This is a genomic window from Tropicimonas sp. IMCC6043, assembly GCF_004146235.1.
Lineage (GTDB): Bacteria > Pseudomonadota > Alphaproteobacteria > Rhodobacterales > Rhodobacteraceae > Tropicimonas.
In genome coordinates, this window is the sequence record NZ_SELO01000011.1 from 1 (window position 1) to 55,005 (window position 55,005).

Sequence of the window (55,005 nt, forward strand, 5' to 3'; positions counted from 1 at the left end):
CGATCGCTGTATTGCTGCTCGGATGGCGTGCGTGGTCGTGGCGCTGCCGTGACGTACCTGTCCCATAGGGCTTCCTTCCATTCCAGCGAATGGATCGCACCATCAAACCGTGGGATCAAACACCTAGTCGGCGATCAGGAGTTCCACGCCGCGACGCTCGAACTCCTTCGCATCCTGGTCCGAAATGCCGTCATCGGTGACGAATGTGTGGATCAGTTCCAGATCGCCGAGGCGCGTGAAGCTGGACTTGTTGATCTTCGTGGAATCGGCCACGAGACAGACATGCGAGGCGGCCTTGATCATCGCCTTCTTGAGTTCGAGATCGGCGAAACTGGGATAGGTCAGGCCGGATTCCGGGCCGACGCCCGCCGTCGCGAGAAAGAGCCGCCCGGCGAAGATGTTGTGGAAATACTCCGCGGCCTTGTCGCCACTGACCGACAGCGTGGGTGACTTGAACTGGCCGCCGGGAAGGTGAATGGCAAACCCCGGTATCGCGCCGAGGGTGATGGCGATGTTGAGCGCATTGGTGATGATCGTCAGGTTGCGCCGACCGACGAGCCGCGTGGCGACCTCGGTCGTCGTGCTGCCGGCATCGAGGATCACCGTTTCCCCGTCTGTCACCAGAGCCGCGGCGCAGGCGCCGATGCGGCGCTTCTTGTCCATGTTCTCCATGTGCTGGAGCACCATGGCCCCCGCCTGGCTCGGAAACCGGCTGAGATGCGCACCGCCATGTTCGCGGGAGATATGGCCTTCCTTCTCCAGCCGCTCGAGGTCCTGCCGGATTGTCGCTTCCGACACCTGGAAGGCTGCCGAGAGATCCCGGACGCGGGCGCTCCCCTCTTCCTGAAGCCACGCGAGGATCTTGCGCCGGCGCGGTTCGGCGAGCAGACCGGTCATGTCATCTGCAAAGGAAGCCGGTTTTTCGGACGCGGGCGTTTTCATCTCGGTTCCTTGCAGTGCAACAGAATGGTCGAGCAACCGGGATCTGGCTTGGGGCTTTCGATCTCTTTCATTTGTCTGTCATTGCGACGATTCGAATGCAAGTACGGTCGGTCGTCGGCGATCCGGCGTCCTTCGCGCGCTGAACCGCCGAGATGGTCGCATCGGCGCCGAGGGGCTTGGCCTTAAAGAACGGGTTGTCGTGGCCCAGCGTGATGATCGCGATGAGCCCCTCGGCCGAAGCGAAGCCGGCAAGGGCGCCGGTCATGCCGAGGGCGAACGCGGATACCGGTAATCTGCGTTTGCTTTCGTTTGATATCGAAATATTAAGTTTACTTCCGATAGCTCGCGAGATTGGATCATTCCACTAGATCTGCTCCCGCCACTTCACCGGCATTCAAAAGGCATTCGCCCCGGAGCCGAAAGCTGGCGGGCGCGCATAAATCTTCGTTGATGCCAAGATTTTTGAATTTTCTCTGTGGCGGCGCTTCGCCGGATGGTCTGTAGCGTACCGGGACTCACCCGGCGAGCCGGTGGAAGAGCCCACGAGGCGATTGAAAATAGAAGAAATCGAAATTACTCGAAATCGAGGCGGGATCCGTCCGCGGTTGCCGGAAAGTGCGCGGAGACGGATGTCGCGGGCTGGAGGAGCGACAATGACCCGGATTTCGAAGCGCAACGTGACCCTTGGTGTCGTGATCGGCAGCAGGGCCTTTTTCAACGGTGCGCCCTGCCGGGCCGCCCGCGAGGAAACCCTCGCCCATCTAAACCGGCTTGGGATCGCCGCGCGGATCCTGCCCTTCGAGGCGACGGTCAACGGCGCGGTCCAGTCGATCCAAGACGCCAAGCTCTACGCGGCCCATTTCGCCGAGCATCGCGACGAGATCGACGGGCTGGTCATCTGCCTGCCGAACTTCGGCGACGAGATCGCCGTGGCAGAGCTTGTGAGCCGTGCCCGGCTGAACGTTCCGATCCTGCTTCAGGCGAGCAACGACGAGGTGGACAAGGTCGATGTCCACAGCCGTCGCGACGCGTTCTGCGGCAAGCTGTCGGTGGCGAACAACTTCTACCAGTACGGCGTCCCCTACACCGAGACCACCTCGCATAGCTGTGACACGGGAAGCGCCGAGTTCGGTTCCGATCTGGAGCGGTTCGCTCGGGTCTGCCGCACCGTGCGTGGTCTCTCCAACGCCCGGATCGGCGCCATCGGCGCGCGCACCGGCCCGTTCCAGACCATGCGCTACAGCGAGAAGCTGCTCCAGGCCGCGGGGCTGACGGTGGTGACGGCGGACCTCTCCGAACTGATCGCTGCGGCCGGGGCGATCCCGGACGACGATGCCGACCTCGCCGCCAAGCTCGCCGCGATCAAGGGCTACGGTACCATTCCCGGCCACATCACCGAGGGCCAGATCGCCAAGCAGGCGAAGTGGAGTCTGGCCGTCAACCGCTGGATCGCGGAGAACGAATGCGACGCCTCCGCGATCCAGTGCTGGCGCTCGTTGCAGGACAATTTCGGCTGCGCCACCTGCCTGACGATGTCGATGATGGGCGAGGAACTGATGCCGTCCGCCTGCGAGGTGGACGTGATGGGGGCGATTTCGATGTATGCCCTGACGCTTGCCGCCGGCGCGCCCTCGGCGATCCTCGACTGGAACAACAACTATGCCGACGAGGTGGACAAATGCGTCTGCACCCATTGCGGCAACTACCCCAAGCAGTTCATCGGCGCGACGCCGGAAGTGGGCGAGCTGGACGTGCTGGGAGAGACCATCGGCCGCTCGAAATGCTTCGGCGCGGTGAAGGGCAAGGTCCAGCCGGGGGCGATGACCTATTTCCGCGTCTCCAGCGACGATCGGGCTGGCGCGCTGAAGGCCTATGTCGGGCAGGGCGAATTCACCGATGATCCCTTCCCGATGGATGGCGGCATTGCCGTCACCCGGGTCAACCGCCTGCGCGAGCTCCTGGGCTTCGTCGCCCGGAACGGCTTCGAGCACCATGTTGCAATGGTCCGCGGCCATCATGCAGACGTCGTCAATGAGGCAATCACCCGCTATCTTCGCTGGCCGATCTACCACCATGACGGCCACGTGGAACCGACGCTGGTCTGGACGGCCCGCTAAAGCGGGCCTCGCCGGATCACGGGATCTTGGTGGGGTCGGTCAGTGCGGCACGACCGAGGCGGAGTCCGACAGAGCGCGGATTCCCGTCTCCGAGAGCACGTAGTCATTTTCGATCCGCACGCCGGCTCGCAATTCGGGGCTGTAGAGGCCCGGTTCGAGCGTGAAGACGTCGCCGGCCTGAAACCTGTCGTCCCAATGCGGGTTGATCCGCGGTGCCTCCACCGGATCCAGCCCGATACCGTGACCGAGATGCGTGTCGAAACGCCAGCCCCGGAAGCCGTCGAGAAAGCGGCTCACCGTGTCGTAGACGGACCGGCAGGAGACGCCCGGCGCGATAAGCGACAGCGCCAGCGCGTGGGCCTCGACGACGCGGCGGGCGGCCGCAAGCTGGTCATCCCGCCATACGCCGCCGACCGGATAGGTACGGCAGAGGTCGGAATAATACCCGTGGACCATGACCCCGGTATCGATCGGGATCAGCTCGCCCTCACGGAGCGCCCGGTCGCGTGGCGGTCCGCCGATCTCCCCGCCTCGATAATCGTTGCCCAGCTCGCCGATCGGACGGCCCGCCGCGGAGACTGCCGCCGCCTGATAGGTCGCGAAAAGATCGGTCTCGCGGGTGCCCGCGACCAGAAGCGGTTCGATGGCGACATAGGCGGCCTCGCCGGCCGCGGCGCCGGCGGCAATAAACGCAATCTCGTCCGGATCCTTGGTGCGGCGGCGGCGCTCGATCTCCGGGCGCATGTCAAATGGCTCGACGCGGCCGAAGAGCAAGAGCGGCAGGTCGCCATCGAGACCGAGCCGGCAGCCTTGCGGGACCAGCTCCAGGAGAGGCTCCAGCGCAAGGTCCGCCAGGCGGGGCTTGAGGGAGGACCGGACCGCCCCCTCGAACTCGCGCAGCATGTCGGCGACATGAATCCCTTCGACGCCGGGCATGCGGCTGAGCACCGAAGGGCCGTCGGCGAGGATCAGCCCCGCCGCGGGGAATACGTCGCGTGCACGGTAGTTGAAGAGCCGGGTCAGCAGGCCCCGGCCGCGGACGAGAAGCCCCATGCAGCCCGCCGCGCGCAAATCTTCGCGCAACGCCTCCTGCCTCTGCCGGCAGAGATCTTCCGCCAATTCAAGCGGCCCGCTCATTCCGGCACTTCCTTCCGTAACGCGTTCGATCAGGGCCTTTGCGCGCCGCTCACCCCGACATAAACCGCATAGAGGCAGTCGGTCGAGGTGATGAAGAGCCGGTTGCGCCTCGGGCCGCCGAAGGTCAGGTTGGACACCATTTTCGGCGTCTTGATCCGGCCGAGCGGGTTGCCGTCCGGATCGAAGACGCGCACGCCGTCCTGCGACGAGGACCAGAGGTTCCCCCCGTCGTCGAAGCGGAAACCGTCCGGCAGGCCAGGTGAGACCTCGACGAAGACGTCGCCGCCGGACAGCCCGTTCGCTTCGGACACGTCGAAGACGCGGATATGGTGGGGCCCGTCGGGGTCGTGCGAGAAACCGCTGTCGGCGATGTAGAGCCGGCTCTCGTCCGGTGAGAACGCGAGGCCGTTCGGCTTGACGAAATCGTCGGCGACCACCGCGATCTCGCCGCTGGCCGGGTCGACGCGGAAGACGAAGCAACCCTCCTGTTCCTGCTCGGACCGGTATCCCTCGTAGTCCGACAGGATGCCGTAGCTGGGATCGGTGAACCAGATCGTGCCGTCGGACTTGACCACCACGTCATTGGGCGAATTGAGGCGCTTGCCCTGATAGCTGTCGGCAATCACCGTGATCGTGCCGTCCGGCTCGGTCCGGGTGACGCGGCGACCGCCATGCTCGCAGCTGACCAGCCGGCCCTCGCGGTCGCGCGTGTTGCCGTTGGCGAAGTTCGAATTGGCGCGGAACACGCCGACGCCGAGGTCCGGGGTCCAGCGCAACATCCGGTTGTTGGGGATGTCGGACCAGACGAGGAACCCGCCGTCGGCGAACCAGACCGGCCCCTCGGCCCAGCGACAGCCGTCATAGAGAAGCTCGATATCGGCGATGGGCACGGTCATGTCGCGGAAGCGATGGTCGAAATACTCGAATGCGTCGCCGACAAGGGCCATGGGTCTTCTCCTAGGTAGTGCGCTTGCCGCCGCTCGCGGCGACGATCACGCCGATGATGATGAGCCCGGTGAGCACCAGCCGCACCCCCGCCCCGGCGCCCATGGTGTTGAGCATGGTGACGAGCAGGAAGAGGAACAGCGCCGCGCCCCAGAGGCCTGGCACGTTGGCGTAGCCGCCGGCAACCGAGGTGCCGCCGATCACCACCACGGCGATCGAGCTCAGCAGGTATTCCTCGCCCATGTTCAGCGCCGCGCCGCCGGAGAAGCCGGCCAGAAGGTAGCCGCAGAGGCCGGCCAGTGTTGCGCTCAGCATGTAGGTGGCGGCGCGGATGCGCTCGACCTTGACGCCGGCCAGATGCGCCGCGCGCGGGTTCTGGCCAATAGCGATGACGCCGCGGCCGTAGAGCGTCCGGGTCAGGACGACGTGCCCGATAGCGGCCAGGACGACCACGCAGAGCGCGATGACCGGGATGCCGGCGATCTTGGCGGTGGTGAACTCCGCCAACTCAGTGGGCGGTTTCACCCGCAGGCCACGGTTCCACCAGATCGCCGCCGATTGATAGATGAAGCTCGACGACAGTGTGGCGATGATCGGCGGGATCCGCAGCAGCCGGATCAGCGAATAGTTGATCGCGCCAACGGACAGACCGATTGCGAGCGCCAGCAGCAGCCCCAGCGGAAGCATCGCGCCCGAACCGTCCATGGACTTCATCGCCACAGTGCCGGCAAGCGTCATGCAGGCCGGAACCGAGAGATCGACATTCCCCGGCCCGAGGGTGATGACGAACATCTGCCCGAGCGCGACGATGACGAAGAAGGCGCCGAATGTCAGCGCCGCCGACATGACCTGGCCCGACCCGGTGCCACCGGTATAGGCGGCCGTCGCGGCCCAGACTGCAATCGCGCCGACCCAGGCCCAGAGCCAGGGTTGCTTGCCAAATTTTGCCAGCGCGCTCATGCCTTCGCCTCCGTGCGGCTGATCAGGACGCGGAGCGCCAGCACGATGATCAGGATCGCCCCCTGCGCGCCGATCTGCCAGTCGGGGTTGAGGCGCAGGAAGGACAGGAAGGATCCGGCCAGCGCCAGCGTTACCGCGCCGATCACCGCGCCGATCGGCGAGACTCGTCCGCCGACGAACTCGCCACCACCGAGGATCACACCGGCGATGCTCAGAAGCGTGTAGCGCAACGCGATATTGGCGTCGGCCGAGGTGGTCAGCCCGACGAGGGCCATGCCCGAGAGCACGCCGAAGAAGCCCGCCAGCGCGAACATGGTCATCTTGATCCTGAGGATCGACCATCCCGCGCGTTCGAGCGACTTGGCGTTGCCGCCGGCGCCGCGCAGCACCGTCCCGAGCGCCGAGCGCATCAGGAAGAGGTGAACCAGCCCGGCGATCAGCACCGAGGCGATGATCGGCATCGGCACGAAGAACGGCTTCAGGGTCATCAGGCTGCGGATGTATTCGGGCGCCTTGCCGCCGGGTGTCGGCAGCACGAGCACGGCGAGGCCGAGCCAGACGAAGGACATCCCGAGCGTAACCACGATCGATGGCAGGTTTCGCAGATGGATCAGCGCGCCCAAGGCCGCGTAGACGGCGATCAGGCCGACCAGCGCGGCAAAGCCGAGAAGCGGCGTGTCATGGACCCAGGTCGCGGTCACGCAGGCGACCAGGCTGACAAAGCCTCCGAGCGAAAGGTCGAGCTCGTTGACGCAGAGGATAAACATCTGCGCGATGGTCGCGAGCGCGATCGGCACCGCGAGGTTCAGGAGCAGGTTCAGCCCGAAATAGCTCATGGTTCGTGGCTGGAGCCAGAAGATCGCGATCAAAAGCGCGGCGAGCGAGAGCGGCGGTAGCAGGCTGCGCAACAGCCGGGGGGAAAGGAGCGCGCTCATGCGTCAGCCCTGAACGAGGCGTGCAGCACCCGCTCCTCCGTCATCTCGGCACGCGTCAGGTCGGCGACGATGGCGCCTTCGCGGAAAACGTAGACGTGGTCACAGTTGCGAAGCTCGTCCATCTCCGTGGTGTACCAGAGGAATGTGCGCCCCTTTTGGGCTTCCTCGCGAATCATTGCGTAGACCTCCTGCTTGGTCCCCACGTCGACGCCCCGCATCGGGTCGTCCATCACGATGATTTCCGCAGGCGCCCCCAGGGCGCGCGCGAAGAGGGCCTTCTGCTGGTTGCCGCCGGAGAGCGAGAGGATCGGGTCGGCCATGTCCGGCGTGCGGATGCCGATCTTGTCTTTCCAGCGGTTGGAAAACTCGAACGCCTTGTCGTGGTTGAGGAGAAAGCCGTCGAGGAATTGCCGGAGCGAGCCGATCGAGACATTCTCGGCGATTGACCAGAGCGGAAAGACGCCGTCGCTCTGCCGGTCGCCGGCCACCAGCGAGACATTGCCGGAAACGTCGGTTCCCGGTGCGTGTTCGAAGACACGCACCAGAAGCTCGGTCTGTCCCTGTCCCGAAAGGCCGGCGAGCCCGACCACTTCGCCCTTGTGCGCCGTCAGGGTGAGCGTTTCAGGCGCGGACGGCGTGGCGCGCAGTGTCACCGGCGCGCCGTCGCGGATCACGGCTCCATCCGCTGCCGCGGCGGTCTGGGTTTCGGCAACGCTGCCCATCGCCGCCACCAAGGAGTTCCGGGTGAAGGACCTGGCGGCGTCGAGCGCCACGACGCCACCGTCGCGCATCACGGCGATTCGGTCCGACGTCTCAAGGACCTCGCCCAGAAGATGCGAGATCAGCACGCAGGTGCCGCCGCCTTCGACGTAGCGGCGGACATGTTTCAGGAGTTTCTCCGCGACGACCGCGTCGAGCGACGAGGTGGGCTCGTCGAGGATCACGACGCGCGCCGGGGTGTCGGTCACCGCGAAAGCGCGGGCGATTTCCACCATCTGGCGACGCGCGATCGAGAGATCCCCCACGACATCGTTGGTCGATATCCCGTGTCCGGGGAACACCTCGTCCAGCTTCGCGCCGATCAACGCACGCGCCGCGCGCCGCCAGCCGAATCCGGCAATCGCCGGATGCGAGATGCGGGCGTTCTCTGCGACGGTGAGATTGGGGCAGAGCGAGAGTTCCTGATAGACACAGCGGACGCCTCTCTGCATTGCCGTTTGCGGCGAGTATCCCGCCGTTACGTCCTGTCCCGCGATCACAATCGCGCCTGTGTCGGGCAACAGGTTGCCCGACAACACATTCATCAAAGTCGACTTGCCTGCGCCGTTATGGCCGACGAGGCCAAGGCATTCGCCGGCCCGGAGGTCGAGCGAAACGCCGTCGAGAGCGTGGACGGCACCGAAACTCTTGGCGACGCCGTCCAGCCGGACAATCAGATCCGATTCAGCACTCATCTTGGGTCACTCGCCCGGAGATCTTACATTCCGGCCGCTTTGATGACCTCCTGAGCATCCTCCAGCGAGTATTCCACGTTGGCCACGCCGCCCGGTTCGGTATTTGCGAGGCTCTCGTCGAGCGTGTCCTGGTCGATGCGCAGGAACGGCACCGTCAGGTCCTTCGGCACATCGGCGCCGTCGAGGATCTGCTGCGCCACCCAGAAGGCCAGCGTCGAGACGCCCGGCGCGATCGACACCGACATGGTCTCGTATCCGTTGGCGTCCTTCTGTTCCTTCCACCAGGTCAGTTCGTCGTGGCGGTTGCCCATCACGATGATCGGCATCTCGCGTCCGCTGGCCGCAAATGCCTGCGCCGTTCCGTAGCCGTCACCGCCTTGGGTCACGACGCCGACGATGTCGGGCAGCGAGGGCAGGATGCCGGCCACTGCCTTTTGCGACACGTCCTGTGCCCAGTTGCCATGGACCGATCCAGCGATCTCGAACTTGCCGGTTTCCGCAACGCCTTCGTGGATGCCCGCGCTGATCGCGTCGTCGACGAAGACGCCGGCCAGTCCGCGGATCTCGAGCAGGTTGCCGCCGTCGAGACGCTCGGCCAGATAGAGGACCTCGTCCTTGCCCATCTGCTTGAAGTCGACCGCGATGCGCCACGCGCAGGGCTCGGTCACGATACCGTCGAAGGAGACAACCGTGACGCCCGCGTCGCAGGCTTCCTTGACGGCGCCGTTCAGCCCTTCGGGCGAGGCGGCGTTCAGAACGATGGCGTCATAGCCCTGAAGAATCAGGTTCTGGATCTGCGCGGCCTGTTCGGTGACCTGGTTCTCGGCCGTGGTGAAGGCATCCGCCGCCGCGACGGTTCCGTCGGCTACGGCCGCGCCCGTCACCTTCTCCCAGCTCCGAAGCATCGCCTGCCGCCAGGAATTGCCGGCGTAGTTGTTGGACAGAGCGATCCGCTTTCCGGACGTGTCGGCGAGCGCCGATTGGCCCGCCAGGGCGGCCAGCACCGCCACGGTTGCGAGAAGGCTGGTTCGTGTTGAGTTTGTCATTTGGTTTCCTCCCATTATTCCTTTGTTCGAAGCATCGCTTCCGCGCTACGAGCCTGGTCTCGTGGCTTGTCGCGCGACGTAGTCGCTCCGATTTCCTCCCGTGCAAGAAGAAAAGTCTCTCTTCTCAGGTGCCAAGTAAACCATTGTCTGCAATCCACGCAATGTTTTTTTATAGTAAAAAACGGTGCAGTGTCGGTTCGCCGGCGTATGTGATCTCGTGCAAAGTCAAGCGTTTGGAATTAAAGAAGTATCTTGAAGGTTCCTTTTCTTGCTGCCGGTTGGGTGTGTTTTGTGCGACGTTTGTGCCGCCCCTTTCAGCGCCGCCGAACCTCCTCGTTCGGGCCGCGCCGAGCCTATGCCGGCGGGAAGGCGACGCGGACCAGCAGTCCCGGGCCGTTGTCCTCCAGCACGACCTCAGCGTCGTGCTGGTCGGCGATCGCGCGGACGAGCGCGAGGCCGAGCCCCGTGCCGTCGGTCGACCGGCTCCGGTCGGCGCGAAAGAAGGCCTCGAAGGCGCGGTCGCGGTCGGCTTCGGACATTCCGGGTCCGGTATCAGACACGCTCAGGCGGGGCGCCCCGTCCGGCCCGGCGCGCGAGTCGATGGCGATCCGGGCGTTCGGGCCGGCATGTGTGATGGCATTCTGGACCAGGTTGGCGACGAGCTGCGCAATCATCTGCGGGTCTCCAAAGAGGCGCTCCGGCCCGGCTCGGACCTCCAGCTGCTGTCCGTTGTCCTCGGCAAGTGGCGCGTAGGTTTCACGGATCTCCTCGAGGACAGGCGCGATCTCGAAGAGGGCGAAGCCACGCCCCGGTTCGGCGGCTTCGATGCGGGCGATTCGCAGCATTGTGCCGACAACGCCGCCCAGCCGTGTCAGTTCCTCGGCTACATCGTCGATCACCGGCCAGGGATCCTCTCCCCGCGCCGCCTGCCTCCGTGCCCGGTCGAGCCCGAGCGTTGCCCGCGCCAGCGGCGTGCGCAGGTCGTGCGCGATGGCCGTTGCGCTGCGCTCCTTGCGATGCACCAGTTCGGCCAGCCGGTCGAGATGGTGGTTCATCCGGCGGGCGATGCGGTCGATCTGGTCGTTCTGGCCGGAAACCGCCAGGCGCGCCTCCATTGCGCCCGCCGCGATCCGGTCGAGCGTCGCCTCCATAGATTCGAGCTTGCGCAGGCTTCCGGCGCTGATCGCATAGCCGGTCGCCAGCATCGTCAGCACGATCACGAAACCCGCAGTGCCGAGAGCGCGCAGCAGCGTCGTCTCAGCCGTCCGGGTCAGGTCGAGGCTTTCGCCGGTGACCAGCGTCATCGTCCCCAGGGGCCGCGAATGCAGAAGGAAATTCCGGCTGCCGCGGGCGGTCTCGAGCGCCAACTGGTGCCAGCCGTCCGGCAAAACCGGCACCGTCGGGCGCCCCGCAACCAATGCCCCCGTGGGCGCATAGAGCGCCAGGACGTTGCGCGCCTCGCGCGGCGAACCCGCGAGGTCCCCAATCATCTTCACCGCAGCGTCGTGTCCTTCCAGCCGGTGCACCTCGCTGAGCAGCATCTCCTCCTCGAGCACGAGGTCACGCGTCTGTGCCAGCATCTCGGACCGCACGTAGCGAAAGCCGAAGAAACCGGCGCCGACCAGCACGGCCAGAAACAGCAGCGCCGACAGGGAGACGGCCCGGAAGGCCGCCCCCGACAGGATGTTACCGCGGTCCATGCAGCGAATAACCCGCGTTGCGGATCCTGTGGATCAGCGGAACATCGAAGGGCTTGTCGATCTTCGCGCGCAGCCGGCTCATATGGGTCTCCAGAACGGTCGTGTTGGGCTCGAAGGAATAGTTCCAGACCCGTTCCAGGAGCAGCGTTCGGGTCATCACCCGCCCGGAATTGCGCATCAGCACTTCGAGCAGGGCGAATTCCTTGTTCTGAAGCGCGATCACCTGTCCCTTCCGCCGCGCGGTTCGGGACAGCAGGTCGAGTTCGAGGTCGTGCACGACGAGCCGGGTCTCCGCTGGTTTACCGCCCTTACGGCGCGTCACGGTGCCGATCCGCGCCAGCAGCTCCTCGAAATGGAACGGCTTGGCGATGTAGTCGTCCGCCCCGGCAGTCAGCCCCTCGACCCGGTCGTCGACCTCGCCCATGGCCGTGACGAAGATCACCGGCAGGTCGCGGCCCGCCGCCCGGAGCGCCCTCAGCAGGGCCATCCCATTCATCCCGGGCATCATCCGGTCGAGGATGGCGAGATCGCAGGTCTCGTAGAGGCTGAAGGCCAGCGCGTCCCGCCCGTCGGCGAAGTGCTCCACGCTGTGGCCCTCTTCCTCGAGCCCGGCGCGGATGTAGTCGGCCAGTGCCGCATCGTCTTCCGCGAGAAGTATCTTCATCTTCGTCCTACGGGCTCCTTCTGCGCCTCCGACCATAAACCGCTGCGCGGCGGGCGCACATTACAGATATGTAAGCCTCGTGCCAGCCACACCCCTGGCTGCAATGGCAGGATGGTCCGACCGCTTTCCGCGTCTCGTCCCGCAAGCAACGGAGCCTCCATGCCCGGCCCCCTGAACAATGCCAAACGGCATGCCGCCCTTCCCGGCAAGCTGGGGTGGGTCAGCACCGCATTCGCCGTCCTCGGCGTCGGCGCAGCCGGTTTGCCGTGGACGGGTCTTGTCGGGGGGACGGGAGACCTGGCATTGATGCTCGCCTTGTGGGGCGCTGCGGGCATCGGCCTAGCGCTTGCGATGCGGCCAATGCCGGAGTGGCGCGCCGTAGCAGCCGGGTTTCTCCTGCTGCTCCTGACCGGGCTCTTCGAGACATTCGCCCACCATCTCGGCCGCGAGGCGCTGACCATGCTCGTGGTTCTCGGCTTGCTGGCCCAGGGCGTCGCCACGATCATCCTCGCGCTCCGGCTCAGCGCCCGGGTTGCCCCCTGGCGTGCCGCCGCAGCCAGCGGCCTCTGTGCCCTCGGTGTCGGGCTCTTCATGATCGCAGGTTGGCCGGACCATTCTCTGCGCCTGGTCGCGGGGCTGTCGGGTGTCGCCTTCCTCGCGTGTGCCGCCGCGCTCCTTCGGCTGGCCGGTGCGATCCGGACGGCACGACACGTGGCGCCATCCAGCCCGCTTCATTCCGGCAGCCGGCGCGCCTGAAGGATTTGTAAACTGCGGGACAAGTGTCCGTCAGGCGCGGTGCCTACCTTTCTCTCAGGTTCAGGAGAACCGATGAAAACGGGAAAGGAAACGACATGAAAACGCGCAAGACTCTCACCGCCCTGGCCATGATTTCCTCACTCGCCGCGCTACCACTCGCCGGAACGGCGCTTGCCGAGGCAGCCGGCTCGGCCGCCCCGGCTCAAGAGCAAGCTGTGGCCAGCGCACCCCAGGACGGTGCCCTCATCAAGACCGTCGACGAAGCCTTTGGCGCGCTGCGCGACGTGCGCGCGGCACGGGTCGCGATCTTCAACGGCGACACCGAGCTTGCAGCAACCCTCGCAAAATCCGCCCAGAGCGGTTTCGAGGCGGCCCAGACCGACATGACGGTCTACGCGGTCGACACCAACAAGTCGGCGGGCGATGAACTCTACCTGCCCTTCGACGCCTCGATGGCGCTGTCCGAGGGCTTCGTCCCCGACACCGAGAAAGCGGCGTCGCTGACCAAGGCGAACGCGCATCTGGCCAATGGCGACGAGAAACAGGCTGCCGAGGAACTCCGGCTCGCCAATATCGACGTCACCGTGACCGCGGCGCTGGTTCCGGCCAAGGCGAGCCTGGAGCACGCGCAAGACGCCGTCTCGCTGATCGGTCAGGGCAAGTACTACCAAGCGAATATCGCGCTGAAGGCGGTCGAAGATTCTGTCATAATTGAATCCTACGGCATCGACAGCCTGCCGATGCAGGGCGGCCACGACACCGCGGCCTCGGCTCCTGCCGCTGCGAGCCCCGCCAACATGCCCGACGACGCGACGCCGGCCGAGCAGGGCTGAACCCGGCCTCTGGGAACCGCGTTTCCCTTCGGGCGCGCGGTTCCCGATCCTTCGGAACGACCGATCGACGGAAGCAAAACATGAAACACGACCATCCGACATTCGAACACTCCGTGCCATGGTTCTGGCCGATGGCGACGGCCCTTGAGATGGAGGCAGAGGGGCTGCGGGCCTGGGAAGACGGGCTGCATTTCGTGGAGGCGGCGGCCGAGATCACCGCGCCACCGGAGCCCGAATGGGCGACCGCGAACCAGGTCTGCCTCGATCTCGAAACCATGCGCCTGCGGGATTTCGGCGGCACCGGAACCGGGTTGCCGGTGATCGTCGACGCGCCCTATGCCGGCCATTCCGCGACCATCGCGGATTACGCATCAGGTCAGAGCCTTGTCGAGACCCTGCGCGCCGCGGGCCTGGGCCGGGTGTTGGTGACCGACTGGAAACCCGCAACGCCCGAGATGCGCGACTTCGACATCGACAGGTATCTCGCCGAGATCAACGTTGCCGTCGATGACCTCGGCGGAAGAGTCATTCTCGTCGGCCTTTGCCAGGGCGGCTGGATGTCGGCGATGTTCGCCGCGCGCTTTCCCGGCAAGGTCGCCGCGCTGGTGCTGGCCGGCGCGCCCATCGACACCGATGCCGGCGACGGCCCGATCCGCCGCCTCGCCCAGACGACGCCGCTCTCCGTCTACACGGAGATGGTCGCCGCCGGGGACGGGCTGATGCTCGGTGGACTGATGCTGGCGGGCTGGAAGAACATGCACCCGGGCGCACAGTATTTTGGCAAGTTCGCCGACCTCTACGCCCATATTGAAGACCGCAACTATATCGAGCGGACCGAGGCTTTCGAACGCTGGTACGAGAACCCGGTCGACCTGCCGGGGCGCTATTACCTTCAGGCCATCGACCAGCTGTTCAAGCGCAACCTGCTGGCCAGGGGGCAGTTCACCGGGTTGGGGCGGCGCCTGTCGCTTGGCACGATCACTTGCCCAATCTTTCTGCTGGCCGGGAAGGCTGATGACATCACCACGCCCGAACAGGTCTTCGCCGCGGCGGATCTGGTCGGCACGCCGAAGGACAGGATCCGACGCCAGATGGTGGAAGGTGGACATATCGGGCTCTTCATGGGCCGCAAGACCCTCACCGAAACCTGGCCGAGCATCGCCACCTGGATTGCCGAAAACGGCGGCGCCTGAGATCCGAAGGGACATTACATGAGACATCCTCGCGACATTGAGATCGTGCCGGACGGTGCGCCGCTGATGCGGACGGACCCGGAGACCGGTCTCAGCGCGGCCGAGGCGGCCGCACGACTCGCACGCTTCGGTCCGAACGCTCTGGACGAGACGCATCGCAGCCTTTTGGCGCGGGTCGCCGGCTATTTCTGGGGCCCGATCCCCTGGCTCATCGAGCTGGCCGCGATTCTGTCTCTGGTGCTCGCAGACTGGGCGGATTTCGCCGTCATCCTCGGCATGCTCGTCGTCAACGCGGGTGTCGGCTTCGTCGAGGAGAACAAGGCCGACTCGGCCATCGCCTTGCTGAAGGAATCGCTCGCGCCCACGGCGCGCGTGAAGCGCGACGGCCGTTGGCAGGAGGTCGAGGCCGCCGCCCTGGTGCCGGGCGACATCGTGCGGCTCGCGATCGGCAATATCGTGCCCGCCGACCTGCGCTTGACGCGGGGAGCCTACCTGTCCGCCAACGAGTCGGCGCTGACCGGTGAGAGTCTGCCGGTCGACAAGAAGCCCGGCGACACCGCCTATTCGGGGTCGGTCGTCAAGCTCGGCGAGATGGAGGGCGAGGTCACCGCGACCGGCATGCGCAGCTTCTTCGGCCGCACTGCCGCGCTGGTGCAGGGCGCAGAACGGAAGTCCCATTTCCAGCAGGCGGTGATGCGGATCGGAAATTTCCTGATCCTCAGCGCGCTTGCTCTTGTGACGCTGATCCTCGTCGTGTCGGTGCTTCGGCAGAACCCGGTCTGGGAAGCGGTCCAGTTCGCGCTGATCCTGACTGTTGCGGCGATTCCGGTGGCGCTGCCCACTGTACTTTCCGTGACCATGGCAGTCGGCGCGGAGCGGCTTGCCCGGATGAAGGCCATCGTCTCGCGCCTGGTGTCCATCGAGGAGATGGCGGGCGTCGACGTGCTGTGTTCGGACAAGACCGGCACGCTGACGCAGAACCGGCTCACCGTCGAGACACCGCGCCCGCTCAGCGGGCAGAGCGCGGACGATCTGCTGCTCGCCGCTGTGCTGGCTTGCAACCCCGACGAGCCGGACGCGATCGATGCCGCGGTGATGAAGGCGGCCGAGGGTGTCGAGGCGCGGAAGTCCTTCTCGCTGGACACGTTCACGCCCTTCGATCCGGTCTCAAAGCGCACCGAGGCGGTGGTCAGCCGCAACGGGGAGCGCTGGTGCGTCTCCAAAGGCGCCCCCCAGGTCATCCTCGACCTCGCTGGGCTCGACGGCGCCGTGCGCCAGGGCGTCGAGGCGGAGGTGGACCAGCTCGCCGAGCAGGGATTCCGGACCATTGGCGCGGCGCGGATGGTCGGCGGTCGCGGCTGGGAGTTCCTCGGCCTGATCCCGATCTTCGACCCGCCGCGCGCCGACGCCGCCGACACAATCGCCACAGCGCGGTCCATGGGGCTTACAGTCAAGATGATCACAGGCGATCATGAGGCGATCGCGCGACAGATCGCGGGCCAGCTCGGACTTGGCCGGAACATGCAGCCGGCGGGCGAGCTGCTCGATGGCGAGAGCGCAGTGGTGGCCGAGCGGGTGCGTGCCGCGGACGGGTTTGCGCGCGTTTTGCCCGAGCACAAGTTCCGCATCGTTGAGGCGCTGCAATCGGGCGGTAGCATTGTCGCGATGACCGGCGATGGGGTGAACGATGCGCCGGCGCTGAAGGAGGCTGATGCCGGCATCGCCGTCAGCGGCGCTACCGACGCCGCGCGCGCCGCCGCCGATCTCGTGCTGACCGGCGAGGGGCTGTCGACGATCACCGAAGCGATCACCGAGGCGCGGCGCATCTTCGAGCGGATGACAAGCTACGCAACTTTCCGGATCGCCGAGACGATCCGGGTGCTGCTGTTCATGACGGTGACGATCCTTGCCTACAATTTCTACCCGGTGACGGCGATCATGATCGTCCTGCTCGCGGTTCTGAATGACCTGCCGATGATGACGATCGCTTATGACAATGTCGCCGCTTCGGAGCACCCGGTCCGCTGGGACATGCGCCAGGTCATCACGCTGGCGAGCGTGCTAGGCATCATGGGGGTTGTCGAGACCTTCCTGCTGTTCTGGTATGTCGACAGCGTCGCCGGTCTGCCGAGGGAGGCAATCCAGACGGTAATCTTCCTCAAGCTTCTCGTCTCCGGCCACATGACGCTCTATGTCACCCGAAACCGGGGTTGGTTCTGGAGCCGTCCCTGGCCGTCGCTGAAACTCTTCGGCGCGACCGAGGCGACGCAGGTCGCCGGCACGCTGATCGCCGTCTACGGCCTCTTCGTCACCCCCATCGGCTGGACTGTCGCCGCCCTCGTCTGGGCGTATTGCCTGGCGTGGTTGCCCATCGAGGCCGCGATCGCGCAGGCAACACGGCGCGTTCTGGCGCCCGCCGCCGGGAATACACCCGGCGGCGGCGGAGACCGGACGCAGGCGCGGGATCAGAAGCCTGGGCAGGCGGTCTCCATGTCCAGCAGCGGCTTGAGCTCGTCGTCCAGCGCCAGCACGGTCAGTGTCGCGCCGACCATTTCCAGCGATGTGAAGTAGTTGCCGACAAAGGCCTTGTAGATCTTCAGCCCGCGCGCCTCGACCTGCGACGCGATCCGGTTATAGAGCACATAGAGCTCGTTGACCGGTGTCGCGCCCAGGCCGGACACCAGGATTGCTACCTCGGTCCCCTCGGGCAGGTCATGGTCGTCGAGCACGATCTTGGTCATGTCGTCAGCGACCTCGTCGGCGGTGCGCAGGTCCTCGACCCGCGTTCCGGGCTCGCCATGGTGGCCGATGCCGACCTCCATATTGCCCGGCTCGATCTCGAAATTCGGATGCCCGACGGCCGGCAGGGTGCAGGGGCCGAGGCCCACGCCGACCGAGCGGCAATTGTCGATTGCCTTCTGTGCGGCGGCAATCACCTCGGCGAGCGGCGCGCCGGTCGCCGCCTTGGCGCCACCGATCTTCCACATCATGATCTCACCGGCGACGCCGCGGCGCTTGCCGCGCTCATCGATCGGGGCGGAGCAGACGTCGTCGTTGGCGACCACGGTGGCAACCTCGATGCCGTCCTTCTTGGCCATCTTCGAGGCCATCTTCACGTTCATGTTGTCGCCGGCATAGTTGCCGTAGAGCACCGCCACGCCTGCGCCGCCATCGGCGGCCTTGATCGCGTCGTGGAAGCTCTTGGCGGTCGGTGACGAGAACAGCTCGCCCACCGCGACGGCATCGACCATGTTCTTGCCGGTGTAGCCGATGAAGGCCGGTTCGTGGCCCGAGCCGCCGCCGGTCACGATTCCAACGCGCCCCTTTTCGGGCGCGAATTGCGATACCACGACCCGGACGTTTTCCGCGTCGAGACGGACCAGATCCTCATGTGCGCGGACGAAGCCGGCGACCGTTTCGTCGACGATGTCATCGGGATTGTTCAGAAAACGTTGCATTCTTCGTTCCTTGCTTGATCGTGAAACCGGACGCGCCGCGCCGGAGCCAGTGTGTTTCTGCCGCAGGGGCGCGCGCGCCCGTCATCCCCGGTCCGGTCAGACTTGACGTGGAAGCGGGCGATCCGGCGCCATGCGTCGCCAATGCCTCGGGGGGGGGGGCGGTGCAGGACCGCAAGCGCACGGCATGGCGATGCGGCCCGGAGCGCGTCCTACAGCCGCGGCATTCCGAAAACCGTTAGGACATGTGACCCTCCCAAAGCGCCGGCGACTCTGGGGTCGCCCCGCACGCCAGTAATGGGCAATTTTTTACTTTTGTCAACTCGACGAGTATATTTGTAATTATTTGAATAATGTAGTCTTTTCAATGACAAGGTATGCGCCGCAGTCCCATGCGGCGATCAGACAGGTGTCGCGGCGACGACATTCCGACGGATCTCGGCGCTGTCGCGCCCGGGCGGCGCGCCGAACATGCGGCGGTATTCGCGGCTGAACTGCGACGGGCTCTCGTAGCCGATGGCGAAGCCGATCTGCGCGACGTCGCTCCCTTCGACAATGAGCCGTCGTCGTGCCTCCTGCAGACGCAGGCGCTTCTGGAACTGCACCGGAGTCATCGCCGTGACCGCCTTGAAATGGCGGTGGAAGGTCGCCGGGCTCATTCCCGCAAGCGCTGCGAGATGCGGCACGCTGACGGTGTCGGTGAAGTTCTCCCGGACCCAGGCGATCGCCCGGCCGATCCGCGCCGTGCGACTGTCGGCGAGCCCGATCTGGCGCAGCATGGCACCCTGCGGGCCGTTCAGCAACTGCCAGACGATCTCGCGCCGGATCATCGGCGTCAGTACCGGGATGTCGCGCGGGCGCGCGGCAAGCGCCATCAACCGTTCCAAGGGGCCGACAATGTCTGGCGGCAGCGGATGCACGCTGAGCGCAGCCGGATCCGGCCCAGCCGGCAGCGCGTCGCGCGCCTGCTCCAGCATCAGCTCCGCCACCACGCCCGGGTCGATGTTGAGAACGACCGCGATATAGGGCGCCTCCGCGGATGCTTCGACGATCTCGGCGCGGATCGGCACGTCGAGCGACGTGATCAGGCATTTTCCGGAATCGTAGCGGTAGGATCGTTCACCGAGCTGACTGACCTTCGCGCCTTGCAGGACTGCGCAGAAAGAGGGCTGGTAAACCGAGTGAATCGGGCCGGTCGAGATGTCGGACACCGCAAGGAAGAGGCCGGGAAGAGGTGTTTCGCGGCCATGGGCCTCCCAAAGTGCAAGGGCGCGGGACCGCAGGATGTCGAGATCGGGTATTTCCATGGTGGCATCCTAGCTGATTGCGCGAGGCGGGACAGGTGCCTCTCGTGCGATTGAGAGGATCGGGCAGGATTTCGCGAGGATCGGCGTTGCGGCCACCGGGGCGCGTGGCCCAAATGGAATGCAAGCCGAGGCCATTCCTGGCCCGGCATCCTCAGGGAAGGACAGATACCATGCGCTATCGTCGCCTCGGCCACAGCGGCCTCTTCGTCTCCGAGCTCTGCCTCGGCACCATGACCTTCGGCGGATCCGAGGACATGTGGGGCATGATCGGCCAGCTCCGGCAGGAAGAGGCCGATGCCCTGCTCGGCACCGCGCTCGATGCGGGCATCAACTTCATCGACACCGCGAATATTTACGCCAACGGCAGAAGCGAAGAGATCCTCGGCCAGTCTCTGAAGAATCTCGGCATCGCCCGGGAGGACGTGGTTATCGCCACCAAGGTTCACGGCCAGATGGGCGAGGGTCCGAACGCGCGCGGCTCGTCGCGCAAACATATCCTCGACCAGGCGAAAGCGAGCCTGAAACGGATGCAGATCGACCATATCGACCTCTACCAGCTGCACGGTTTCGATCCTGCGACGCCGATCGTCGAGTCGCTCGAGGCGCTCGACACGCTGGTCCGGCAGGGGCATGTCCGCTATCTCGGCCTGTCGAACTGGGCCGCCTGGCAGATCGTCAAGGCGGTAGGGATCGCCGAGATGCGGCGGCTGGCGCCCATCGTGTCGCTGCAGGCCTACTACACGCTGGCCGGCCGCGACCTCGAACGCGAGATCGTCCCGGCGCTGCTCTCCGAGAATATCGGGCTGATGGTCTGGAGCCCCCTGGCGGGTGGCTTCCTGTCGGGCAAGTTCGACCGCGACGGCAAGACCGCCGAAGGCCGCCGGGTGAATTTCGACTTCCCGCCGGTCGACAAGGACCGCGCCTACGACGCCATCGACCTGATGCGCAGGATCGCTGCGGACAAGGGCTGCACCGTGCCGCAGGTCGCGCTCGCCTGGCTGCTGCACCAGCGGGTGGTGACCAGCGTCATCCTCGGCGCGAAGCGTGTCGAGCAACTCACCGACAATATCGGCTCGACCGAGGTCACGCTTTCGGCGGAGGATCTCGATGCTCTCGACGCGGTGACCCGCCTGCCGGCGGAATACCCCGGCTGGATGCTCGCGCGACAGGGCGAATACCGGGCGCAGATGCTCAAGGACGAGCACGCCTGACCGGGCGTTCGCGTCATCCCTTCGGCGTCTCGGGGTCGAAGTCGAAACGGTCGGGCAGTTCCAGCCCATGGGGCAGGTGATGCTCGACCGCCATGACCGAGATTCCGTCGCGGTAGAGCCAGGGGTCGCGGGTCTCCCGCTGCCAGGCCTCGAGCTCGTCCCGGAACGCCGCCAGGCGATCCGCATGGGCCGGGTCTTCGGCGAGATTGGTGACCTCGAAGGGATCGTCCTCCAGATTGTAGAGCTCCTCCGGCGGGCGTCGGATGTATCGGGCGAGGGGTCGTGCGCCGATCATCACTGGCTCGGTCCGCCGGATTCCCTGCCAGGAGAGCGATCCGTAAAGATCGCCCGAGAAGGGGAAATCGAGCTGCCAGGCGACATTGCGGTGATACTTGTAGCGCGGTGTCCGGAGGAAGCGGGTGGGCCAGTAATTCGTCACTTCGTGAAAGGTATGGGAGCCGAAAACCCTGTCCCAGCCCGGCAGGCGCGTGGTCTCCTCGAGGATCGGCAGGAGCGAGCGTCCGCGTCTGCTGCCCGCCGGTGGGCTCGCACCGGCGGCGCCGAGAAAGCTCGGCAGCAGGTCGGTGAAGGAGACGAGATTGGGGTTGGCAATCCCGGGGCGCTGACCGGGCCGGCGCAGGATCAGCGGCAGGTGGACGCCGGCGTCAAACAGCGTGGTCTTGGAATTGAGGAAGGGCGCGCCGTTGTCAGATAGGAACACAACCAGCGTGTCCCGGGCGAGCCCCGCCGCTTCGAGCGCCGCGAGGACCATGCCGACGCCGCGGTCCAGCCGGTGCACGGAGCAGTAATATTCGGCCAGTTCCTGGCGCACTTCCGGCAAGTCGGGCAGGAAGGGCGGCACATCCACGTCCTCGGCGCGGAAGACCGGGTCCTGCGCGCCGAAACCAGAGTTGCCGAAGCCGCCGCGGGTCTCGTCGCGATGCGGATCGACGAAGCCGATGGTGAGAAAGAAGGGCAGGGCATCCTGTGTTCGGGCGTCGAAATAAGCGCGCGCGCGCGATGCGACCCAATCAACATCGCGCGTTTCGCTCTCCTCGCGGTGCTGCCAAGGATAGACTTCCGCCGGGCCGACATGAACCTTGCCGATGATCCCGGTGTGATAGCCTGCCGCGTTTAACAAGGCCGGCGCGGTCGGTACGTCGGCAAAGGTCATGAAGTGGTGGTAGTCGTGGTGCAGCCCGTATTGCCCGGTTTCGTGCGTGTGGAGCCCGGTATAGATCACCGAACGGCTGGCCGAACAGGAGGCCGTCGAAGTGAAGGCCATGTCGAACCGCGTGCCGCTTGCTGCGAGCGCGTCGATATTGCGGGTTGGAATGCGGGGTTCGCCGTAGCAGCCGGCCATGCGGCCGAGATCGTCGGCGATCATCAGCAGGATATTCATGTCAGGGTTTCTAGACAGTTCGAAAAGTCGAGCGGACCATCGCCGCGCGGGAAGTCGCGAATGACGTGTCTTGCCACGTAGCAGCCGGCATGGAGCGCTGCCGGCGGGGCGTGTCCGGACGCCCGCGCGGCAAGATATCCCGCATTGAACGCGTCGCCGGCGCCAATCGTGTCCAGCACCTCGGCGGGAGGCGAGGCCGTGTCATGAAAGCGCCCGGCGAGGAAAAGCGTGGCGCCCTCGGGGCCGCGCTTGATGACCAGTTCCGCGCCGGGCCGCAGCTCGGCGCTGAGGTTTTCACAGGCCGCCGAGATGGTTTCGCAACCGGTCAGGCCGAGCACTTCCTTGTCGTTGAGCAGGATCACGTCGCTCTCGCGGATCCACTCAAGGGCCAAGGCGCGGTTGGCCGCGCTCCAGCCGCCGCCAGGCCAGCCGGGGTCGATGGCGGTGCGGGCGCCGCGGGCGCGCAGACCGGCGAGGAGCGCCTTGCTCTCGGGGGCGAGCCCCGGCAGGGCGAAGCTGCCCGCAAGCAGGGCGATCGCGCCGTCGAGCGGCCAGTCGCGAAGGCGCGCGTTTATCGTTGGCGCGTCCATCGCGTCGAGATGGCCGGGCGTCGAGAAGAAGGTGCGTTCGGAGCCGCTGTGGAGCAGGCCGAAGGTGACCGAACTCGGGCTGTCGACGGTCGTGATCCGGTCCAGCGGGCCTGCGAAGGCGGCGTGAATCATGTCGCCGACAAGGTCGCGCCCCGCCGTCGCAACAAGGCCTGAACGTGCGCCGAGCCGTTGCAGCACGATCGCTGTATTCGCCGCAGATCCCCCGATCCGCGTGTCCGAGCGCCCGAGGAAGCTCTCGGTGCCGCGGTCCGGCCAGGCGTCCATCGGTCCGGCGACGAGGTCCAGATTGGCATTGCCGATGACGGCTATGGTGGCGCTGTCGTCCATACCGCCGCTCAGCGCGCCACGGGCCGCCCGGCGGCATCGAAGAGATGGATCGAGGCCGGGTCGGGCGTCATCCGGATAGTGCTGCCCGCGGCGATGTCGGTCCGTCCCTCCACCCGGATATTGACCGGCCCGATCCCCTCGGCCTCGACATGCACGAAAGTGTCGCTGCCGAGCCGCTCGGTGAGGGTCACCCGGCCAGTCCAGTCCCCACCCTCGGGGGTGAGCACGATATGCTCGGGACGGATGCCCAGGCAGGCCGCGCCATGCGCCTCGGCGACCGGGCCGCTGAGGAAGTTCATCCGCGGGCTTCCGATGAAGCCGGCAACGAACTGGCTGGCGGGCCGTTCATAGAGGTCCATCGGCGTGCCGACCTGTTCGACGATGCCGCCGTTCAGCACCACGATCCGGTCGGCCAGTGTCATCGCCTCGACCTGATCGTGGGTGACGTAGATCATCGTTGTGTCCGGCAGGCGTTTTCTCAGTGCGGCGATCTCGAGCCTCGTGTCGACGCGGAGCGCCGCGTCGAGATTGGACAGCGGTTCGTCGAACAGGAAGACCCGCGGATCGCGCGTGATCGCGCGACCGATCGCCACCCGCTGGCGCTGGCCGCCCGAGAGCTGCCGCGGCTTCCGGTCGAGCAGCGGCTCGATCTGGAGCATCGTCGCGGCCTCGTGCACACGGCGTTCGATATCGGACCGGGAGAGCTTCGCCTGTTCCAGCCCGAACGCCATGTTCTCGAAGACGGACATGTGCGGGTAGAGCGCGTATGACTGGAACACCATCGCGATCCCACGTTTCGCGGGCAGCACGTCGTTCATCGGCGCGCCGCCGATGCGCAGCTCGCCGCCGGTGATGTCCTCGAGCCCCGCGATCAACCGCAGGAGCGTGGACTTGCCACAGCCCGACGGTCCGACGAAGACGACGAACTCGCCCTGTTCGAGGCTCAGGTTGATGTCGCGCAGGACCTCGACCTTGCCGAAGGATTTCGAGACGTTGATCAACTCGACACTTGCCATGTCCTATCCTTTCACGGCGCCGGCGGTGAGGCCGGACACGATCTTGCGCTGGAAGACAAGAACGAGCGCCACCAGCGGCAGGGTGACGATGACCGATGCGGCCATGATGTTGCCCCACGGGATCTCGAACTCGCTGCGGCCCGAGATCAGCGCGATCGCCACCGGCACGGTGCGCTGGCTGTCGGTGCTCAGGAAGGTGAGCGCGAAGAGGAACTCGTTCCAGGCGTGAATGAAGGCGAGGAGCCCCGTCGTCACCATCGCCGGCCACATCAGCGGGAGGAAGACGCGGCGGATGATCGTGATCGACGAGGCGCCGTCCATGATCGCGGCCTCCTCGATCTCGACGGGAAGATTCCGCATGAAAGTGGTGAGCACCCAGACGGTGAAGGGCAGGGTGAAGATCATGTAGGAGAAAACGAGGCTCCAGAGCGAGTTGAAGAGGCCGAAGGTGCGGATCACTTCGAAAAGGCCCGAGAGCACCGCGATCTGGGGGAACATCGACACGGACAGCACCGTGAGCAGCAGCAGGCCGCGGCCGCGGAAGCGGATGCGGGAGAGCGCGTAGGCGGCGGTCACCGCGAGGGCGAGCGACAGGATCACCACCACCGTCGCGACGAAGACCGAGTTCAGGATCTGCCGGCCAAAGACGCCCTCGGTCAGCATCGACCGGTAGTTGGCGAGGTTCAGCGATGTCGGCAGGTAGTTGACCTCGAACAGCGCCTGTCCGTCCTCAAGCGAGGTGAGGATGGCGTAGAAGAAGGGAAAAACCGCCTGCAGGACGATGATCGCGACGAGGGCGTAGAAGCCGAGGCTTTGCAGCGGGGTCCGTTTCATGTGTTCCGGCCCTCCAGATCCATGCGGGTGGCGAGGATGAAGGTGATGGTGATGAGCGCGATCACCAGGAAAAGGAGCGTCGAGGCCGCCGAGCCATAGGCGAACTGGTCGTAGTCGAAGAGGTTTTCGCGCGCATAGACCGACATGGTCCGGGTGGCGTCGGTATTCGGGGTCAGGACGTAGGCGATGTCGAAGATCCGCAGCGCGTCGAGGGCCCGGAAGACGATTGCAACGAGGATTGCCGGCATGATGAGCGGCAGGGTGACCTTTCGGAAGGTTCGCCAGGCCGGCACGCCGTCGAGCCGCGCCGCCTCGTAGATGTCCTGCGGCACCATCTGCAGGCCGGCGAGGATCAGGAGCGCCATGAAGGGTGTTGTCTTCCAGATGTCGACGATTAGCACGGCGATCATCGCGGTGTCGGGCGAGGCGGTCCAGGCGACCGGATGCGAGATCAGGCCGAGCCGCAGGAACATGTCGTTAAGGATGCCGAACTGGTCATGCATCATCCACGCCCACATCTTGGCCGAGACAATGGTTGGGATCGCCCAGGGGACCAGCACGGCGGCGCGCACCAGGCCGCGACCGCGGAACTGCTGGTTCAACACCAGCGCGATCACGAGCCCGAACAGCGTCTCAAAGGCGACGGAGATGACCGCGAAGCGCACGGTGTTCCAGACCGACCGCCACCAGCGCGCATCCGCCAGCAGCCCGTAATACTGCCCCTCGCCATCGCCCCAGTCGACATATTCGAGGTAGTTGCGGATGCCGACCCATTTTGCATCGGCCATCAGGTCGAGCGAGGCGTCGGTAAAGCTGAACCAGATCGTGCGGCCGAGCGGCCAGGCGGCCACGATGAAGAGAGTCACGAGCATCGGCGCCAGGAAAAGCCAGGCCGACCTTGTGCGGTTGCGCGAGAGGCGCGATTTTCGCGATGTCTCGGGCATTGGCTTTCCTCCAAAATGGTCCGGGCGAGAACGCCGCCCGGGCCTGGTTTCGGGCCGAGGCGTTACCAGCGCGGACCGCGCAGCCGCTTCAGCTCGGCGTCCAGCGTGGCGAGGTTCTCCGCAGCGTCGCCCTCGCCGGACAGGGTCTTGTGCACGGCGGTCCAGAAGGCCGCCGACACCTCGTTATACTTGCGCAAAGTCGCGGCCGAGGGCCGGGGCAGGGCATTGTCCACGACCGGCTTCCAGAGCGGGATGAACTCCTGCTGTGCGGCTACCTCCGGATCCTCGTAGACCGCGTTCAGTGTTGGCGGGCGCGAGGTGACGATGGCGCGTTCCTTCTGGTTCTCGTAGTTGTTGAGGAAGCGCACAAGCTCGATCGCGGCCTCCTGGTTCTCGGAGTATTTCGAGACACCCAGATGCCAGCCGCCCAGCGTCGCCGCGGAGGCGGTGCCTTCGCCGCCATGCGGCAGGGTGGTCACCGCAAAGACGTCCTTGACCGGGCTGTCCTCGCCGGCGGCCAGCGCATAGGCGTAGTTCCAGTTGCGCATGAAGACCGAATTACCGGACTGGAAGACGCCACGCGCATCCTCCTCCTTGTAGTTCAGCACGCCCTCCGGCGCGATGGTGCCGATCCAGCTCGCCGCGAGGTCGATGGCCTCCGCGGCCTTCGGGTTGTTGATGTCGATCGAGCCGTCGATCTCGACGATCCGGCCGCCCCCGTTGCTGTTGACCCATTCCTGCGCGTTGCAGGTCAGCCCTTCATAGGCCGCGCCCTGGAAGACGAAGCCATACATGTCGGAGTTCCCCTCGGCGCGCTCGGCCTCCATGATCTTCTGCGCCGTCTCGGTGAGCTCCGCCCAGGTTTCCGGAACCGGTTTGCCGTATTTCTCCAGCAGGTCGGCGCGGTAGTAGAGCGCCGGCGCGCCGAGGAACATCGGCAGCGCCACGAGCTTGCCATCGACGGTCTGGCTCTCGATCGCCGCAGGGACGAAATCGTCCACGATATCCGCCACATGCGGGGTCAGGTCTATGAAGTGTGACGCGAGCTGCGGCGCCCAGATCACGTCGAGCCGGTAGACGTCGATATCGCTCGACTGGGCCGAGAGCCAGAGCCGGTACTGGCCGAACTGGTCCGTGGTGCTTTCGGGCATCGAGACGATGGTGACCGTGTGGTCGGTCTCGGCCTCGAACTGGTCGAGCTGCTTGCGCAGGATCTCCTGGTCGCGACCGACAGAGCCATGCACGATGGTCAGGTCCGCGGCCAGCGCTCCGGTGGCCATCAGGGCCGCCCCGGCGATCCCGGACATCAGGTATTTCAAGGTCGTCATGTCTTTCTCCCTTTGGTGCCGATTATGTGAATCCCGTCGCCTCATCGAACGAAGATCGGTGAGGTCCAGGCCATCTGCCCGCTCTCCTGTCGCAGCCGCAGATAGATCGTCTCGCCTGCTGCGAGCGCACCGAGCGGCAGCGCGCCCTGCCATTGCCACGCCTCTGGGCGGGGCAGTTGGTGAAGACGCCAGGCGGGGCTGTCGATCAGTCCCAGATTGCCGCTCTTGGCGCCCTCGTAGAGCCGCGCGGCCGGGATCGAGATGTCCTGGCCGCAAAGACGGAGATGGAGGGTTGCGCCCTCCTCCAGCCGGGCCCGGACCATGACACCCTGCATCGCCGGCGTCGTGTTGTTGGGGTTCGCCTCCGCGGTGACGGCGAAACGCAGCTTGCCGGCCTCCATGCCGATCTCGGGCACTGGGTGGCCGCTGTCCGCGCCTTCGAGCGGCGAGACGATCTCGGGGCCGCGGAACCGCGGTTCGACGCCCCCGATCTCGCCACCCTCGATCCGCAGGCTCCCCTCCCAGTGGTGGCAGGTGCCGCGCGCGCCCCATCCCATCTCGAGAAAGATCAGCGTCTCCTCCGGACTTTCGGGATCGACAGGGGCGGGAGCGAGAGCCGGGCTGACCCGGTGGAAGAGCCGTCCGTTGCGGACCACGTCGATATGGTCGATGGCGCCACCTGCCACGGCCTCGATCCGGAGTTCTGCCGCGTCGCGCGGGGCAATCATGCTGCCCTGCACAGAGCCGTCGATCGCTGCCAAAAGGTGGACGCGGTCCCCGGTCAGCGCATTGGTCCGGCGCGCCCGCATCGCCGACCAGAAGGCCTCGCGGTCGTGCTCAGGCGCGAGGAGGGCCATCCGCCCGTGGCCGTAGGAGCCAGGGAAGCCGCTGTGATGATCGGTATTGCCGACAATGCCGAAGACGTGGCCCTGCGCCAGACCGTGCGCCATGGTCGAGTGCCCGTCGACCGGCCCCATGGAATGCAGGTAGACGCGATCGGTTTCGGAACGCTCGGCACAGCCATGCATCGAGATCATTTCGACGAAGGGTGAGAGCGCAGGCTCGAAGCTTGACCAGTTGATGCCGCGCGCTCCGGTGCGGTAGCCGATATGATGCGGAAAGGCGAGGGCGCGGTCGCCGTAACAGTCCGCCAGCGCGGCGTTGAGGCGCGTTGGATCGTCGGCCAGCACGAGCGGCCCGCCGTCGAGATCGGCCAGAACGATCGTGTAGTCGCCATGCGCGTTCGAATGGATCTCGTATCCCGCGAAGACCGCGAAGCGCCCGGCTTGCTCGGCCGCGCGCAGCGTCTCGTAATGGCCGCTCCAGGCGGCGCGCAACTTGGCGAAGCCTTTCACGTGGAAATCGACGATATGCGCGACCTCGGGCTCGTCGACCGGCATGTCGGGCCAGTGGGCATGGCCGGTGACCGACACGAAATCGAGCTGTAAAGCCGCCTTGCTGAGCGCGTCGGGGAAGGGGCCGTGCCCATAGGACAGGTCGGAATGGTTGTGGATGTCACCATAGAACGTCCGGAGCCCGAGAGCGGCGGCCTGCGGCCGCAGTCGTTCCGGCAGCGGGGCGTTGATCGTCATGCGACGTCTCCCGACATCGGATCCACCGGCGTCCCGGCATTGGCGAGGCTGAGCTGCGCCGCCCGAACGAGCCGGAGCGAGGCCACGCCCTCGGCCACGCCGACCGGCGGCCGCTCGCCCTTCATGAAGCGAAGCAGGTGCCGGACCAGCGCCCGGTCGGCGCCGTAATGCGACGATCCGCGGTCCGGGTCGGGGTGCCGGATCACCGAGCGGGCATGGCCGTGGCGCTCCACAAGGTCGATGTCGCCGCTGTGGCGCTCCATGCGCAGGCGGCCGCTGTCGCCGATGATCTCGAGCGTCTCCTGATCTTCCGACCACGGGCCGAAGATGGTGAAGAAGAGGGTCGCCACCAGGCCGCTGTCGTACTGCACGGTGACCACCGCGTGATCGTCGATATCGGCACCGGGACGATAGACGCAGGTGTCGTTGCGGTCATCCGGCGCGGCGGCGTCGACCCAGCTTGCATTGGGCACCCGAGCGACGCCTTCGAACCGGTCGATCAATGTCTCGTGCCGGCGATACGGGCAGTCGCGGTCGCAGTCGCGGCAGCGTTCGGGCGCATCGGGATCGGGGGCGAAGATGCCCGACCTGCCGCCTGTGGCGGTTACCCGCAGCGGTCGCGCACCCGCGGCGATCCAGTTCAGCACGTCGAAATGATGCGACCCCTTGTCGTTGAGCGCGCCGCCCGAGCGCGCGCCCGTGCGATGCCAGAGCTGCAGGTAGCGGGTATAGGGAATGACCGAGCGCAGGAGCACCATCCGGGGCGTGCCGATCCGGCCGCTGCGGGCAAGTTCGACCGATTCGATCCAGGGCTGCTCATAGCGCCGCGTGAAGCCCATCATGATCGGCTGGCCAGACTGCGACTCCGCCTCCGAGATCGCCAGGGCATCCTCGAGCGTCACCGAGATCGGCTTGTCGAGATAGACACGCTTGCCCGCGGCCACGGCCCGCTCGACCGGCTGGCGGTGATTGTCGGTATGCGTGGTGACGATCGCAAGGTCGACATCGGGATGCGCCAGAGCCGCGTCCAGCCCGTCGAAGACCGCAACGCGATGCGCAACGCCGGCCTCAGCATAGAGCGCGTCAAGATGCGCCGCGGCGAGTCGGGTCCGATCCGGAAGCAGGTCCTGCACGCCGACGATCCGCAGCGGCGTGCCGTTCGCCGCCTCGGCAATGCGGCTGCCGATGAAATAGACGCCGCGCTCGCCCGCGCCGATGATGACGGCACCGATTGTCCGGCTCGTGTCCCTCATGACCAACCCGTCCTCCATGATTGGAGGTCACCATAAGTGAGTATGATGTTCCGGGTAATTCGAGTTGTACTCACTCCGCGGTCAGGATGTAGCGTCCAGTCGCTGGGCCGAGCCGTTTTCGAACAGGTAGATCGGCAGGTAGTGGGTGCGCGCCGGGGCGGGATCCCTCTCGATTCGCGCGATCAGCACCCGTTCGAACAGGTCAAGCTTTTCGGCGTCGGAGTTGCCGACGATGTCGAAGCGACGGACATGTTCGGAGGGCATGTCGACGCTTCCCAGAAGCAGGAGGCTCACCTGCCGGTCAAGCATCGGGCGGGTTTCATGTAGCGCGGCGTCGAGCAGGTAACCGTCCACCAGCCCCCAGACGATCATTGCCGTTGCGCCGGCGCGTCCGGCCTCCAGGAGGGCCTCCACGAGGTCCTGGCGCCGGTAGGAGCCGGGAAGCCGGTCCCGCTGGAACAGCAGCGGTGACGGAACCGTCCCCTCCCATCCGCTGAGGAGCAGGAATTCCCGCCGCGCCATGGCGATCTGGCGGGCGTCATGCGACGAGGTCAAGAAGCTGATGCGCGCATGCCCCTGCGCCTGCAAGTGCCGGTAACCGATCGACAGGGCCTCGCGCCAGTTGGTGCCGATCACGTCCGCATCTATGCCGGTGACCGACACCCCGTCGATCACCAGCGCGTCGGAGACCGCGCGTATCCGGGCGAGGAACGCGACCGGAATGACCTCGAAATTCGCCTGGAGCAGGCAGCAGCGGTAGCGGGTAGTCGGCGCGAGGAGGTCGATATCTTCGTCTTCGGCGGCAAAGACGCGCTGGACGACGCGATGGCCACGGCGTTTCAGGCGCGCGACGAGTTCCATGAGCAGCGTGCGCGCGAGCCGACTCTCGGAACTGCGGTAGAGCAGCAGGCAATCGGCGGTGTAGGTCGTTTCAGTCTCCGTTTGTCGCCGAATGGTCAGCCCGGCGCCGGGTCTCGCGACGATGTGGCCCGAGGAAAGAAACGGCGCCAGCACTCGTTGGACCACGCGCTGCGAGGTGCCGAACTCCGCCATGAGGTCGCGAACCCTTGGCAGCCTCTGGCCATCCCGGCCCTCTGCGAGGAGCGCCTGAACCCGCTGAAGGATCGCCTGGTCCTTCTGTTTCGGTTGTTCGTCGGCCATCTCCGGGCCCCGCTCGAATGTCCCAAGCCGCCCGGCCATGCGAAGCCCGGCGCGCGCTCTCGCCCCGCGCAGGGGCACGTCCATTGCGCATACCCGTCATGACCCAAATGCAGGGATGTTGCCAAGACCCTGTGGCGGAAGTGATATCTGCGACCATTTGCACTCCCGTTATACGGGAAAATCGCCGCCAGTTTGTCCGAGATCAAATTAAGATTTGTGAATACGTGGTTGATGGCTGGCAGATGGCTCGTCATCCCGCCACCCACGTCCGACGCGCGCAAAACCGCCCCCCGACGTTTCTGGCAGGTCCTGAGCCGAACCGGTCAAACCCAGCCGCGGAGGACTGCATGAGCGAAGCGTTCGCAAACCGGAAACTCTTCTTCCTGACGCTGTTCTTATGGATACTGCTGAACGGCACGCTGGCGCTCGACGTTTTCGCGGTTGGCGTCGTCGTGGCGGCCGCCATCGCCTTCTTTTTCGGCAGCAGCCTGTCCTTCCTGTCGGGCTACCGACTCACGCTGGCCTCCGCGCGCGCGACGCTGGGATATATCGGCTACTTCCTTGTCGAACTGGCCAAGGCGAATCTGTCGGTCGCCCGCGTCGTGCTCGACCCCGCCCTTCCCGTGGTGCCCGCCATCGTCAAGGTCCGCACCCGGCTCAAGAGCCCGGTCGCGCGGCTGCTGCTGGCCAACTCGATCACCCTGACCCCCGGCACCCTCACCGTCGAGATGACTGGCGAGTGGCTCTACGTCCATTGGGTGGTCGCCAAGACAACCGACACTCACGCCGCGACCGAAGCGATCGTGGCGGGGTTCGAGAAATACCTGGAGGTCATGTATGACTGATGCGCTCCTGCTTCCCGCCGCCATCGCGGCGCTTGCGCTGGTGCTGTCCTTCTGGCGCTTCATCGCTGGCCCGCATGCCGTCGATCGAGTCGTCGCGTTCGACGGGCTCACCCTGATCGCGATTTCCGGACTGGTGATGGCCGCCCTGGTCTCCGGCCGCGGCATCTATCTCGACGTGGCGCTGATCTATGCGCTGCTGTCCTTCCTCGGCGTGATCGTCGCGTCGCGCTATCTCGAAGGAGGCGAAGAATGACCCTGCTCGCGCCCCTCGGAATCCTGGTGATGACCCTGGGCACCGTCTTTCTCGCCCTGGCCGGCCTCGGTCTCTTCCGGATGCCCGACACTTACACGCGCATCCAGGCCGGCACCAAGGCGACCACGCTCGGCATGCTGCTGATGCTCGCCGGGGCCGCGCTGATCGCACCCGCCTGGACCGTCAAGCTCGGGCTGATTGCGCTCTTTCTGATGTTCACCAACCCGCTTTCCTCGCAGGTGCTCGCCCGCGCCGCACATCGCGCCGGCGTACCGGCGACCGAGCGGACCTCGGCCGACGCGCTGGCCGAAGATGCCGCCGACATGGCGGGCGGGGAGGGCGCGGCATGAGCGTTCTGATGCTGGGCCTTGCCATTGCCCTCGCGCTGTCGATGGTCGCCGCCGCCGCAGTGGCGCTGATCACCCGCTCGACCGTGATCGCGGTGCTGGCGGCGGGGCTTGTGAGCCTCTTCGCCTCGATCTTCTTCGTCGTCCTCGCCGCGCCCGACGTGGCGATGACCGAGGCCGCGATCGGCTCGGGCCTCACCACGTTCCTCTTCTTCTTCACCATGGGCCGGATCCGGCGGGAGGGTGGAAAATGATCCGACATGTCGTCGTCGCCCTGCTTGTCGCGCTCCTCGGCATCGCCTTCTGGACGCTGACCGCCGGCTACCTTCCCGATGCCGAGTTGAACCGCACCGCCGCCTACTACGCGGCACATGCCCAGGACGAGGTCGGAGCGCCGAACATCGTCACCGGCATCATCGTCACATGGCGCGGGCTCGACACGCTGGGCGAGGTCACGGTGCTGTTTCTGACCTCAGCGGTTATCGCGCTCGTGCTCACGCAATCGAAGACACCGGCTGGCGCCACCGGAGCAGGCTTCCTGCCGTCGGGCGAGTTGCTGACCACCGGAACGCGGATGATCGTGCCATTGATCGTCCTGCTCGGAGCCTATGTCATCATGAACGGCCACCTGACGCCGGGCGGCGGCTTCCAGGGCGGCGCGATCCTCGCCTCGGGGGCGTTGCTCACGCTGCTCGCAGAGCCGACGCGCCGGTTCGGCCACAGCGTCATCGCGCGGGTCGAGAGCGCCTCGGGCCTCACCTACGTGCTCGTCGGCCTAGCCGGCATGATGATCGCGGGCGGCTTCCTCGACAACGGGATCCTGCCGCTCGGCCGCTTCGGCGCGATGCTCTCGGCCGGGGCGATCCCGCTCATCTCGGTGCTGATCGGGCTCAAGGTCGGGGCGGAATTCTCCTCGATCCTCGAATCCCTGCATGAAACGGAGGACGCGTGATGGCCCAGATTGCCCTCGCAACCGGTTTCGTCCTGATCCTCGCGGGTCTCTACGGCGCGCTGACCAACCGTGACATCCTGCGCATGATCGTGGCCTTCACGATCGCCGACACCGGCGTCAACATCGTGCTCGTCGCCGTGGGCTACCTGCCCGGGCGCACCGCGCCGATCCTCGACGCCGCGGTGCCGGTGGCCGAGGCCGGCCAGCGGATCATCGACCCCGTGCCGCAGGCGCTGGTGCTCACCGCAATCGTCATCGGCCTCGGCATCACCGCGCTGATGCTCGCCTATGCCTATCGCCTCTTCCGGCTGCGCCACAGCCTCGACATCTCGACCTTCACGGAGCTGAAATGGTAAGCCCGGTCCTCATCCTCGCCATCGGCCTCGGCACGGCATTCGCCCTGGGGCTTCTCTCGCAGGCTCGCAAGAGCTTCCTCTTCCTCGTCACGCTCGCAGCCCTGGCGCTGATGGCGGCGATCAGCCTCGGCTGGGTCGTGGCGCTCGCCACCGGCGCGGCCATGACGGCCGAGATCCACACCGCCGGCGTCGCGCCGCCCTTTGCGATCAACCTCCGGGTCGGCCTGGCCGAGGCGGCTCTGCTGGCGACGATCTCTCTCGCGGGCCTCTTCTCCGCGCTCTCGATGCGCGAGCCGCTCCTGCGGCTCGGCCGCGGCGCCATGGCAGTGCTACTGGTTCTGGTCATGGCGATCTCCGGCCTCGTCATGACGCGCGACCTCTTCAACCTCTTCGTTTTCATCGAGCTCATCGCCATCGCCACGGCCGGCGTCGTGCTGCTCTCGCAGGACCAGCGCGCGATCTGCGCCGGGTTCAAATATCTGGTGGTGAGCCAGATCATCGCCATCCTGATGCTGATCGGCATCATCTTCACCTACCATGCCACCGGCTCGCTCAATATCGACGACATCGTCGCGACGCCCGTGGCCTTCCACGGCGCGGCGCTCGCGATCTTCCTGCTGCTGATCGCGCTCGTGGTGGAGCTGAAGCCCTTCCCGGCGAACGGCTGGGCGCTCGACATCTACACCAGCGCGCATCCCGGCTTCTCCGCCCTGTTCTCGGCGGCCACCGGCTCCGCGGCGCTCTTCGCCGTGGACAAAGTCGCGACCTATGCAGGGGACGCCTGGTTGCCGCTCCTGACCGGCATCGGCCTCCTGAGCTTCGTCGGCTCCAATATCGTCGCGCTCCGACAAGAGAACGACCGGCGTCTGCTTGGCTATTCCTCGGTTGGCCAGCTCGGCCTCGTGCTCGCCGTGATCGGCCAGCGTGACGTGCTCGGCGACGCCTATCTCTATATCGCCGGCGGCCTGATCCTCTCGCATGCCGTCGCCAAGGCCGGGCTCTTCTGGATGTCCGCCATCGTGCGCGGACGGACGCTCACCGACTGGGCCGCGATCCGCGCCCGCGCGCCGATGGTTCTGGCCTTTGCCACCTTCATCGCCATGCTGGTCGGCCTGCCGCCCTTCCCCGGCTTCTATGCCAAGTGGGACCTCGCGCAGGCGCTTGTCGCCGCGGGGCGCCTGCCGATCCTGTCGCTGATCCTCCTCGGCGTGCTCATCGAGTCCGCCTATCTCTTCCGCTGGTTCGGCTATGCCATCAAGCGCGAGGCGGTCGAGAAGGGCCTCCTGGCCAACACTGTCGATTGCGGCATCACGCTGGCCGCCGTCGCGGGCGGCTGGGCGCTCGGCTGGATCTGGGGCGTGGCCCATGGCGAGTTCAACGTGCTGGCGACTCTGCCGGTGCTGGCCGTGGTTGCTTTCCTTCTGCTCGAACCGCTTCCTGCGAAGGTCAAGAACGTACTGGCCATTGCAGCGCTTCTCGGCTGGTTTGCGATGGTCGTCGGCGGATACGATCCCATGCGGCTGATCTTCGCTGCGGTGATGATCCCGGGCGGCGCTGTCATCCTCATCGCCTCCTTCACCGAGACGGGGCGGCGGATCGGCTTCTATCCCTCCGCGATGGCGATGTATGCCGGCCTCGCGCTGCTGCTCGAAGCGACGACCTTCTTCGAGTTCTTCGCGGCCTGGGAAATCATGACGCTGGGCTCCTACTTCCTGATCCTCAGGGGACGGATGTCCGAGCCGCACGCGCTGAGCTACATGCTCTTCTCGCTCGGCGGCGCCTTTGCACTGCTGGCGGGATTCGCGATCGCCTCGGGTGGCGTGCAGCCCTTCCCGCTCGACCAGCTCGGTACGGTTGCAGCCGACCTCGCGCCCTATGTCTTCGTTCTGCTCGCCGTCGGCTTTATGACCAAGACAGCGGCCATGGGCCTGCATATCTGGCTGCCGGGCGCCCACGCCGAGGCGGAGACGGACGTCTCGCCGATGGTCTCCGGCATCTTGCTGAAGGCCGGGCTCTTTGGTCTCTTCCTGATGCTGATGCAGCTTGGCCGGCAAAGCCTCTGGGGCGTCGACCTCACCTATGTGCTGGTCTGGATCGGCGCAATCTCGGCCTTCCTCGGCGCGGTTCTGGCGATCTTCCAGGAGGACGCCAAGCGGCTACTGGCCTACAGCTCGATCAGCCAGATGGGCTATGCGCTCTTCGGCATCGCGCTGATGAACCACCTCGGCTGGCTCATGGCGATGATGTTCGTCATCAACCACTACGTCTACAAGTCGATGCTCTTCCTGGCCGTGGGCGGCGTCTACAAGCGCACCCACACCAAGCTGATGTACAAGATGGGCGGGTTGATCACGCTTATGCCCTTCACCTTCGTTTCCGTGCTGGTGGGGATCATCGCCATGTCCGGCGTGCCGCCGCTCTCGGGCTTTGGCGGACGATGGATCTTCTACAACGCGATCATGGATGCCGGCCTGCGCCTGCCGCTGATCCTGATCTTCATGGCCGGTCCCATCGGCTTCCTCTACCTCTTCCGGCTGATCCACACGATCTTCCTCGGCCAGCTCAAGGACCCGCACCGGAAGCTCAAGGAGGCGCCCGCCTGGCTGGTGGCGCCGCAGATGATCTTCGTGGCCTTCCTGATCGGCTTTGCCGTGCTGCCCGGCATGGCGCTGCAAAAGGTGGACGGCTACATCGGCTCGATCTTCGGCGACCAGCCGCTGGTCTGGTCCGGCCGTGCCATCGCCTCCGAGTTCGGCTACTGGAACCCGGTCGCGATCATGGTGGTGATCATCGTGGTCTTCGTCTCGGTCTTCCTGATCCTGCTGGCCAAGAACCATGACGCCCAGAAGGTGAAGCAGTTCAACATCGTCTTCTCCGCCGAGCGGCCCTACCGCCCCGAGACGACGCATTTCGCGTGGAACTTCTTCGCCCCCTACCGCAAGGCAATGGGCTTTCTCGAGACGCCGGTGGTCAGCACCTTCTGGGGCGGTGTGACCGACGGCATCAACGGCGTGGGCGACTTTACCCGCCGCTTCTACAACGGCAACGGCCAGAGCTACGCGATCCACGTCGTGCTCTTCGTCGTCGCCGTCTACCTGATCGCCATGGGAGGCGTCGCATGACCTTCGAGTGGATCCAAGTTCCCTACGCGCTCGCCACGCTGTTCATCATCCTCAACTACGGGATGCTGATGACGGCGGTGGTGCGCAAGCTCGCCGCGCGGGTCGGCGGGCGGCCGGGCATCCCGGTCTGGCAGAACTACATCGACCTGGTGAAGAACTTCGCGCTGCGCTCGAAGATCAACCACGGGGTCATGTATTACCTAGGGCCGGTCTTCCGGCTTACCGGCGGGATCGGCCTCATCCTCTTCGTGCCGACGATCTACGGATCGAGCTGGGCGCAGAACTTCTCCTTCTCGGGAGACCTGATCCTGGCGCTCTACTTCATCTTCTTCGGCACTCTGGGCATGGCGCTCGGGGCCGGCGAGAGCGGGCATCCGCACTCTGCCATCGGCGTCTCGCGCGGGCTGGCGCAGGTGACGGCGGCGGAACTGCCGATGGCGCTCGCCGTCTTCGCCATCGCGCTGCAATACCAGACGCTGTCGATCACCGGCATCGTCGAGGCGCAGCAGGGCGGGCTCTTCCACTGGACGCTCTTCACTAACCCGCTCGCGGTCTTCGCGGCGATGTTCGCCTATGTCGGCACGATGATGCGCTCGCCGTTCGACGTGGTGCTGGCGCCGCAGGAAATCCCGATCGGCCCGCCGACCGAATACCACTCGGCCTATCTCGCGCTGATGCAGACCAACCGCGTGATCTTCCCCATCGCCAAGACGATCATCTACATGAACATCTTCTTCGGTGGCGCGACCACCTGGGCGGAATTCGCGGTCAAGGTCTTCCTGCTCTACATGATCCCGGCCGTGATCGGCGTGGTCCACCCGCGGTTCCGGGTCGAGCAATCCATCCGCTTCTTCCTCAAATGGGGCCTGCCCGTGGGCATCCTCGCCATCCTGACGGTGTGAGCCATGAAAGACGTTGACGACAAGTTCCTGAAGAACACCGAGAAAGAGTTCCCGCTGCGCGAGGAACTCCGCCCCCGCAAGGTCACGACACCGGACGGTCAGGAGATCGAGATCGAGCCGCTGAAGGACTATTTCTGCGAGGCGGCGCCGAAGGTCCATCCCAAGGCCTACCTGCCGATCATCGAGGATTTCTACAACTGGGCGCGGGCCAACTCGCTCTGGATCCTCGGCTTCGGCACCGGCTGCGGGGCGATCGAGATGCGGCCGCTAATGACCCCGCGCTTCGACGCCTACCGCTACGGCATCCAGTGGCGCCCGACACCCCGGCAGGCGAACCTGCTGATGATCTCGGGCTATCTCTCGGTCAAGACGCTCAAGCGCGCGATCCGCGCCTACGAGCAGATGCAGGGCCCGAAATACGTCGTCGGCCTCGGCTCCTGCACGATCAACGGCGGCATGTACTGGGACAGCTACAACACGATCAAGCGGCTCGACCAGTATCTGCCGGTCGACCTCTACATCGCCGGCTGCATGCCGCGCCCGGAGGCGCTGCTCGCCGGGTTCATGGAGCTGAAGAAGCAGATCAAGGCCGGGAAATGCGAGGGCGCCAACAAATACGCCGAGAATTTCGCGACCTACAAGGCGAACCAGAAGTCCGTGATCAAGGACTGGGACATGCCGGATTACAACTGGTGACGGATATGCGCGACATCCACAAGAGACTGAAGAAACTCCATCACCTGGGCAAGCTCGAGCCGCAACGGCCCGGCCTCGCCTTCCTGACCTTGCCGCGCGAGAACTTGCGCGGGCTGCTGCTCGACCTCCGCGACAAGGAGGGGTTCACGCATCTGGTGCTGCTGACCGCGGTGGACTGGATGGAGGAGGGCCTCTTCCAGCTCACCTACATGATGAACAACCGCGCCGCGGACATGACGCTCGGCATCCGCGTGATGCTCGACCGCGAGGCTGCGACGGGCGACAGCATCCACGACCTCTGGCCGACCGCCGCCACCTATCAGCGGGAGTTGAAGGAGATGTTCGGCATCGACTTCCCCGGCTCGCCGCGGGTGGACGACGAGTTCATCCTCGAGGGCTGGACCGATCTGCCGCCCTACCGGCGCGACTTCGACAGCCTCGCCTATTCGCAGCAGACCTATGCCGAGCGCCCGGGCCGTGTGACCCACGATCCGCGCGAATACATGAAATCGAAACTCTATCCGGACGGGGTGTGAGATGTTCAACTTCAAACCCGACCGCAGCCAGTACCCTGCCATCGGCGAGGACGGCAAGCTCGAGATCGACCTCGAGACGGGCAAGTTCCTCAAGCTCTGGCAGGGACCGAACCACCCCGGGATCACCGGAAACATGTCGGTCGAACTGACGGTCTGCGGCGACGAGGTGGTCGAAGGCAAGACCCATGTCGGCTACCTGCACCGCGGCTTCGAGAAGCTGATGGAACGGCGGACCTTCATCCAGGTCTTTCCGATCGTCTGCCGGGTCTGCGTGCCCGAGCCCGATTTCAACGAGTATTGCTACGCCGCAGCCGTCGAGGATCTCGCCGGCATCGAGGTGCCGGAATATGCCAACTGGATGCGCACCCTGATCCTCGAGATGGGCCGCTTCAACAGCTACATGATGTTCCTCGGCGGCATCGGCGGCGCGCTCGGCCTCGGCATCGGCGGTCAGTGGATGACCTATGTGCGCGACCTGATGCTCGACCGGTTCGAGGAACTGACCGGCGCCCGGATCTACCACATGTTCATCCTGCCGGGCGGCGTGCGCGGGCATCTGCCCGAAGGATTCGAAGGGCGTATGGAGGAGGTGCTCAGCACCGCCGAACGGTACCTGGCCGACATGGACAGAGTCATGTTCTCCAACTCTGTCTTCAAGACCCGGACCAAAGGCGTGGGCTACATCGATCCCGCGCTCTTCGAACCGTATGGCGTGACCGGCCCCAATGCGCGTGCCGGCGGTGTGGCCAAGGACGTTCGCAAGGACAGCCCCTACCTGGTCTATGACCAGCTCGATTTCGAGGTGGCCACGGCGACGGGAAGCGACATCTGGGCCCGCGCCAATGTGCGCCGCGAGGACGTACAGACCTCGATCGACCTGATCCGGCAGATCCTGAAGAAGATGCCGAAGACCGGCCCGGCGATGGCCAAGATCCCCAATGTCCTGCACTGGAAGATCCCGCGCGGCGAGACCTACATCAAGGGCGAGTGCTCGCGCGGCGAATACGGCTACTACCTCGTCACGGACGGCACGGGCTATCCGCGCCGGATCAACGTGCGGGGTCCGAGCTACACACATGCGATGGCGCTGCTGGAACATCTCATTCCGGGAACGAACATCTCCGACGTCGCAGCGCTGATGGTGTCGCTGCACACCTATCCCCCCGAGATCGAGAGGTAAGCCATGGGCCTGCGCGAAGTCCTCACCCCGTTCACCGTCTGGAAACACGTCTTTGACGAGACGGTCACGATCAAGAACCCCATCGGCCGCCCCGGTGCCGACCGCTACCGCGGCTTCCACCAGAACGACATGGAGAAATGCATCGGCTGCGGCACCTGCGAGACGATCTGCCAGAACGCGGCGATCGACATGGTGCCGGTCGAGGGGTTCGACGCCCAGAAGGGCGATTCCGGCCTCCGGCCGCAGATCGACTACGGCCGCTGCTGCTGGTGCGCGCTCTGCGTCGACGTCTGCATGACCGGCTCGCTGACCATGTCGAACGAATACACCTGGGTGGACACCGACCCCGACAAGTTCCGCTTCATCCCCGGCCTCGAGGGTGAGTGGAAGGATGACGAGGCCGGCTACGAGCGCGAGGGAGACCGTGCGCTCTCCGGCATCGAGCGGATCCACATGGAGGAGATGGAGCCGGAGGCGCGGATCGACAATTTCGACGAGATCGTCGCCGGCTACAGCCGCGAAGAGGCGATCCTCGAAGCCGACCGCTGCGTCGAATGCGGGCTCTGCGTCGCCACCTGCCCGGCCCACATGTCGATCCCCGACTACATCGCCGCGGTGCGCGACCAGGATTACGATCGGGGCCTAAAGCTTCTCTACGAGACCAACCCGTTCTCCGAAGTCTGCGGACGCGTCTGCACCCACAAATGCGAGACCTCCTGCGCCGCGCTGCACGAGGGCGACCCGATCGCCATTCGCTGGCTCAAGCGTCATATCGTCGACGAGGTGCCCTATGAGCGGCGCATCGAACTGGTCGGCAAGCCCAACGTGGCGCCCACCGGTCGCAAGGTGGCGATCATCGGCGGCGGCCCGGCCGGCCTGACGGCGGCGTACGATCTCGCCCGCGACGGCCATGGCGTCGTGGTCTTCGAGGCGCAGGCCAAGGCGGGCGGCATGACCCGCTACGGCATCCCCGAATACCGCCTGCCCTATGACGCGCTCGACCGCGATATCGGCGTGATCGAGGCAATGGGTGTGGAGATCCGCACCAATTGCCGCATCGGCCGGGACGTGACGATGGAGGCGCTCCGCGAGGAATATGACGCGGTCATCCTCGCCATCGGCCTGCATATGGGCCGCTCGACCCGGGTTCCCGGCACTGAAGGCCCAGGAGTCGAGAAGGCCGTGGACCTGCTGCGCCGGATCACCGACGGCGAGGAGGTGCCGGTGCCCGAGAAGATCGTGGTGGTCGGCGGCGGCAACGTGGCGATGGACATCGCCCGATCGATGGCGCGGCTCCAGAAGGTCAAATACGGCAAGGTCGGTATGACGCTGACTGCGCTCGAGGATATCGACCATTTCCTCGCCGATGCCGAGGAGATCAAGGAGAGCCGCGAGGAAGGCGTGGAGATCTTCGACGCCCGCGGCCCGCAGGAAGTGCTGCGCGACGAGGCCGGCAACGTGACCGGGCTTCGGACCTGGCGTGTGACCTCGATCTTCGACGACCAGGGCCGGTTCGCGCCCGCCTATGACGAGGCCGACGAGCGGATCCACGAGGGCACGATGGTGATCGAGGCCATCGGTCAGGCCGCCGACACCTCGCTCCTCGGCGAAGAACTCACCGAGGCTCTGGAATGGAACCGCGGCCGGATCAAGATCGACGACACCTTCCGCACCTCCGAGCCCTGGCTTTTCGCCGCGGGCGACGCGGTGAAGGGTCCCGATGTCATCAACGCGGTGGCGGACGGCCACACGGTCGCCGCCTCGGTCAGCGCGGTGATGTTTGCCAAGGGGGAGGCGGCGCGATGAGGACCGAAGCGCTCAGCAAGATGACCACCGTCGAGGAGGTGCTGGAGACGGTCGCCGAATTCGACCGCGAGGCGCATGGTTTCTATGTCGACCTGATTCCGAAAGTGTCGAAGAAGATCAGATACATCGTCGAGGAACTGGCGCGCGCCGAGCTTGACCACGTCATCAAGCTCTACGAGCTCTCGAAATCGAGCGACATCCGCGACCACCTACGGGACGCGATCCTGCGCCCCGAGGCGGACCGGCGGTTCTCCGACGCGATCCAGGCGCCGGAGCTGGGCGACGACCCTGACGACCAGGAAGTCCTGCAATACGCGCTCGCGCGCCAGCAGATCGCGATCGAGGAATATTCCGAGCTTGCCGCCAATACCCCGCCGGGGCCGATGCACGAGGTGTTCAGCTACCTCGCCAACGAGGAGAGCAAGCACAAGACGGACCTCGAGGCGCTCTATTACGAAGTGGTGCATTCCGGCGGGGTCTGAACCCGCGCCGGATGCCGGGCGGCGCTTTGGGGTGGGGCGGCGACCCGGCCGCTCAGCCGCCCGGCAACTCGTCGAGCCGGGCCCAGCCCGCCGCCGGATCCGGGTCCAGCGTCTCGATCTCGAAGGCGATGTCGAGCGTCTCTTCGCCGAGATCGGCCTGCCAGATGATGCCGGCCTCGTTGATCAGGAAGCTGTTAATGCCGCTCTCGCCATAGTCCGCCGGAACGGCGAGCAGGGCGTGACCGGCCACCATATTGTCGCCGGCCATGTAGGACATCGCGCCGCCCGGAGCGTTCTCTCCCTGGCCGGTCAGGATCCGGTAGTAATAGCCGAAATAGGGCTCGTGTTCTGCCTCCGTGGCGTCGGGCGCGAGGAAGCCGTCGAGGCTCGCGCGGGCCGTGCGGTCACCGGCCGGGCTGTCCGGCCCGACCCAGTAGAGGCCGCTCCGCATGCCAGGCGGTGAGATGATGCTCGAGGCGAACTCCATCACGCCGTCACCGTCATGATCGGTCTGCCGGAACTCCCGCTGGATCTCGAGATAGGTCTCCATGAGCTCGAGCACGTCAAGCTCGTTGCGACCGATTTCGCGGGCTGCGATTTCCACAACGCCGGCTTCGATGTCGAAGCTCCAGCCCGCCTCGCTTCGGGCGAGCGGCACCGGGAATGGCCAGTCGTCGGCGCCAAGCTCGATGACCACGCTGCCATCTTCCTGCGGCACGAAACGGTAACCCTCGCGCCAATCCGCGTAGAGAGCCTCTAGAGCGCCGGTGTCAATCTCGCCGTCGGAGACCTCGACCAGTGCTTCCGCACCGGGCCCGAGGGCGGCACCTATTGCTGCGGGATCGCCGGCGGCGAGGCCGGGCAGCAGGGCGTCGAGCGCATCCTGAGGTGTGGCGTAGAGCGGCGCCTCCTGGGCGGCAAGCGGCGTCGCGACCAAGGTGAGGGCGAGGGCGGCTGCGAATACGGGGGACATCTGGCGCATCGTCTCGTTACCTTCTTGCTTTCACGCGACCACCACCCGCCTTGTGTCCTCGAGCCGCCGCGGCCTTTGTCCGGCTGCCGGAGGATTGCTTGGCGATGGACGGGACGGATTTTCGAACCTGCTGCGCCTGTGGCAGCTTCTGCGGGGCCGGGCGGCTGATATTCGGTTTTGCAGCGGGTTTCGCCTTGGTGGAGGGCCTGGTGACCGGCAGCGAGCTTTCGGTCCGGGCCTTGACCTTGTCGAGTTCCCGGTTGGCGCCGGCGGTCGGGCGGGATGCACCGACCGGCCGGTTTCCGGCGCGGCTGGCAAGCGCCCCTGCCGCGCCGCCTGCGACCGCAGCGGTGGCGGCGTTGCCGAGGCCGGGGCGGGCGATGTCCGCTGCCCCGGTCTGCTGCGAGAGCTTGGCGCGCAGAGCGTCGGTGCCGCCGATCTGCGGAAGCTCTGCGGGCCGGGTCGCCGGTTTGGCGCCGCCCTCCCGCCGAGTCTCGAGCTGCGAGCGGGCCGCGTCGCGGCGGCCCGGCTCGGCCGTCCAGCCGCCCTTGCCGCTTTCTTCCAGCCGGGCACGCAGGTCGTTGTCGCCCACCTGGATGTGACCGCGGCTGATTCCCGCGCGGATCTCGTCGCGCGAGATGTCTCCGGTCTGGATTCGCTTGCGCAGCGTTTCGTCTCCGACCCGGATGTCTCCGGCCTCGATCCGGTTCCGGATCTCGTCCCGGTCGATGTCGATCCGGTTGCTGATATTGACGTTGCCGTCGACGTCGATGTCGATATCGGGGTCGCGATAGATCGGCCCGCCGCCCCAGCCGGCGCAGTTGCGACACCCCCAGTAGTCGTTCCAGTCGTCGTCGTCATCGAAGATCTCGTCGATCAGCGCAAAGGTACCCCAGGTGATGAGACCGGCGGCAACGGCGTTTCCGGCGGTATAGGCCGGGTTGTAGACGGTCCGCGCATCGTATTGCGGGACATAGACGATCTCGGGATCGGCCGGCTGGACCACCACCGTGCTCGTCGCCGGGTCTTCGGTGACCACCTGCTGTTCGTTGGTAGCGAGCGCGCCGCTGTCGATGGCCTGCGCCCGCATCACCTGCACCGCATCCATCACGTCGTCGGACTGCGCCAGCATCGCGTCGCCGACCGTCTCGGTCCAGTCGATGTGGTCGGCCATCCGGTGCAGCACGTCCGGAAAGGCTTCGGCGAGGACGGCGACAGAGGGGTCGTAGCCCTCGGCCTCGATCAGCGGCTCCAGCGTGTCGGTCGCGGCGCCTTCGTTTTCGAGCAGGAGCCGATTCGCCTTCATCACCTGGTAGGGCTGCGTCGCGCCGACGAGGATCTGGATGAGCAGCGTGTCGGGGAAAAGCGCCACCGGCGCGACCAGGGTCTGAAGTTCGGCCGCGCTGAGGAGGTCGGGACCGGCGGGCGCACTGACGGGCGTTTCGCCCGCGGCATCGGCCTCAGGAACAGCGACCGGTTGTTCCGTGGCGCCGCCGACCTGGGCGCTGGCCGGGACCGATGAAAGCGCCGCGGCGAGGAGAAGGCCGGGAAAGGCGGGAAGACGGGCGGACCTAAAGACTGACATGCGGACTATCCTTTCAGAGAGCGCGCGGGACCGTCAGTTTCCGGTGCGCCGTGTGCCGAGGATCGGCATGCCGGCCTGTGGGTTCAAGGATTCTTTCATTTGCCGGGGAGCGGTGCGCGCGATCACTCGGCGGTGATGTCTCTCATCGCTTCCAGGAAGCGCTCCACCTCCGCAACCGTGTTGTAGTGGCAAAGCGAGACACGCACGCAGGAGGGAAGGCCGAGCGGATCGAGGATATTGGCCGAGTAGTGGTCGGCCTTGCGGGTATGGGTGCGGATGCCGGCGTCGTTGAGCAAGGCGACGATCTCCGGCGCTGCCATGCGCTCGAAGGAAAAGGAGACGAGCCCCTCGCGCAGCGGGTTGTCGACACCGCTGAGGATCGTCACGCCCGGGATCTGCGCCAGTCCCGGCAGATTTCCGGAACCATGCAGCATTGCCTGCGTGAGCGTGGCCTCGTGGGCATGAATCGCCTCGCCGGCGGCGACGATCCGGTCGCGTGGCGCCTCGCTCGCCGTGAAATGGCTGCCGAGCCAGTCGAAATAGGCGACGACATCCGAGAATGTCGCATAAGCGCCGGTGTCACGCGTGCCGAATTCCCAGGAGCCGGCAGGCGCGCCAAGCAGCGCGTCATGCGGCAGCGCCGCGAACCGGTCGGAGACCCAGGCAACGCCGTAGCCGTGCCGCGAGAACGCCTTGTAGGGGGAGATCACGTAGCCGTCGATACCATAGGCGGCGAGGTCGAGCCGCCCGTGGGCGGCGTGCTGGATACCATCGACGATGATGAGGCAATCGGGCGCGACGGCACGGATCCCTGCCGCGATCCCGGCGACATCGACACCCATACCGGACACCGGAGAGGTGTGCAGGATGGTCGCCACGCGCGTGTCGGCGGTGATCTCGGGGCGATATGCGGCGAGGTCGACACTGCCACGGTTGGAATCATGCGCCACGAGGACATGCGTCTTGCCGCCCAAAGGCGCGTAGCGGGATGCGGCGCTGCGGGTGGCCGGGTGTTCGAGCGTCGAGCCGAGGACGCGACCGCCCGCGGGCGTTGCGAGGCAGGCGCTGCGGATCAGCCGGAAGAGCAGTTCGGTGCCACTCTCGCCAACGAAGAAAAGCCCGCCCTCGGGGTTGAAGAACAAGCGCATGTCTTCTTTCGACCGGGCGATGGCCGCCGAGAGCGCAGCAGACGCGACGTTTTCGCGGCCCTGGTTGTCCGGGATCGCCGAGAATTCGGCGGTGGTCGCGACCACCGATTTCAGCGTCAGCGCGCCGCCGGCATTCTCGAAGAAGATCCGTTCACCCTGGAACGGGTCGCTGTCGACATGCGCGAAGCGGTCGCGGATCTGCTCCATGAGACCGGGTTTGGTGTCGAACATGGCTTGCCTCGCGATCTGAATTCCGGGCGGCGATACGCCCGGGGGCTCCGGTCGTCAATGCCGGCCGATGCGGCATCTGCTTGCTCGCCGGGGCGGGTGGCGTAGCATGCCGTCATGGAAACAGGAGGCGCCCGATGGACGGATCGGCACGGTCGTCAGCAGCCGAACTCGAAGACGAGATCCGGGCCCGCGTCGCAGAGATCGCCGACACGCTGCGAACGCTGCAGCCGGCGGGCGGCGCGCATGCCGAGATTTGCCGTTGCGCCCTGGCAAGGGCGGTGTCACGGATCCGGACAGCCGCCGCTGCGGGTGGTGTCCCGCCGGATCTCCTCGCCCGGTTACGAGAGCTGGCCGAGACCTGGCCCCGGATCGAGGCGCTTCTGGCGGCCCAGCTTCCGGTGAAACGGCGCCCGCTCTTTCCCGATCCGGACGACCCGATGGATCCCCGAGCGGCGCAGCTCCGCATGACCAACGCGGCGGCGGGCGCTCTGCACGGCGTGCTGAGCCGCCGTGAACAGGACCCTGCGGCGGAGGCGATGGGGTGTTTCAGCGACCTCTCGCTCGCGCAATCGGTCTTCATCGCAAATCTCCAGGCGGCGCTCCGCGTCCTGCTGGCGCAGGGGCGGTATCGGGACAAGCGGTTTCTCGACATCGGCTGCGGGGCCGGGATGAAGGTCCTGACCGCGGCACAATGGTTCGATCGTGCCGTTGGGGTGGAGATCGACCCGGGCCATGCGGACTCGGCCCGACGGCTGTTGGCCCGCCTCCGGCGCGGCAACATTGAGATCATCGAGGGGGACGCGCTGGGATTCGATGGATATGCCGGGTTCGATGTCCTTTATTTCTTCCGCCCGATGCGCTACCCGGAGCAACTTGCCTTGCTGGAGGATCGGATCGTGTCGCGGGCGCGTCCAGGCGCGCTTCTGATCGCGCCCTACGACCATTTCGCACACCGCGCGGCGCTGCTCGGTTGCGAGCCTCTCGGCGGGCATCTGTACCTGGCCGGGGCGGACAGGGAGGATGCGGCGGCGCTGGTCCGGATGGCTGAAACGATCGGACCGGCGGTCGATGTCGCACAGGATTCGCTGCCAGAGATCTGGGCGCCCATTCTCGACGCATCGCGGCGACGCGGCTACGCGCCCTGAGAGACGGGTCGGTTGATTGGCGTGAAGAACGGGCGCCGCTGGTCCGAGTCAAAACCACGAGCAAGGCACCATGGCGCGGAGCAAGGCTGACAGGCCGCCGCCCCATCGCTGGGAAGCGCCCACGGCCCGGCGTGATTGGGAGACCTGTCGCCCGGTCTCGGACAAGATATGCTGGACAATCGGCCGGGGCCTCTCTCACGCCGGCGGGTGATACCCGGCCTCGGCCATCAGCCGGAGCGAGGCGCCCTCGACCTCTGCCTCGAGCCGCTTCATGAAGGCCCGTTGCTCCATTCCCGGGGCTATCGCCGGCAGGAACTCGACAACCGCCAACCCCGGCTTCCGAAGAATGGCGAAGCGGGGCCAGAAGACGCCGATATTGGTCGCCGCCGGCACGCAATCCTGTTCAAGTTGCTGGTAGAGCACGCCGGTGCCGATCTTGTAGGGAAGTTTCGCGTCCACCGCGACGCGGGTGCCTTGCGGATAGATGATGAGCTGGCCCGGCGACGCGCGCCCTTCCTCGACACGTCGCTTCATCTCGGCGATCGCCTGGCCGCGCTTGCCCCGGTCGACGGGAACGCAGCCGATCCATATCGCATACCAGCCGACGATCGGCACCCAGCGGAGCTCCGCTTTCATGATGAATTTCGGCCGCGGCACTTCCGAGACGATCATGATGATGTCGAAGAAGGACTGATGCTTGGAGGCGATAAGGCATTCCGCCCGGGGCACTTCGCCGCGAATCTCGGAACGCAGCCCGATCATCCAGGAGGCGGTCCAGCGCACCCAGAGGCAGTAGGTCCGGCAGGCAGTGAAGGCAAAGGGGCGGTAGATCAGCGTGATCGGCGTGAAGACGAGCGCCATCAGCAGCATCATCACATACATCTGCGTGTTGAAGACGAGAGAGCGCACATATTGCAGCATGTCAGGTTGTCTTCTTCAGCTGGCGGAAGGCGGCATAGCGGGTGGCGGCGAAGGCCACCAGTCCGGCGACGGGCGGGATCGCCAGCGGCAGAAGCCAGGACGTTCCGGTGAAGCCAAGGCCGGTGAGAAAACCGCCGGTCTCGCTCGCCCGGGGCAGCATCATCACTGCGACCATGCCGAGACCGGTGCCGAGCAACGCGCCGCTCAGCGTCCTGAGGGTAAAGCGGCGCACGAAGGCGCGGGCGATATAGCTGTCCAACGCGCCGACCAGGCGGAGCGCCGCGATGACCCGCTCGTTGGCGGCGAGCGCGGCCTGGGCGGCGAGCGTGATCATCGCCGCGGTCGTCGCCGAGATCAGCACCAGCGACAGGAAGCCCAGGGTCCGCAGCCGCTCGGCCGCCCGCACGAGCGGCGCGCGCCAGCGCGTGTGGTCGTCATAGACGGCGCCCGGCGCCTCGCCAGCGAGCCGCGCGCGGAGGCCGTCGACATCGACCCCTTCTTCGGTTTCGACGACCTCGACGAGATCGGGCAGGCGGAGGGATCCGAGCGGGAGGTCCGGTCCGAACCATGGCTCGAGCAGAGCGCGCCGCTCCGCATCGTCGAGCGCGCGGGCAGAGGCGATGCCGGGTGTGGTTTCCAGCACGGCAATCGCATTGGAGAGCTGCTCGGCGGCCTGTTCGGGCGGTGCGGAGATGCGCAGTGTGGCGGTCCGCGCCAACGCCTCGGACCAGCGACCCGCGAGGCGGTCGGTGGCAAGCGACAGCGCCAGCGCGAAGACTGCGAGAAAGGCCATGGCGGCAGAGGTGAAGATCGTGAGCCGCGCGGTGAACCCCGTGGGTGGCACAACGCGGTCGGCCCCCGCTGTGCCGCCGACCAGCCCGCCGATCCGTCCAAGAACGCTCACAGGTCCGCCCCCGCGAGCGTCAGCGTGCCGCCCTTGATCCGGAGCACGCGGGCGGAAACCTGCGCCTTGGCGGCACGGATGAGGTTAAGATCGTGAGTCGCCACGAGGATCGTCTTGCCCATCTTGTTCAGCTCCACCAGCAGTTGCAGCAGGCGCAGCGACATATCCCAGTCGATATTGCCGGTGGGTTCGTCGGCCAGCACGATCTCGGGATCCATGATGACGGCGCGGGCCAGCGCCGCGCGCTGGCGCTCGCCGCCCGAGAGCTCCGGTGGCAGCGCGCCGGCCCTTGCGGCCAGCCCTACCCAACCCATCAGTTCAGCGAGATTCTGCGCCTCTGCCGAGACGTCGCGGCCTGCGACGGAAAGCGGCAGGGAAAGGTTCTCGTCGAGCGGAAGATGGTCGAGGAACTGGCAATCCTGGTGCACCACGCCGATGCGCCGGCGGGTGTGCGCCACCGCGTTGCGGTCGAGCCCCCGGACGTCACGTCCGAAGATCGAGAGCGTCCCGGAACTCGGCAGGAGTTCCATGTAGCAGAGCTTCAGCAACGTCGATTTTCCTGCCCCCGAGGGGCCGGTGAGAAAGTGGAACGAGCCCGGTGCCAGGTGCAGCGAGACATTCTCCAGAAGCGTGCCGTTGCCATAGGAATAGGCAACCTCGTTCAGCTCGATCACGTATCATCCCCTGCCATGCCGCCACGTTGTGCCCGAGCAACGCCGGCGTTTCAACGGGGTTTCACACGACCGTGTCGGTGCATTTTCTTTGAGTTCCCGGACCGGGGCGGGCATAGTCGCCGAAAAGGCTGGAGCAGCGGGACGGTCACCTGTCCCGGTCGAGAGGGGACATGCGGCTTATCTGTCCGAATTGCGGCGCGCAATATGCGGTCGACTCAAGGGTTATTCCGGAGACGGGACGCGATGTGCAGTGCTCCAATTGCGGAAACACCTGGTTTCAGGTGCATCCTGATCACGACCCGGATCGTGCCGCCGAGATTGCCCACGCGGTGACGGGTCGTGACCGGCCGGTGTCGCGGCCGCCGGCGGCGTTCGACGGCGAAGACTCAACGCCTGAACCTGATGGGCGCGAGGCAGATGCGGCGGTGACGGACTCGGCGCCTCCGTCGCGACCGGTCCCGGACGAGGCAATGGAGGCGACCTCCACGCCCGAGGACGCGGCGACGTCCCGGCCGGCTCGCGGATCCTGGTCGGAGGCCGCGCCTGCGCCCGAGGAACGGGAGAGCGAGGAAGACGAAGAGGACGAGGACGACCTCCGGACCCTGCCGCCGCGGCGCAGCGTCCACGAGTCCGCAATGTCGATCCTGCGCGAAGAGGCTGCCCGCGAACAGGCGGTGCGCCATCGCGAAACCGGCGGGCTTGAGACTCAAGGCGAACTGGACATTCCGCCACCCGCACGCAGTGTCCGGGACCCGGCCCGCGTGCTACCCTCCGACACGCTGCCGCCTCCGGCGGCGCGCGCGGAGCGCAGCTCCCCGCGCCGCGACCGGTTGCCCGATGTCGAGGAGATCAATTCCTCGCTCGATCCCGCCGACACGATGTCGGCGCACGCCGGACACAGGACGACAGAGGCGGAGGCACGGAGCCGCGGACAGCGGCTCGGCTTCGGACTGGCGTTGCTTCTCTTTGGCACCGCTGCGGTGGTCTATGTCCAGGCTGGCCGGTTGGCGCACGCCCTTCCGGACGCTGCGCCGGTGCTGGAGCGCTACGTCGTCACGGTCGATTCCGGACGGCTCTGGCTCGACCGGACGCTGCGCGATGCGGTGACACCCGGCGGGAACAGCAGCCAGTAGAAAGGTGTGGCTTGAACGCCTTGCGCAGCCGCAGCATTTGAAATGCTGCCGGTGCAAAATGGTGCTTGCCAGGCGTCGCGCAATAATCTAGCTCTCCGTGGACTGAAATCGAAAGATACTTGCCGGAGAGAGACATGAGCTTCCGCATCCAGCCTGCTGCGCCCGCCCGTCCGAACCGCTGCCAGCTTTTCGGGCCCGGTTCGCGCCCGGCGCTCTTCGAGAAGATGGCGGCGAGTGCGGCGGATGTAATCAATCTCGACCTTGAGGATTCGGTCGCCCCCGACGACAAGGCGGAGGCGCGACGGAACATCATCGAGGCGATCGGCGATGTGGATTGGGGGACCAAGACGCTCTCGGTTCGGATCAACGGGCTCGACACGCCCTATTGGTATCGCGACGTGGTGGACCTGCTGGAGCAGGCTTCCGAGCGTCTCGACCAGATCATGATCCCCAAGGTTGGCTGCGCGGGCGATCTCTATGCCGTCGATGCGCTGGTCAGCGCGGTCGAGGCCGCGAAGGGTCGCGGCAAGCGGATCGCCTTCGAGGTGATCATCGAGAGCGCCGCTGGCATTGCCCATGTCGAGGAGATCGCTGCCGCCTCGCCCCGGCTTGAGGCGATGAGCCTAGGCGCGGCCGATTTTGCCGCCTCGATGGGCATGCAGACCACCGGCATCGGCGGGACCCAGGAAAACTATTACATGATCCGGGAGGGCGTGAGGCACTGGCCCGACCCCTGGCACTGGGCGCAGGCGACCATCGTCGCTGCCTGCCGCACCCATGGCGTGCTGCCCGTCGACGGGCCGTTCGGCGATTTCTCCGACGATGCGGGCTTCATCGCCCAGGCTCGCCGCTCGGCGACGCTGGGCATGGTTGGCAAATGGGCCATCCACCCCAAGCAGGTGGCGCTGGCCAACGAGGTCTTCACGCCGTCGGAGGAGGCGGTGGCCGAGGCCAGGGAGATCCTTGCCGCGATGGAAAAAGCCAAAGCCGAGGGCGCGGGCGCCACGGTCTACAAGGGCCGCCTCGTGGACATCGCCTCCATCAAGCAGGCCGAGGTTATCGTGAAACAGGCCGCGCTGATCGCCGGGTAGGCCGGAGGGTCACTCGACGGGCAGGAACATCTCTGTCAGTTGCGCGTCCTCGGTGACTTTCGGAACCATCGTCCGGTAGACCTCGAGCGCCGGCGCCTTGCGAAGCGTCAGACCCGATTTCGGCATCCACTCCTCGCGGAACCACTTCCAGGGCTCGGCGAGGCCGTAATAGCTGCCATGGTAGGTCAGCACCGCGTATTTCCCGGGCGGCAGGTCGATCCGCGCCATCTCCGGCGGCGGCTTCACCCCGCGGGCCAGCAGGCATGCGGCGTGGCTGCGCAGATCTTCCGGCGGCGTCGCTCCGGGGTCGTCATGGTAGACTCCGGCCCAGTAGGGCGTTCTGTCGTTCAGCCCGTATCGCAGCAGCACGGCGCCGAGCTGCTCGAACCCCTTCCCAATCTCGGCATAGGGACCGGTATGCGGCATGCCGAAGAGCGTGATCGCCTTCAACACGCGGGTGCTCACGGGATACATGGGCCGACTCCGTTTCCGACTGGTGCCCCGAGCATAGCGAGGCCGGGACTCTCCGAAAGGGCCTTCTTGCCAAGCCTGCGACGGACGCGCATATGGGGGCGAGCAGACAAGGAGCGCTGGCATGAACTATCTCGAGTTCGAAAAACCTCTGGCCGAGATCGAAGGCAAGGCCGAGGAACTCCGGGCGATGGCCCGGTCGAACGAGGAGATGGACGTCTCCGCCGAGGCCGCGGCGCTCGACGCCAAGGCGGCGACGATGCTGAAGGATCTCTACGGCAAGCTTACCCGCTGGCAGAAATGCCAGGTCGCCCGCCATCCGGACCGGCCGCATTGCCGCGACTACGTCAAGGCGCTCTTCACTGAATTCACCCCGCTCGCGGGCGACCGCAACTTTGCCGACGATCACGCGGTGATCGGCGGTATTGCGCGGTTCGAGGATCGGCCCGTCGTGGTGATCGGCCACGAGAAAGGCAACGACACGCAGAGCCGGCTCGCACATAATTTCGGAATGGCGCGGCCCGAGGGTTACCGCAAGGCGATCCGGCTGATGGAGCTTGCGGACAGGTTCAACCTGCCGGTGGTCACGCTGGTCGACACGCCGGGCGCCTACCCGGGCAAGGGCGCCGAAGAACGCGGCCAGTCCGAGGCGATCGCGCGGTCGACCGAGGCGTGCCTGCGCATCGGCGTGCCGCTCGTCTCGGTCATCATCGGCGAGGGCGGGTCCGGCGGCGCGGTGGCTTTCGCCACGGCCGACAGGCTGGCGATGCTGGAACACTCGATCTACTCGGTGATCTCGCCGGAGGGCTGTGCCTCGATCCTGTGGAAGGATGCCGAGAAGATGCGCGAAGCGGCCGAGGCGCTCCGTCTCACCGCGCAGGATCTCAAGGAACTCGGTGTCGCCGACAAGGTGATCCTCGAGCCAGTGGGAGGCGCGCACCGCGACCGGGTAGCGACTGTCGAGCGTGTCGGCGAGGCCGTGTCGGCAATGCTGGGCGAGATCCAGGGCAAGGACCGCGCCACGCTCATCGCCGACCGCCGGCGGAAATATCTCGAGATGGGCAGCAAGGGCCTCGCTGCCTAGACCGGTATCATCGTTCCCTGGATCTGGGCGACCTTGAGACCTCCGGCACGCTCGGCGAAGACCTCTGCGCCGACGACGAAGAGCCGCCGCCCCGGCTTGATGACATGGCCAATGGCGACGAGGCGGGCGCCCTCGGCCGGGGCGAGCAGGTTGATCTTCATCTCGACCGAGAGCACGTCCGCCTCGACGGGCATCAGGGTGAGCGCAGCATAGCCGGCCGCACTGTCGCCGATCGAAAAGGTCAGGCCCGCATGGCCATAGCCGTTCTGCTGGCGCGCCCCGGGAAGGATCGGCGCGACGATCTCGACCCGGCCGGGGGTGAGCGCGCCGAGCTCGGCGCCCAGGGTCCGCATCAGGCTTTGGCGGCCGAAGCTCGTCCGGATCTTCTCCGCGATCGGCTCGGGCAGTTCGCCGGTATCCATCCTGGCCTCGCTCCCTATCCGATCAGGCCCGGGCCGCCGGCAGAATCACCTGCGTCGGTCCGGTGAGAATGGCCCGTGCTGTCTTCGATACCAGCGCCGCCAGTTCCGGGGCAGTGATGCTCATGCCGCCGGTATAGGTGCCGAAGGCCGGCAGGATTAGCCGCGACTCGTCGACGAGGAAACAGCGCCGGCCGACGCCGCCGAGCCGGGCCTTCGGGTGGTAATGGCCGGAGATCTCGCCGGGGGCGGCCTCTGCTCCGGCGATATGGCGGAACGAGAGCGGCCCGGCGTCGTATTCGGCGAGATGCCGTCCGGCGAGCGACAGCGGACCGGGGTCGTGGTTGCCGGCAATCCAGATCCAGTCGCGCCCGGCAATCAGACGGGACAGCCAAAGGCGATGCGCCGGATCGAGCGCGGACTCGCTCGCGGTGTCGTCGAAGCTGTCGCCAAGGCAAATCACGATGCCGGGCGAGAGCGCCTCGATCTCCGCATCGAGCCGTTCCAGCGTCTCGGCGGTCTCGTAGGGCGGCAACAGGCTTCCGCCGCGACGCGCCTGCCGCTCCGCCTTGCCCAGATGCAGGTCGGAGACGCAGAGAAGCCGCGCATCGGCCCACCAGAGCGCG

The 55,005-nt window shown here is 66.2% G+C and carries 53 protein-coding genes and 1 pseudogene (1 of these 54 only partly in view); 24 read left to right on the forward strand and 30 right to left on the reverse strand.

The genetic code is table 11. The features are described from left to right. Window positions 1-123 precede the first annotated feature (123 nt). Window positions 124-942, reverse strand: a complete 819-nt coding sequence (locus EU800_RS12035) for a DeoR/GlpR family DNA-binding transcription regulator (protein WP_207209894.1) — start codon at window positions 940-942, stop codon at window positions 124-126. Window positions 943-1,009: 67 nt separating this feature from the next. Beyond that, complete coding sequence (locus EU800_RS12040) at window positions 1,010-1,207, reverse strand: hypothetical protein (RefSeq protein ID WP_129632492.1); 198 nt, start codon at window positions 1,205-1,207, stop codon at window positions 1,010-1,012. Window positions 1,208-1,595: 388 nt separating this feature from the next. On the opposite strand from EU800_RS12040, the gene EU800_RS12045 reads away from it, so the two are divergent. Further along, window positions 1,596-3,059, forward strand: coding sequence for an L-fucose/L-arabinose isomerase family protein (locus EU800_RS12045; protein WP_129632495.1), 1,464 nt, complete (start codon window positions 1,596-1,598; stop codon window positions 3,057-3,059). Window positions 3,060-3,098: 39 nt separating this feature from the next. Here the strand turns inward: EU800_RS12045 and EU800_RS12050 are convergent, their stop codons facing one another. From EU800_RS12050 to EU800_RS12085, 8 genes are all read right to left on the reverse strand, one after another. Further along, window positions 3,099-4,196 carry a Xaa-Pro peptidase family protein gene (locus EU800_RS12050; protein ID WP_129632498.1) on the reverse strand — a complete coding sequence of 366 codons (1,098 nt, stop codon included), beginning with the start codon at window positions 4,194-4,196 and terminating at the stop codon, window positions 3,099-3,101. A 29-nt stretch (window positions 4,197-4,225) separates the two neighbouring features. Beyond that, the gene (locus EU800_RS12055) at window positions 4,226-5,143 is read right to left on the reverse strand and encodes an SMP-30/gluconolactonase/LRE family protein (RefSeq protein ID WP_207209895.1); all 918 of its coding nucleotides are present in this window, start codon (window positions 5,141-5,143) and stop codon (window positions 4,226-4,228) included. A gap of 10 nt (window positions 5,144-5,153) precedes the next feature. Beyond that, window positions 5,154-6,101, reverse strand: a complete 948-nt coding sequence (locus EU800_RS12060; RefSeq protein ID WP_129632501.1) for an ABC transporter permease — start codon at window positions 6,099-6,101, stop codon at window positions 5,154-5,156. After that, on the reverse strand, window positions 6,098-7,036 hold the full coding sequence (locus tag EU800_RS12065; RefSeq protein WP_129632504.1) for an ABC transporter permease: 939 nt from the start codon (window positions 7,034-7,036) through the stop codon (window positions 6,098-6,100). The genes EU800_RS12060 and EU800_RS12065 overlap by 4 nt, the downstream gene beginning before the upstream one ends. Then, window positions 7,033-8,490, reverse strand: a complete 1,458-nt coding sequence (locus tag EU800_RS12070; protein WP_129632507.1) for a sugar ABC transporter ATP-binding protein — start codon at window positions 8,488-8,490, stop codon at window positions 7,033-7,035. The genes EU800_RS12065 and EU800_RS12070 overlap by 4 nt, the downstream gene beginning before the upstream one ends. 23 nt (window positions 8,491-8,513) lie before the next feature. Then, complete coding sequence (locus EU800_RS12075; RefSeq protein WP_129632510.1) at window positions 8,514-9,536, reverse strand: ABC transporter substrate-binding protein; 1,023 nt, start codon at window positions 9,534-9,536, stop codon at window positions 8,514-8,516. Between the two features lie 353 nt (window positions 9,537-9,889). Next, entirely contained in the window at window positions 9,890-11,236 is a 1,347-nt protein-coding gene (locus EU800_RS12080) for a HAMP domain-containing sensor histidine kinase (protein WP_129632513.1), read from the reverse strand. Beyond that, window positions 11,223-11,900, reverse strand: a complete 678-nt coding sequence (locus EU800_RS12085; RefSeq protein WP_129632516.1) for a response regulator transcription factor — start codon at window positions 11,898-11,900, stop codon at window positions 11,223-11,225. The genes EU800_RS12080 and EU800_RS12085 overlap by 14 nt, the downstream gene beginning before the upstream one ends. Window positions 11,901-12,059: 159 nt before the next feature. Here EU800_RS12085 and EU800_RS12090 point away from each other — a divergent pair, with 159 nt between their 5' ends. The 4 genes from EU800_RS12090 (at window position 12,060) to EU800_RS12105 (ending at window position 17,253) form a co-directional block, all read left to right on the forward strand. After that, window positions 12,060-12,656, forward strand: a complete 597-nt coding sequence (locus tag EU800_RS12090; RefSeq protein ID WP_129632519.1) for a hypothetical protein — start codon at window positions 12,060-12,062, stop codon at window positions 12,654-12,656. Window positions 12,657-12,751: 95 nt separating this feature from the next. Next, window positions 12,752-13,489, forward strand: a complete 738-nt coding sequence (locus EU800_RS12095; protein WP_129632522.1) for a YfdX family protein — start codon at window positions 12,752-12,754, stop codon at window positions 13,487-13,489. An 80-nt stretch (window positions 13,490-13,569) separates the two neighbouring features. Beyond that, a complete protein-coding gene (locus tag EU800_RS12100) occupies window positions 13,570-14,682 on the forward strand; it encodes an alpha/beta fold hydrolase (RefSeq protein WP_129632525.1) in 1,113 nt (370 codons plus the stop codon). 18 nt (window positions 14,683-14,700) lie between these two features. Then, a complete protein-coding gene (locus tag EU800_RS12105) occupies window positions 14,701-17,253 on the forward strand; it encodes a plasma-membrane proton-efflux P-type ATPase (RefSeq protein WP_129632528.1) in 2,553 nt (850 codons plus the stop codon). On the opposite strand, the gene EU800_RS12110 is transcribed toward EU800_RS12105, so the two are convergent. Further along, window positions 17,148-18,140, reverse strand: a complete 993-nt coding sequence (locus EU800_RS12110; RefSeq protein ID WP_129632532.1) for a dihydroxyacetone kinase subunit DhaK — start codon at window positions 18,138-18,140, stop codon at window positions 17,148-17,150. The genes EU800_RS12105 and EU800_RS12110 overlap by 106 nt on opposite strands. A 398-nt stretch (window positions 18,141-18,538) precedes the next feature. Beyond that, window positions 18,539-19,444, reverse strand: coding sequence for an AraC family transcriptional regulator (locus tag EU800_RS12115; RefSeq protein WP_129632535.1), 906 nt, complete (start codon window positions 19,442-19,444; stop codon window positions 18,539-18,541). 170 nt (window positions 19,445-19,614) lie between these two features. On the opposite strand from EU800_RS12115, the gene EU800_RS12120 reads away from it, so the two are divergent. Beyond that, window positions 19,615-20,655, forward strand: coding sequence for an aldo/keto reductase (locus EU800_RS12120; RefSeq protein ID WP_129632538.1), 1,041 nt, complete (start codon window positions 19,615-19,617; stop codon window positions 20,653-20,655). A gap of 13 nt (window positions 20,656-20,668) precedes the next feature. On the opposite strand, the gene EU800_RS12125 is transcribed toward EU800_RS12120, so the two are convergent. The 9 genes from EU800_RS12125 to EU800_RS12165 all read right to left on the reverse strand — a co-directional run bounded on the left by EU800_RS12125 (window position 20,669) and on the right by EU800_RS12165 (window position 31,123). Beyond that, window positions 20,669-22,057, reverse strand: a complete 1,389-nt coding sequence (locus EU800_RS12125) for a sulfatase (protein WP_129632541.1) — start codon at window positions 22,055-22,057, stop codon at window positions 20,669-20,671. Then, on the reverse strand, window positions 22,054-22,995 hold the full coding sequence (locus tag EU800_RS12130; RefSeq protein WP_129632543.1) for a carbohydrate kinase family protein: 942 nt from the start codon (window positions 22,993-22,995) through the stop codon (window positions 22,054-22,056). The genes EU800_RS12125 and EU800_RS12130 overlap by 4 nt, the downstream gene beginning before the upstream one ends. 8 nt (window positions 22,996-23,003) lie before the next feature. Continuing rightward, complete coding sequence (locus EU800_RS12135) at window positions 23,004-24,011, reverse strand: ABC transporter ATP-binding protein (protein WP_129632546.1); 1,008 nt, start codon at window positions 24,009-24,011, stop codon at window positions 23,004-23,006. Between the two features lie 3 nt (window positions 24,012-24,014). Beyond that, the gene (locus EU800_RS12140; protein WP_129632549.1) at window positions 24,015-24,845 is read right to left on the reverse strand and encodes a carbohydrate ABC transporter permease; all 831 of its coding nucleotides are present in this window, start codon (window positions 24,843-24,845) and stop codon (window positions 24,015-24,017) included. After that, a complete protein-coding gene (locus EU800_RS12145; RefSeq protein ID WP_129632552.1) occupies window positions 24,842-25,789 on the reverse strand; it encodes a carbohydrate ABC transporter permease in 948 nt (315 codons plus the stop codon). The genes EU800_RS12140 and EU800_RS12145 overlap by 4 nt, the downstream gene beginning before the upstream one ends. Before the next feature lie 62 nt (window positions 25,790-25,851). Continuing rightward, window positions 25,852-27,117, reverse strand: a complete 1,266-nt coding sequence (locus tag EU800_RS12150; RefSeq protein ID WP_129632555.1) for an ABC transporter substrate-binding protein — start codon at window positions 27,115-27,117, stop codon at window positions 25,852-25,854. A gap of 41 nt (window positions 27,118-27,158) precedes the next feature. Continuing rightward, window positions 27,159-28,709: a hypothetical protein gene (locus EU800_RS12155; RefSeq protein WP_129632558.1), complete on the reverse strand. Its 1,551-nt coding sequence runs from the start codon at window positions 28,707-28,709 to the stop codon at window positions 27,159-27,161. Next, window positions 28,706-29,962: a Gfo/Idh/MocA family protein gene (locus EU800_RS12160; RefSeq protein ID WP_165354644.1), complete on the reverse strand. Its 1,257-nt coding sequence runs from the start codon at window positions 29,960-29,962 to the stop codon at window positions 28,706-28,708. Before EU800_RS12160 ends, EU800_RS12155 begins: the two co-directional genes overlap by 4 nt. 81 nt (window positions 29,963-30,043) lie before the next feature. Then, window positions 30,044-31,123, reverse strand: coding sequence for a GntR family transcriptional regulator (locus EU800_RS12165; RefSeq protein ID WP_165354645.1), 1,080 nt, complete (start codon window positions 31,121-31,123; stop codon window positions 30,044-30,046). A 347-nt stretch (window positions 31,124-31,470) separates the two neighbouring features. On the opposite strand from EU800_RS12165, the gene EU800_RS12170 reads away from it, so the two are divergent. Genes EU800_RS12170 through EU800_RS12230 form a run of 13 tightly spaced genes read left to right on the forward strand, consistent with a single transcriptional unit; the run spans window position 31,471 to window position 42,600 of the window. Continuing rightward, a complete protein-coding gene (locus tag EU800_RS12170; RefSeq protein WP_129632566.1) occupies window positions 31,471-31,968 on the forward strand; it encodes a Na+/H+ antiporter subunit E in 498 nt (165 codons plus the stop codon). Continuing rightward, window positions 31,961-32,221 (forward strand): monovalent cation/H+ antiporter complex subunit F, encoded by a 261-nt coding sequence (locus EU800_RS12175; RefSeq protein WP_129632571.1) that lies wholly within the window; start codon window positions 31,961-31,963, stop codon window positions 32,219-32,221. The genes EU800_RS12170 and EU800_RS12175 overlap by 8 nt, the downstream gene beginning before the upstream one ends. Further along, the gene (mnhG, locus tag EU800_RS12180; RefSeq protein WP_129632574.1) at window positions 32,218-32,571 is read left to right on the forward strand and encodes a monovalent cation/H(+) antiporter subunit G; all 354 of its coding nucleotides are present in this window, start codon (window positions 32,218-32,220) and stop codon (window positions 32,569-32,571) included. The genes EU800_RS12175 and mnhG overlap by 4 nt, the downstream gene beginning before the upstream one ends. Beyond that, window positions 32,568-32,822, forward strand: coding sequence for a hydrogenase subunit MbhD domain-containing protein (locus EU800_RS12185; protein ID WP_129632577.1), 255 nt, complete (start codon window positions 32,568-32,570; stop codon window positions 32,820-32,822). The genes mnhG and EU800_RS12185 overlap by 4 nt, the downstream gene beginning before the upstream one ends. Further along, window positions 32,819-33,520, forward strand: coding sequence for a hydrogen gas-evolving membrane-bound hydrogenase subunit E (gene mbhE, locus EU800_RS12190; protein ID WP_129632580.1), 702 nt, complete (start codon window positions 32,819-32,821; stop codon window positions 33,518-33,520). The genes EU800_RS12185 and mbhE overlap by 4 nt, the downstream gene beginning before the upstream one ends. Next, a complete protein-coding gene (locus tag EU800_RS12195; protein ID WP_129632583.1) occupies window positions 33,520-33,876 on the forward strand; it encodes a sodium:proton antiporter in 357 nt (118 codons plus the stop codon). Before mbhE ends, EU800_RS12195 begins: the two co-directional genes overlap by 1 nt. Beyond that, window positions 33,870-36,998 (forward strand): proton-conducting transporter membrane subunit, encoded by a 3,129-nt coding sequence (locus EU800_RS12200; protein WP_129632586.1) that lies wholly within the window; start codon window positions 33,870-33,872, stop codon window positions 36,996-36,998. The genes EU800_RS12195 and EU800_RS12200 overlap by 7 nt, the downstream gene beginning before the upstream one ends. Continuing rightward, complete coding sequence (locus EU800_RS12205) at window positions 36,995-37,900, forward strand: respiratory chain complex I subunit 1 family protein (protein WP_129632589.1); 906 nt, start codon at window positions 36,995-36,997, stop codon at window positions 37,898-37,900. Before EU800_RS12200 ends, EU800_RS12205 begins: the two co-directional genes overlap by 4 nt. Before the next feature lie 3 nt (window positions 37,901-37,903). Beyond that, a complete protein-coding gene (locus tag EU800_RS12210; protein ID WP_207209896.1) occupies window positions 37,904-38,596 on the forward strand; it encodes an NADH-quinone oxidoreductase subunit B in 693 nt (230 codons plus the stop codon). A gap of 5 nt (window positions 38,597-38,601) precedes the next feature. Further along, window positions 38,602-39,132 carry an NADH-quinone oxidoreductase subunit C gene (locus tag EU800_RS12215; RefSeq protein ID WP_129632813.1) on the forward strand — a complete coding sequence of 177 codons (531 nt, stop codon included), beginning with the start codon at window positions 38,602-38,604 and terminating at the stop codon, window positions 39,130-39,132. 1 nt (window position 39,133) lies between these two features. Then, on the forward strand, window positions 39,134-40,312 hold the full coding sequence (locus tag EU800_RS12220) for an NADH-quinone oxidoreductase subunit D (protein ID WP_129632592.1): 1,179 nt from the start codon (window positions 39,134-39,136) through the stop codon (window positions 40,310-40,312). Between the two features lie 3 nt (window positions 40,313-40,315). Continuing rightward, window positions 40,316-42,118 carry an FAD-dependent oxidoreductase gene (locus EU800_RS12225; protein WP_129632595.1) on the forward strand — a complete coding sequence of 601 codons (1,803 nt, stop codon included), beginning with the start codon at window positions 40,316-40,318 and terminating at the stop codon, window positions 42,116-42,118. Beyond that, entirely contained in the window at window positions 42,115-42,600 is a 486-nt protein-coding gene (locus tag EU800_RS12230) for a ferritin family protein (RefSeq protein ID WP_129632597.1), read from the forward strand. Before EU800_RS12225 ends, EU800_RS12230 begins: the two co-directional genes overlap by 4 nt. Window positions 42,601-42,652: 52 nt before the next feature. Here EU800_RS12230 and EU800_RS12235 read toward each other — a convergent pair whose 3' ends face one another. The 3 genes from EU800_RS12235 to EU800_RS12245 all read right to left on the reverse strand — a co-directional run bounded on the left by EU800_RS12235 (window position 42,653) and on the right by EU800_RS12245 (window position 46,537). Next, window positions 42,653-43,573, reverse strand: a complete 921-nt coding sequence (locus EU800_RS12235) for a DUF2950 family protein (RefSeq protein ID WP_165354646.1) — start codon at window positions 43,571-43,573, stop codon at window positions 42,653-42,655. 16 nt (window positions 43,574-43,589) lie between these two features. Beyond that, window positions 43,590-45,158 (reverse strand): DUF3300 domain-containing protein, encoded by a 1,569-nt coding sequence (locus EU800_RS12240; RefSeq protein WP_129632603.1) that lies wholly within the window; start codon window positions 45,156-45,158, stop codon window positions 43,590-43,592. Window positions 45,159-45,280: 122 nt separating this feature from the next. Next, window positions 45,281-46,537, reverse strand: a complete 1,257-nt coding sequence (locus EU800_RS12245; protein ID WP_129632607.1) for an aminotransferase class V-fold PLP-dependent enzyme — start codon at window positions 46,535-46,537, stop codon at window positions 45,281-45,283. 134 nt (window positions 46,538-46,671) lie between these two features. Between EU800_RS12245 and EU800_RS12250 the strand changes: the two genes are divergently transcribed. Further along, window positions 46,672-47,682, forward strand: coding sequence for a class I SAM-dependent methyltransferase (locus EU800_RS12250; protein WP_129632610.1), 1,011 nt, complete (start codon window positions 46,672-46,674; stop codon window positions 47,680-47,682). A 195-nt stretch (window positions 47,683-47,877) separates the two neighbouring features. Here the strand turns inward: EU800_RS12250 and EU800_RS12255 are convergent, their stop codons facing one another. The 3 genes from EU800_RS12255 to EU800_RS12265 are packed head-to-tail and all read right to left on the reverse strand — an operon-like array spanning window position 47,878 to window position 50,181. Beyond that, window positions 47,878-48,603 (reverse strand): 1-acyl-sn-glycerol-3-phosphate acyltransferase, encoded by a 726-nt coding sequence (locus EU800_RS12255; RefSeq protein WP_129632613.1) that lies wholly within the window; start codon window positions 48,601-48,603, stop codon window positions 47,878-47,880. Between the two features lies 1 nt (window position 48,604). Then, window positions 48,605-49,507 (reverse strand): ABC transporter permease, encoded by a 903-nt coding sequence (locus tag EU800_RS12260; RefSeq protein WP_165354647.1) that lies wholly within the window; start codon window positions 49,505-49,507, stop codon window positions 48,605-48,607. Next, the gene (locus EU800_RS12265; protein ID WP_129632617.1) at window positions 49,504-50,181 is read right to left on the reverse strand and encodes a cell division ATP-binding protein FtsE; all 678 of its coding nucleotides are present in this window, start codon (window positions 50,179-50,181) and stop codon (window positions 49,504-49,506) included. Before EU800_RS12265 ends, EU800_RS12260 begins: the two co-directional genes overlap by 4 nt. Window positions 50,182-50,351: 170 nt before the next feature. Here EU800_RS12265 and EU800_RS29090 point away from each other — a divergent pair. The 3 genes and pseudogenes from EU800_RS29090 to EU800_RS12275 form a co-directional block, all read left to right on the forward strand. After that, window positions 50,352-50,450: pseudogene (locus EU800_RS29090) on the forward strand (zinc-ribbon domain-containing protein); the annotation flags it as partial. Between the two features lie 201 nt (window positions 50,451-50,651). Continuing rightward, window positions 50,652-51,314, forward strand: a complete 663-nt coding sequence (locus tag EU800_RS12270) for a hypothetical protein (RefSeq protein ID WP_242500532.1) — start codon at window positions 50,652-50,654, stop codon at window positions 51,312-51,314. Between the two features lie 134 nt (window positions 51,315-51,448). Further along, entirely contained in the window at window positions 51,449-52,405 is a 957-nt protein-coding gene (locus tag EU800_RS12275) for an L-malyl-CoA/beta-methylmalyl-CoA lyase (protein WP_129632623.1), read from the forward strand. A 9-nt stretch (window positions 52,406-52,414) separates the two neighbouring features. On the opposite strand, the gene EU800_RS12280 is transcribed toward EU800_RS12275, so the two are convergent. After that, window positions 52,415-52,879, reverse strand: a complete 465-nt coding sequence (locus tag EU800_RS12280) for a GyrI-like domain-containing protein (RefSeq protein WP_165354648.1) — start codon at window positions 52,877-52,879, stop codon at window positions 52,415-52,417. 121 nt (window positions 52,880-53,000) lie between these two features. Between EU800_RS12280 and EU800_RS12285 the strand changes: the two genes are divergently transcribed. Then, window positions 53,001-53,960, forward strand: coding sequence for an acetyl-CoA carboxylase carboxyltransferase subunit alpha (locus EU800_RS12285; protein WP_129632629.1), 960 nt, complete (start codon window positions 53,001-53,003; stop codon window positions 53,958-53,960). On the opposite strand, the gene EU800_RS12290 is transcribed toward EU800_RS12285, so the two are convergent. Beyond that, complete coding sequence (locus EU800_RS12290; RefSeq protein WP_207209898.1) at window positions 53,957-54,382, reverse strand: PaaI family thioesterase; 426 nt, start codon at window positions 54,380-54,382, stop codon at window positions 53,957-53,959. The genes EU800_RS12285 and EU800_RS12290 overlap by 4 nt on opposite strands. Window positions 54,383-54,404: 22 nt before the next feature. Beyond that, window positions 54,405-55,005, reverse strand: the 3' portion of a protein-coding gene (gene pdeM / locus EU800_RS12295; RefSeq protein ID WP_129632632.1) for a ligase-associated DNA damage response endonuclease PdeM. 56 nt of this gene lie beyond the right edge of the window; 601 of the gene's 657 nt are visible here — the last part of the coding sequence; its start codon lies beyond the right edge, outside the window; the stop codon is at window positions 54,405-54,407.

What these genes read in the sequence shown, in the direction of transcription:
- EU800_RS12035 (WP_207209894.1), bottom strand. Translation starts at nt 942, where the DNA reads ATGAAAACGCCCGCGTCCGAAAAACCGGCTTCCTTTGCAGATGACATG.
- EU800_RS12040 (WP_129632492.1), bottom strand. Translation starts at nt 1,207, where the DNA reads ATGACCGGCGCCCTTGCCGGCTTCGCTTCGGCCGAGGGGCTCATCGCG.
- EU800_RS12045 (WP_129632495.1), top strand. Translation starts at nt 1,596, where the DNA reads ATGACCCGGATTTCGAAGCGCAACGTGACCCTTGGTGTCGTGATCGGC.
- EU800_RS12050 (WP_129632498.1), bottom strand. Translation starts at nt 4,196, where the DNA reads ATGAGCGGGCCGCTTGAATTGGCGGAAGATCTCTGCCGGCAGAGGCAG.
- EU800_RS12055 (WP_207209895.1), bottom strand. Translation starts at nt 5,143, where the DNA reads ATGGCCCTTGTCGGCGACGCATTCGAGTATTTCGACCATCGCTTCCGC.
- EU800_RS12060 (WP_129632501.1), bottom strand. Translation starts at nt 6,101, where the DNA reads ATGAGCGCGCTGGCAAAATTTGGCAAGCAACCCTGGCTCTGGGCCTGG.
- EU800_RS12065 (WP_129632504.1), bottom strand. Translation starts at nt 7,036, where the DNA reads ATGAGCGCGCTCCTTTCCCCCCGGCTGTTGCGCAGCCTGCTACCGCCG.
- EU800_RS12070 (WP_129632507.1), bottom strand. Translation starts at nt 8,490, where the DNA reads ATGAGTGCTGAATCGGATCTGATTGTCCGGCTGGACGGCGTCGCCAAG.
- EU800_RS12075 (WP_129632510.1), bottom strand. Translation starts at nt 9,536, where the DNA reads ATGACAAACTCAACACGAACCAGCCTTCTCGCAACCGTGGCGGTGCTG.
- EU800_RS12080 (WP_129632513.1), bottom strand. Translation starts at nt 11,236, where the DNA reads ATGGACCGCGGTAACATCCTGTCGGGGGCGGCCTTCCGGGCCGTCTCC.
- EU800_RS12085 (WP_129632516.1), bottom strand. Translation starts at nt 11,900, where the DNA reads ATGAAGATACTTCTCGCGGAAGACGATGCGGCACTGGCCGACTACATC.
- EU800_RS12090 (WP_129632519.1), top strand. Translation starts at nt 12,060, where the DNA reads ATGCCCGGCCCCCTGAACAATGCCAAACGGCATGCCGCCCTTCCCGGC.
- EU800_RS12095 (WP_129632522.1), top strand. Translation starts at nt 12,752, where the DNA reads ATGAAAACGCGCAAGACTCTCACCGCCCTGGCCATGATTTCCTCACTC.
- EU800_RS12100 (WP_129632525.1), top strand. Translation starts at nt 13,570, where the DNA reads ATGAAACACGACCATCCGACATTCGAACACTCCGTGCCATGGTTCTGG.
- EU800_RS12105 (WP_129632528.1), top strand. Translation starts at nt 14,701, where the DNA reads ATGAGACATCCTCGCGACATTGAGATCGTGCCGGACGGTGCGCCGCTG.
- EU800_RS12110 (WP_129632532.1), bottom strand. Translation starts at nt 18,140, where the DNA reads ATGCAACGTTTTCTGAACAATCCCGATGACATCGTCGACGAAACGGTC.
- EU800_RS12115 (WP_129632535.1), bottom strand. Translation starts at nt 19,444, where the DNA reads ATGGAAATACCCGATCTCGACATCCTGCGGTCCCGCGCCCTTGCACTT.
- EU800_RS12120 (WP_129632538.1), top strand. Translation starts at nt 19,615, where the DNA reads ATGCGCTATCGTCGCCTCGGCCACAGCGGCCTCTTCGTCTCCGAGCTC.
- EU800_RS12125 (WP_129632541.1), bottom strand. Translation starts at nt 22,057, where the DNA reads ATGAATATCCTGCTGATGATCGCCGACGATCTCGGCCGCATGGCCGGC.
- EU800_RS12130 (WP_129632543.1), bottom strand. Translation starts at nt 22,995, where the DNA reads ATGGACGACAGCGCCACCATAGCCGTCATCGGCAATGCCAATCTGGAC.
- EU800_RS12135 (WP_129632546.1), bottom strand. Translation starts at nt 24,011, where the DNA reads ATGGCAAGTGTCGAGTTGATCAACGTCTCGAAATCCTTCGGCAAGGTC.
- EU800_RS12140 (WP_129632549.1), bottom strand. Translation starts at nt 24,845, where the DNA reads ATGAAACGGACCCCGCTGCAAAGCCTCGGCTTCTACGCCCTCGTCGCG.
- EU800_RS12145 (WP_129632552.1), bottom strand. Translation starts at nt 25,789, where the DNA reads ATGCCCGAGACATCGCGAAAATCGCGCCTCTCGCGCAACCGCACAAGG.
- EU800_RS12150 (WP_129632555.1), bottom strand. Translation starts at nt 27,117, where the DNA reads ATGACGACCTTGAAATACCTGATGTCCGGGATCGCCGGGGCGGCCCTG.
- EU800_RS12155 (WP_129632558.1), bottom strand. Translation starts at nt 28,709, where the DNA reads ATGACGATCAACGCCCCGCTGCCGGAACGACTGCGGCCGCAGGCCGCC.
- EU800_RS12160 (WP_165354644.1), bottom strand. Translation starts at nt 29,962, where the DNA reads ATGAGGGACACGAGCCGGACAATCGGTGCCGTCATCATCGGCGCGGGC.
- EU800_RS12165 (WP_165354645.1), bottom strand. Translation starts at nt 31,123, where the DNA reads ATGGCCGACGAACAACCGAAACAGAAGGACCAGGCGATCCTTCAGCGG.
- EU800_RS12170 (WP_129632566.1), top strand. Translation starts at nt 31,471, where the DNA reads ATGAGCGAAGCGTTCGCAAACCGGAAACTCTTCTTCCTGACGCTGTTC.
- EU800_RS12175 (WP_129632571.1), top strand. Translation starts at nt 31,961, where the DNA reads ATGACTGATGCGCTCCTGCTTCCCGCCGCCATCGCGGCGCTTGCGCTG.
- mnhG (WP_129632574.1), top strand. Translation starts at nt 32,218, where the DNA reads ATGACCCTGCTCGCGCCCCTCGGAATCCTGGTGATGACCCTGGGCACC.
- EU800_RS12185 (WP_129632577.1), top strand. Translation starts at nt 32,568, where the DNA reads ATGAGCGTTCTGATGCTGGGCCTTGCCATTGCCCTCGCGCTGTCGATG.
- mbhE (WP_129632580.1), top strand. Translation starts at nt 32,819, where the DNA reads ATGATCCGACATGTCGTCGTCGCCCTGCTTGTCGCGCTCCTCGGCATC.
- EU800_RS12195 (WP_129632583.1), top strand. Translation starts at nt 33,520, where the DNA reads ATGGCCCAGATTGCCCTCGCAACCGGTTTCGTCCTGATCCTCGCGGGT.
- EU800_RS12200 (WP_129632586.1), top strand. Translation starts at nt 33,870, where the DNA reads ATGGTAAGCCCGGTCCTCATCCTCGCCATCGGCCTCGGCACGGCATTC.
- EU800_RS12205 (WP_129632589.1), top strand. Translation starts at nt 36,995, where the DNA reads ATGACCTTCGAGTGGATCCAAGTTCCCTACGCGCTCGCCACGCTGTTC.
- EU800_RS12210 (WP_207209896.1), top strand. Translation starts at nt 37,904, where the DNA reads ATGAAAGACGTTGACGACAAGTTCCTGAAGAACACCGAGAAAGAGTTC.
- EU800_RS12215 (WP_129632813.1), top strand. Translation starts at nt 38,602, where the DNA reads ATGCGCGACATCCACAAGAGACTGAAGAAACTCCATCACCTGGGCAAG.
- EU800_RS12220 (WP_129632592.1), top strand. Translation starts at nt 39,134, where the DNA reads ATGTTCAACTTCAAACCCGACCGCAGCCAGTACCCTGCCATCGGCGAG.
- EU800_RS12225 (WP_129632595.1), top strand. Translation starts at nt 40,316, where the DNA reads ATGGGCCTGCGCGAAGTCCTCACCCCGTTCACCGTCTGGAAACACGTC.
- EU800_RS12230 (WP_129632597.1), top strand. Translation starts at nt 42,115, where the DNA reads ATGAGGACCGAAGCGCTCAGCAAGATGACCACCGTCGAGGAGGTGCTG.
- EU800_RS12235 (WP_165354646.1), bottom strand. Translation starts at nt 43,573, where the DNA reads ATGTCCCCCGTATTCGCAGCCGCCCTCGCCCTCACCTTGGTCGCGACG.
- EU800_RS12240 (WP_129632603.1), bottom strand. Translation starts at nt 45,158, where the DNA reads ATGTCAGTCTTTAGGTCCGCCCGTCTTCCCGCCTTTCCCGGCCTTCTC.
- EU800_RS12245 (WP_129632607.1), bottom strand. Translation starts at nt 46,537, where the DNA reads ATGTTCGACACCAAACCCGGTCTCATGGAGCAGATCCGCGACCGCTTC.
- EU800_RS12250 (WP_129632610.1), top strand. Translation starts at nt 46,672, where the DNA reads ATGGACGGATCGGCACGGTCGTCAGCAGCCGAACTCGAAGACGAGATC.
- EU800_RS12255 (WP_129632613.1), bottom strand. Translation starts at nt 48,603, where the DNA reads ATGCTGCAATATGTGCGCTCTCTCGTCTTCAACACGCAGATGTATGTG.
- EU800_RS12270 (WP_242500532.1), top strand. Translation starts at nt 50,652, where the DNA reads ATGGAGGCGACCTCCACGCCCGAGGACGCGGCGACGTCCCGGCCGGCT.
- EU800_RS12275 (WP_129632623.1), top strand. Translation starts at nt 51,449, where the DNA reads ATGAGCTTCCGCATCCAGCCTGCTGCGCCCGCCCGTCCGAACCGCTGC.
- EU800_RS12280 (WP_165354648.1), bottom strand. Translation starts at nt 52,879, where the DNA reads ATGTATCCCGTGAGCACCCGCGTGTTGAAGGCGATCACGCTCTTCGGC.
- EU800_RS12285 (WP_129632629.1), top strand. Translation starts at nt 53,001, where the DNA reads ATGAACTATCTCGAGTTCGAAAAACCTCTGGCCGAGATCGAAGGCAAG.
- EU800_RS12290 (WP_207209898.1), bottom strand. Translation starts at nt 54,382, where the DNA reads ATGGATACCGGCGAACTGCCCGAGCCGATCGCGGAGAAGATCCGGACG.